At 70.4% G+C, this 57671-nt stretch carries 49 protein-coding genes and 1 pseudogene (2 of these 50 cut by a window edge); 15 read left to right on the top strand and 35 right to left on the bottom strand.

Annotated elements, in window-relative coordinates:
• Positions 1-327, bottom strand: partial view of a YigZ family protein gene (locus AB0I81_RS36265; protein WP_360666343.1) — the 5' portion only. 294 nt of this gene lie to the left of the window's left edge; only the first 327 of its 621 coding nucleotides appear in the window; the start codon lies at positions 325-327; its stop codon lies beyond the left edge, outside the window.
• A 409-nt stretch (positions 328-736) separates the two neighbouring features.
• Here AB0I81_RS36265 and AB0I81_RS36260 point away from each other — a divergent pair, with 409 nt between their 5' ends.
• Together AB0I81_RS36260 and AB0I81_RS36255 are read left to right on the top strand one after the other, a co-directional pair.
• Positions 737-1144: a hypothetical protein gene (locus AB0I81_RS36260; RefSeq protein WP_360666341.1), complete on the top strand. Its 408-nt coding sequence runs from the start codon at positions 737-739 to the stop codon at positions 1142-1144.
• 120 nt (positions 1145-1264) lie between these two features.
• Positions 1265-4498: a protein kinase gene (locus AB0I81_RS36255; protein WP_360666338.1), complete on the top strand. Its 3234-nt coding sequence runs from the start codon at positions 1265-1267 to the stop codon at positions 4496-4498.
• Between the two features lie 183 nt (positions 4499-4681).
• Here the strand turns inward: AB0I81_RS36255 and AB0I81_RS36250 are convergent, their stop codons facing one another.
• Together AB0I81_RS36250 and AB0I81_RS36245 are read right to left on the bottom strand one after the other, a co-directional pair.
• A complete protein-coding gene (locus AB0I81_RS36250; protein WP_360666336.1) occupies positions 4682-5701 on the bottom strand; it encodes an LCP family protein in 1020 nt (339 codons plus the stop codon).
• Positions 5702-5743: 42 nt separating this feature from the next.
• Positions 5744-6865 carry a D-glucuronyl C5-epimerase family protein gene (locus AB0I81_RS36245; RefSeq protein ID WP_360666333.1) on the bottom strand — a complete coding sequence of 374 codons (1122 nt, stop codon included), beginning with the start codon at positions 6863-6865 and terminating at the stop codon, positions 5744-5746.
• A gap of 93 nt (positions 6866-6958) precedes the next feature.
• Between AB0I81_RS36245 and AB0I81_RS36240 the strand changes: the two genes are divergently transcribed.
• Both AB0I81_RS36240 and AB0I81_RS36235 read left to right on the top strand, forming a co-directional pair.
• Positions 6959-9682 (top strand): methyltransferase domain-containing protein, encoded by a 2724-nt coding sequence (locus AB0I81_RS36240; protein WP_360666330.1) that lies wholly within the window; start codon positions 6959-6961, stop codon positions 9680-9682.
• Positions 9679-10716: a glycosyltransferase family 4 protein gene (locus AB0I81_RS36235; protein ID WP_360666328.1), complete on the top strand. Its 1038-nt coding sequence runs from the start codon at positions 9679-9681 to the stop codon at positions 10714-10716. Before AB0I81_RS36240 ends, AB0I81_RS36235 begins: the two co-directional genes overlap by 4 nt.
• Before the next feature lies 1 nt (position 10717).
• Here AB0I81_RS36235 and AB0I81_RS36230 read toward each other — a convergent pair whose 3' ends face one another.
• From AB0I81_RS36230 to AB0I81_RS36210, 5 genes are all read right to left on the bottom strand, one after another.
• Complete coding sequence (locus AB0I81_RS36230) at positions 10718-12019, bottom strand: polysaccharide deacetylase family protein (RefSeq protein ID WP_360666325.1); 1302 nt, start codon at positions 12017-12019, stop codon at positions 10718-10720.
• Between the two features lie 93 nt (positions 12020-12112).
• The gene (locus tag AB0I81_RS36225) at positions 12113-12961 is read right to left on the bottom strand and encodes a metallophosphoesterase (RefSeq protein ID WP_360666322.1); all 849 of its coding nucleotides are present in this window, start codon (positions 12959-12961) and stop codon (positions 12113-12115) included.
• A gap of 244 nt (positions 12962-13205) precedes the next feature.
• A complete protein-coding gene (locus tag AB0I81_RS36220) occupies positions 13206-13961 on the bottom strand; it encodes an ATP-binding cassette domain-containing protein (protein ID WP_360666319.1) in 756 nt (251 codons plus the stop codon).
• Complete coding sequence (locus AB0I81_RS36215; RefSeq protein WP_360666317.1) at positions 13958-14989, bottom strand: ABC transporter permease; 1032 nt, start codon at positions 14987-14989, stop codon at positions 13958-13960. Before AB0I81_RS36215 ends, AB0I81_RS36220 begins: the two co-directional genes overlap by 4 nt.
• The gene (locus AB0I81_RS36210) at positions 14986-15972 is read right to left on the bottom strand and encodes a sugar ABC transporter substrate-binding protein (protein WP_360666314.1); all 987 of its coding nucleotides are present in this window, start codon (positions 15970-15972) and stop codon (positions 14986-14988) included. Before AB0I81_RS36210 ends, AB0I81_RS36215 begins: the two co-directional genes overlap by 4 nt.
• A 130-nt stretch (positions 15973-16102) precedes the next feature.
• Between AB0I81_RS36210 and AB0I81_RS36205 the strand changes: the two genes are divergently transcribed.
• Complete coding sequence (locus tag AB0I81_RS36205; protein WP_360666311.1) at positions 16103-17341, top strand: phytase; 1239 nt, start codon at positions 16103-16105, stop codon at positions 17339-17341.
• Positions 17342-17540: 199 nt separating this feature from the next.
• On the opposite strand, the gene AB0I81_RS36200 is transcribed toward AB0I81_RS36205, so the two are convergent.
• From AB0I81_RS36200 to AB0I81_RS36160, 9 genes are all read right to left on the bottom strand, one after another.
• Positions 17541-18080 carry an integrase core domain-containing protein gene (locus AB0I81_RS36200; protein ID WP_360666308.1) on the bottom strand — a complete coding sequence of 180 codons (540 nt, stop codon included), beginning with the start codon at positions 18078-18080 and terminating at the stop codon, positions 17541-17543.
• A 7-nt stretch (positions 18081-18087) separates the two neighbouring features.
• Positions 18088-18663, bottom strand: coding sequence for a hypothetical protein (locus AB0I81_RS36195; protein ID WP_360666306.1), 576 nt, complete (start codon positions 18661-18663; stop codon positions 18088-18090).
• A 269-nt stretch (positions 18664-18932) separates the two neighbouring features.
• Complete coding sequence (locus AB0I81_RS36190; protein WP_360666303.1) at positions 18933-20633, bottom strand: aromatic amino acid ammonia-lyase; 1701 nt, start codon at positions 20631-20633, stop codon at positions 18933-18935.
• A 14-nt stretch (positions 20634-20647) separates the two neighbouring features.
• Positions 20648-21919: a wax ester/triacylglycerol synthase domain-containing protein gene (locus AB0I81_RS36185; protein WP_360666301.1), complete on the bottom strand. Its 1272-nt coding sequence runs from the start codon at positions 21917-21919 to the stop codon at positions 20648-20650.
• Positions 21916-22752 carry an SDR family oxidoreductase gene (locus AB0I81_RS36180; RefSeq protein ID WP_360666297.1) on the bottom strand — a complete coding sequence of 279 codons (837 nt, stop codon included), beginning with the start codon at positions 22750-22752 and terminating at the stop codon, positions 21916-21918. The genes AB0I81_RS36185 and AB0I81_RS36180 overlap by 4 nt, the downstream gene beginning before the upstream one ends.
• The gene (locus AB0I81_RS36175; protein WP_360666294.1) at positions 22749-23651 is read right to left on the bottom strand and encodes an NAD(P)H-binding protein; all 903 of its coding nucleotides are present in this window, start codon (positions 23649-23651) and stop codon (positions 22749-22751) included. The genes AB0I81_RS36180 and AB0I81_RS36175 overlap by 4 nt, the downstream gene beginning before the upstream one ends.
• Before the next feature lie 15 nt (positions 23652-23666).
• Positions 23667-24695, bottom strand: coding sequence for an alcohol dehydrogenase catalytic domain-containing protein (locus AB0I81_RS36170; RefSeq protein ID WP_360666292.1), 1029 nt, complete (start codon positions 24693-24695; stop codon positions 23667-23669).
• Positions 24696-24825: 130 nt separating this feature from the next.
• Positions 24826-25512 (bottom strand): O-methyltransferase, encoded by a 687-nt coding sequence (locus AB0I81_RS36165; protein ID WP_360666289.1) that lies wholly within the window; start codon positions 25510-25512, stop codon positions 24826-24828.
• Complete coding sequence (locus AB0I81_RS36160; protein ID WP_360666286.1) at positions 25509-26354, bottom strand: hypothetical protein; 846 nt, start codon at positions 26352-26354, stop codon at positions 25509-25511. Before AB0I81_RS36160 ends, AB0I81_RS36165 begins: the two co-directional genes overlap by 4 nt.
• Before the next feature lie 166 nt (positions 26355-26520).
• Between AB0I81_RS36160 and AB0I81_RS36155 the strand changes: the two genes are divergently transcribed.
• The gene (locus AB0I81_RS36155; protein ID WP_360666850.1) at positions 26521-27666 is read left to right on the top strand and encodes a methyltransferase; all 1146 of its coding nucleotides are present in this window, start codon (positions 26521-26523) and stop codon (positions 27664-27666) included.
• A gap of 76 nt (positions 27667-27742) precedes the next feature.
• Here AB0I81_RS36155 and AB0I81_RS36150 read toward each other — a convergent pair whose 3' ends face one another.
• The 17 genes and pseudogenes from AB0I81_RS36150 to mvk form a co-directional block, all read right to left on the bottom strand.
• On the bottom strand, positions 27743-28357 hold the full coding sequence (locus AB0I81_RS36150) for an IclR family transcriptional regulator C-terminal domain-containing protein (RefSeq protein ID WP_360666847.1): 615 nt from the start codon (positions 28355-28357) through the stop codon (positions 27743-27745).
• Positions 28358-28405: 48 nt separating this feature from the next.
• Positions 28406-28576 (bottom strand): annotated as a pseudogene (locus AB0I81_RS36145) (helix-turn-helix domain-containing protein); the annotation flags it as partial.
• Positions 28577-28630: 54 nt separating this feature from the next.
• The gene (locus tag AB0I81_RS36140; protein WP_360666283.1) at positions 28631-29305 is read right to left on the bottom strand and encodes an AfsR/SARP family transcriptional regulator; all 675 of its coding nucleotides are present in this window, start codon (positions 29303-29305) and stop codon (positions 28631-28633) included.
• 173 nt (positions 29306-29478) lie between these two features.
• Positions 29479-30195: a hypothetical protein gene (locus AB0I81_RS36135; protein WP_360666281.1), complete on the bottom strand. Its 717-nt coding sequence runs from the start codon at positions 30193-30195 to the stop codon at positions 29479-29481.
• Between the two features lie 119 nt (positions 30196-30314).
• Positions 30315-31046, bottom strand: coding sequence for an AfsR/SARP family transcriptional regulator (locus AB0I81_RS36130; RefSeq protein ID WP_360666278.1), 732 nt, complete (start codon positions 31044-31046; stop codon positions 30315-30317).
• A gap of 82 nt (positions 31047-31128) precedes the next feature.
• Positions 31129-34188, bottom strand: coding sequence for an amino acid adenylation domain-containing protein (locus AB0I81_RS36125; RefSeq protein WP_360666275.1), 3060 nt, complete (start codon positions 34186-34188; stop codon positions 31129-31131).
• A 16-nt stretch (positions 34189-34204) separates the two neighbouring features.
• Entirely contained in the window at positions 34205-34873 is a 669-nt protein-coding gene (locus AB0I81_RS36120) for a hypothetical protein (RefSeq protein WP_360666272.1), read from the bottom strand.
• Entirely contained in the window at positions 34870-35358 is a 489-nt protein-coding gene (locus AB0I81_RS36115) for an SAV_915 family protein (RefSeq protein WP_360666844.1), read from the bottom strand. The genes AB0I81_RS36120 and AB0I81_RS36115 overlap by 4 nt, the downstream gene beginning before the upstream one ends.
• 35 nt (positions 35359-35393) lie before the next feature.
• On the bottom strand, positions 35394-36167 hold the full coding sequence (locus tag AB0I81_RS36110) for a HisA/HisF-related TIM barrel protein (RefSeq protein WP_360666269.1): 774 nt from the start codon (positions 36165-36167) through the stop codon (positions 35394-35396).
• A gap of 39 nt (positions 36168-36206) precedes the next feature.
• Positions 36207-37202 carry a zinc-dependent alcohol dehydrogenase family protein gene (locus AB0I81_RS36105; protein WP_360666266.1) on the bottom strand — a complete coding sequence of 332 codons (996 nt, stop codon included), beginning with the start codon at positions 37200-37202 and terminating at the stop codon, positions 36207-36209.
• Entirely contained in the window at positions 37171-38472 is a 1302-nt protein-coding gene (locus tag AB0I81_RS36100; protein ID WP_360666263.1) for an FAD-dependent oxidoreductase, read from the bottom strand. Before AB0I81_RS36100 ends, AB0I81_RS36105 begins: the two co-directional genes overlap by 32 nt.
• Before the next feature lies 1 nt (position 38473).
• Positions 38474-39688: a hydroxymethylglutaryl-CoA synthase gene (locus AB0I81_RS36095; protein WP_360666260.1), complete on the bottom strand. Its 1215-nt coding sequence runs from the start codon at positions 39686-39688 to the stop codon at positions 38474-38476.
• Entirely contained in the window at positions 39685-40755 is a 1071-nt protein-coding gene (locus AB0I81_RS36090) for a hypothetical protein (RefSeq protein ID WP_360666257.1), read from the bottom strand. Before AB0I81_RS36090 ends, AB0I81_RS36095 begins: the two co-directional genes overlap by 4 nt.
• Positions 40752-41813, bottom strand: coding sequence for a type 2 isopentenyl-diphosphate Delta-isomerase (fni, locus tag AB0I81_RS36085; protein WP_360666254.1), 1062 nt, complete (start codon positions 41811-41813; stop codon positions 40752-40754). Before fni ends, AB0I81_RS36090 begins: the two co-directional genes overlap by 4 nt.
• On the bottom strand, positions 41810-42916 hold the full coding sequence (locus AB0I81_RS36080) for a phosphomevalonate kinase (RefSeq protein ID WP_360666251.1): 1107 nt from the start codon (positions 42914-42916) through the stop codon (positions 41810-41812). Before AB0I81_RS36080 ends, fni begins: the two co-directional genes overlap by 4 nt.
• Positions 42913-43953 carry a diphosphomevalonate decarboxylase gene (gene mvaD, locus AB0I81_RS36075; RefSeq protein WP_360666248.1) on the bottom strand — a complete coding sequence of 347 codons (1041 nt, stop codon included), beginning with the start codon at positions 43951-43953 and terminating at the stop codon, positions 42913-42915. Before mvaD ends, AB0I81_RS36080 begins: the two co-directional genes overlap by 4 nt.
• The gene (gene mvk / locus AB0I81_RS36070) at positions 43923-44840 is read right to left on the bottom strand and encodes a mevalonate kinase (protein ID WP_360666245.1); all 918 of its coding nucleotides are present in this window, start codon (positions 44838-44840) and stop codon (positions 43923-43925) included. Before mvk ends, mvaD begins: the two co-directional genes overlap by 31 nt.
• Before the next feature lie 441 nt (positions 44841-45281).
• Between mvk and AB0I81_RS36065 the strand changes: the two genes are divergently transcribed.
• The 7 genes from AB0I81_RS36065 (at position 45282) to AB0I81_RS36035 (ending at position 54898) form a co-directional block, all read left to right on the top strand.
• Positions 45282-46337, top strand: coding sequence for a polyprenyl synthetase family protein (locus tag AB0I81_RS36065; RefSeq protein WP_360666242.1), 1056 nt, complete (start codon positions 45282-45284; stop codon positions 46335-46337).
• 72 nt (positions 46338-46409) lie between these two features.
• Entirely contained in the window at positions 46410-47870 is a 1461-nt protein-coding gene (locus AB0I81_RS36060; protein ID WP_360666239.1) for a hypothetical protein, read from the top strand.
• Positions 47871-47971: 101 nt separating this feature from the next.
• Complete coding sequence (locus AB0I81_RS36055; RefSeq protein ID WP_360666237.1) at positions 47972-49858, top strand: hypothetical protein; 1887 nt, start codon at positions 47972-47974, stop codon at positions 49856-49858.
• 47 nt (positions 49859-49905) lie between these two features.
• Positions 49906-51261 (top strand): cytochrome P450, encoded by a 1356-nt coding sequence (locus tag AB0I81_RS36050; protein ID WP_360666234.1) that lies wholly within the window; start codon positions 49906-49908, stop codon positions 51259-51261.
• A gap of 202 nt (positions 51262-51463) precedes the next feature.
• Positions 51464-51616, top strand: a complete 153-nt coding sequence (locus tag AB0I81_RS36045) for a hypothetical protein (protein ID WP_360666231.1) — start codon at positions 51464-51466, stop codon at positions 51614-51616.
• 304 nt (positions 51617-51920) lie between these two features.
• Positions 51921-52373, top strand: coding sequence for a hypothetical protein (locus AB0I81_RS36040; RefSeq protein ID WP_360666229.1), 453 nt, complete (start codon positions 51921-51923; stop codon positions 52371-52373).
• A complete protein-coding gene (locus AB0I81_RS36035; protein ID WP_360666226.1) occupies positions 52370-54898 on the top strand; it encodes a M48 family metalloprotease in 2529 nt (842 codons plus the stop codon). Before AB0I81_RS36040 ends, AB0I81_RS36035 begins: the two co-directional genes overlap by 4 nt.
• Position 54899: 1 nt before the next feature.
• Here the strand turns inward: AB0I81_RS36035 and AB0I81_RS36030 are convergent, their stop codons facing one another.
• On the bottom strand, positions 54900-56183 hold the full coding sequence (locus AB0I81_RS36030; RefSeq protein ID WP_360666223.1) for a cytochrome P450: 1284 nt from the start codon (positions 56181-56183) through the stop codon (positions 54900-54902).
• A gap of 93 nt (positions 56184-56276) precedes the next feature.
• Between AB0I81_RS36030 and AB0I81_RS36025 the strand changes: the two genes are divergently transcribed.
• On the top strand, positions 56277-56762 hold the full coding sequence (locus AB0I81_RS36025) for an NUDIX domain-containing protein (protein WP_360666220.1): 486 nt from the start codon (positions 56277-56279) through the stop codon (positions 56760-56762).
• A gap of 29 nt (positions 56763-56791) precedes the next feature.
• Positions 56792-57671: the 5' portion of a prenyltransferase/squalene oxidase repeat-containing protein gene (locus tag AB0I81_RS36020; protein WP_360666217.1), read on the top strand. The gene runs 653 nt beyond the window's last position; only the first 880 of its 1533 coding nucleotides appear in the window; it begins with the start codon at positions 56792-56794; its stop codon lies beyond the right edge, outside the window.

Below are 57671 nucleotides of genomic sequence, written 5' to 3'. Positions count from 1 at the left end.
CCCGCCCGCGCCGAGCAGCGTGCCGCCGAAGTAACGCGTCACGACCGCCACCACGTCGCTGAACCCCCTGCCGACCAGCGCCTGCACCATGGGCGTGCCCGCGGTGCCACCGGGCTCGCCATCGTCGTCGCCCTTCTGCACGCGCTCACCGATCACATACGCCGTGCAGTTGTGGTTGGCGCCGGGATGCTCGCGACGGCGCCCGTCGATGAAGGCCGCCGCCTCCTCGACGGTGCGGGCCGGAGCCAGCGCGCAGATGAAGCGCGAACGCCGCGCCTCGGTCTCGTGCTCGGTGACAGACTTCAAGGTGAGGTACGGGGCAGGCACATTCGACAGAGTATGCCCTTGCCGAAGGAACTCTGGGAGCTACCATCTCGTCATTCCATTCAGAATGGTCTGGCGTGGAATCCGAGGCGTTCACGCCTGGGAGGAAACGCCGGCTCTGGAGGGCCTCCAAGGCCCGAGCGGTGCAGTGACGGGAGTTCTTCGCGCAGACGTTCCCATCTGATCGCGTGGACTGCTAGCGTGGTCATCGCGGTGGCGGGATTGAACGCACCCGGCTTGCCGGGGAACGGCTCTCTGATCTGCTATCGACATCGCATCCACAGCCTGGCTTGCCGGGCTGGGCAGTGAGTCACGCTGCCGCACGCGGACCAGACCGTCAAAACCATCGACGGCGAGGAGCTGCAAGCTCGGTCGTTGACGACCGAGAAGCTGACACCTATGGGAGGGTCGCATGGAGAGTGTCAAGGACACAGCCGACGATGTCATGCCCTTCGTCACGGCGGCGATCGACGCCTACGGGACCGGCGTACTGGCCAAGACCAGCGAACTCGCCGCCGACACCGCGGTGGCCCGCGGCTCGCGCATCCTGCAGCGCGTTTTCGGCCGTGGTGACGCGCGTTCCAGGCACGTGATCGGTCAGGTGGCCGGCGCCAAGCCGGACGACGAGTCCGGCCGGATCGCGCTGCGGTTGACGATCAGCGAGGAGTTCAGGTCGGATCCGCTGCTGCGGCGCGAGGTGGCCGCGATGCTGCCGCGGGCGCAGGTGTCCGCCTCCGGGGCACGCTCGGTGGCGGTGGGGGGCAATAACAGCGGCGTGATCGTCACCGGGGACGGCAGCAGGGCCGACTCTCCGCGCTGACGCGTCGCGCTTCCTGCGCAGGCGGCCCGCCCCGGCTGAGCCCGGCGCGGCCGTCTGCTCGGGGGGACCTTGTAGCCCTATGATCGGGTTATCCGTTTCCGTCCCCCCGCCAGGAGTCTCGTGCCGGACATCCAGCCACTCAAGCCCGGAGATCCCCGGTCCGTCGACCGATATCAGATCACGGGCCGCATCGGCGAGGGCGGGCAGGGGACGGTCTTCCTCGGCGAGGACGACGACGGCCGCAAGGTCGCGATCAAGACGATGAAGACCGTGGACGCCTCCGACATGGAGTCGCGGCTGCGTTTCCAGCGCGAGATCGAGGTCGCCTCCAAGGTCGCCTCGTTCTGTACGGTACGCGTGCTGGGTCACGGCATCAGCGACGGCCGGCTCTACATGGTCAGCGAGTACATCCAGGGCGAGTCGCTCCAGCAGCACGTCCTGTCCAAGGGGGCGCTGGACGGCACCGCGCTCATCCGGCTGGCGGTCAACACCTCCACGGCGCTGATCTCGATCCACAACGCCGGGATCGTGCACCGGGACTTCAAGCCCAGCAACGTCCTGCTCGGCTCCGACGGCCCGTACGTGATCGACTTCGGGGTGGCCCGTTCGTTCGGGGACACGACGGTGACGGTCACGGGGGTGCTGGGGACGCCCGCGTACATGTCGCCGGAGCAACTGGCCGGCGAGCGGGTCACGGCGGCGTCCGACATGTTCAGCTGGGCCCTGACCATGATCTTCGCGGCGCTGGGGCGGCCGCTGTTCAGCGGCAGCACGATCGCCGCGATGGCCATCACGCTGCGCCAGGAGGAGATCGACCTCAGCGGGATCGACCAGCCGCTGCGCTCGATCATCGCCGCCTGCCTGGTACGCCAGCCGGAGCTGCGGCCGAACGCGCCCCAGGTGCTCAACTCGCTGATCGTGCCCACGGTGATGCCGGCGCCGGGCCCGGCCGGCCGGCCCCACGCCCAGCCGCAGCCGCCGTCCTTCACCCAGCCTCCGTCCTATTCGCAGCCGGTGTATCCGCCGCCTGGGACGTCCTCCACGCCGTTCCCGCCGGCCACCCCGTTCACGCCGTCGTCGCCGTTCACCCCTCCGTCGGCGTTCGCGCCGTCCGGGCCGTCCGCGCCGGTCCCGGCCGCCATGCCGCCGCCCCAGACCAGCAATCCCGATCACCCTTCGCATCCCACCGGCGGCTCGCATTCCACTGGGGGCTCGCATCCCTCTGGGAGCTCTTATCCGAGCGGGGGCTCGCATCCCTCTGAGGGCTCTTATCCGGGTGGGGGCTCGCATCCCACCGGCGATTCGTTGTCCGGCTCCTACCCCACCGACGGCACGCCGTTCGTCCCGGCCCAGCGCCGGCGGATGGGGCGGCTGGCCGTCGCGGGGGTCATCGTGGTGGCGCTGGCGGGGGCGGGCGCGGTGCTGGTGCCCCGGATGATGGCGGGCCCGGCGACGCCGAGCGTCTCCACGTCGGCCGCCGCGTTCGGGGCGCCGATCGGGTGGCGGCCCACCGGCCATCTGGCGGCGGTCACCGCCGTGGACACCGCCCGGGTCGCCGGCCGCGACGTGATGGTGACCGCCAGCGAGGACGGGACGCTGCGCCGGTGGGACGCGCGGACCGCGGAGCCGATCGGCGCCGCGATGCCGGGTCACGGCGACTGGGTGCGGGCGCTGAAGACCACCACCGTGAACGGCAAGCCCATGGCGGTGACGGGCGGCGACGACAAGACCGTACGCCTGTGGGACCTCACCACGGGCCAGGCCATCGGCGCCCCGCTCACCGGCCACACCGGCGCCGTCCTCGCCGTCACCACTACCACCGTGAACGGCAAGCCCGTCGCCGTGACGGGCGGCGACGACAAGACCGTACGTCTATGGGACCTCACCACGGGCCGCGCCATCGGCGCCCCGCTCACCGGCCACACCGGCGCCGTCCTCGCCGTCACCACCACCACCGTGAACGGCAAGCCCGTCGCGGTGAGCGCGGGCAAGGACAAGACGTTGCGGATGTGGGACCTGGCCACCGGCAAGCCGGTGGGCTCGCCGAAGAACGGGCACAAGGACTGGATCAGGGCGCTGGCCGTCACACCCGGCGCGGTCGTGTCGGCCTCCGACGACAAGACGGTCCGGATCTGGGACCTCGCCTCCGACCGCGTCAGCGTGGTCAAGGACCTGCCCGAGGTGGTGATCTCGCTCGCGGCGGTCCAGACGGGCTCGTCGTGGACGGTGCTGGGCGCCGGCCGCGACGGCGTCATCCGCGGCTGGGACACGGCGGGCGAGCAGGCGGGCGAGCCGGTCGGCACTCCACTCACCGGGCACACCGGGTTCGTCACCGCCGTCACGGCGGCCGTGCTGGACGGGGCTCCGCACGCGTTCTCCGGCGGCGCGGACAAGTCCGTACGCACGTGGGACCTGACCAAGTGGAGCGCCCTGGCCGTGGCCCCCGGCAATCCCGGTCACTCCGGCGGCGTCAAGGCCGTCGCGCTGGCCACCGTGGGCGGCAAGCCGGTGGCCGTCTCCGGCGGGGTGGACAAAACGGTCAGGTTGTCCGACCCGGCCACGGGCGGGCCCATCGGCTCGCCGCTGCTCGGGCACACCGGTCAGATCACCACCATCGCCGCCGGCACCGTGGCCGGTCAGCCGGTGGCCGTCAGCGGCGACGCGGAGGGCAGCCTGCGCAGGTGGCGGCTGGACACGCACGCGGCGCTCGGCAGCCCGCTGTCCGGCCATCGCGGCAGCGTCAACGCGGTCACGATCGCGGGCGACGTCATCGTCTCCGGCGGCGCGGACGGGCGCCTGCACCGGTGGAACGCCACCACGGGCGACCCGCTCGGGCCTCCCCTGGCCGCGCACCGCGAGCCGATCAGGGCGCTGGCCGCCGCGGTCGTGAACGGTAAGAACGTGGTGGTCTCCGCGGGTGAGGACCACGAGTTGCGGTTGTGGGACGTGGCCGCGGGCACACAGATCGGGCAACCGCTGACCGGGCACGAGGGCGTCGTGCTCGCGGTGGCCACCGGCGTGGCCGACGGGCGGCCGGTCGCGGTGTCGGCGGGCGAGGACCGTACGCTGCGCCGCTGGGACCTGGCCACCGGCACGGCCATGGGCGGCCCGATGATCGGGCACACCGACTGGGTGCGGGCGCTGTCGGCCGGCGGCGAGCGGGTGGTGTCGGCGAGCGACGACCGGTCGTTGCGGGTGTGGGACCTGCGTACCGGCCAGCCGGTCGGCAAGCCGATCACCGGGCACGCCGGGCCGGTGTACGCGGTGGCGGTCGGGAAGATCGGCGAGGCGCCGGCCGCGGTCTCGGCCGGCATGGACTGGACCGTGCGCGCCTGGAACCTCCCGAACCAGTGACCGCCCGCCCGAACCGGTGCCCGGCCGCTCGGGTGACCGCCCGCCCGAACCGGTGACCGCCCGCCCGAACCGGTGACCGGCCGCTCGGGTGACCGCCCGCTCGGGCCAGTGACCGCCTGCCCGAACCGGTAGGTCGGAGATCTCCGACCGGTGGTGGTCACTCACGAGACCTCGGGGCGGCGGCTATGAGACCTTGTCCACCGAGTTGGCCGTGTTGGTCTTGTCGATGTACTCGCGGGCCTTGTCGGCCCTGATCGCCTCGCTCAGCGCGCGCGTCTTACGATCGTCGAGGTAGACGACGCTCTGCTTGCCCTCCATGCCGGTGCCGCGGGTCGGCATCGTCAGAAAACCGGATGAGTCCAGCCCCGCCATGTCCAGCAGGCGGCTCCTGAGCAGGTCGGACGTCACACCGTCGTCCACGGTGATGGACTTGGTGATCGCGCGTAGCAGCCCGTCCACCTTGACGGGGTTGGTCAGCGTCCCGGCGCTCAGCACCCGGTCCGACAGCGCCTTGAGCACGGCCTGCTGGCGTTTGATCCGGCCGAAGTCCCCGCCGGACAGGTTGTAGCGCTGGCGGACGAACCGCAGGGCCTGCTCGCCGTTGAGATGGTGGCGGCCGGCCGTCCAGGTGACGCCGCTGTTGGTGTCGCGCACGGTCTCGGCCACGTCCACGTCCACCCCGTCCACCGCGTCCACGGCCGTGGCGAAGCCCTTGAAGTCGATCGCGGCGTAGTGGTCGACGCGGATGCCGGTGAGCGACTCGATGGTCTTGATCAGCAGGGCGGGCCCGCCCCAGGAGAAGGCGGCGTTGATCTTGGCCCGGCCGCGGCCGGGGATGTTCACCCAGGAGTCGCGCGGGATCGACACGACGGCCGCGTGCTGCCGGTCGTCCGACAGGTGAGCCAGCATGATCGTGTCGGTGCGCTGGGAGCCGGGCTGCCACAACTCCTCCTTGGCGCCCTTCCCGGTGGTGGCGGCCCCGGCCCTGCGGTCGGTGCCCACCAGCAGCCAGGTCTCGCCCGTTCCCGGCTTGGGCTTCGGGCGGGTCCGCTCCTCCTCGGCGGAGGTGGGCAGGGCGGCGGGCGCCCGTACGATCTCGTTGTCGAGGCTGACCTGGTAGAAGTAGAGCCCGCCGGCGCCGAATCCGGACAGCAGCAACAGGGAGGCCAGGGAGATCCACAGCACGCGGCGAAACCGGCGCATCCCTCACATTCCTCTCAAGATCGGCCCGTGCGGACTTTATCGCTAATTGCCGGGCAGCGCCTTGCCGTCCAGGTAACCGAGCCAGCGCTGCTGGATCTCCTTGTAGCGGCCGCCGGTGATCGCGTTGAGCGCCGAGAGCTGGGTGACGTGCAGGGAGTGGTAGCTCCAGCGGGCGGGGTTGGGCGGCGTGGCCGGGGTGCGCGTGTAGTGCAGCAGGTCGTAGCTGGTCCTGGAGGACAGGTCGTACAGGGGCAGCATGCGGTCCACGGTCTTCAGGCCGCGCTCGAACATCTCCCGGCTCTGCTTGTCGTTCATGAGCCGGCCGACGTCGTACACGCCGATCAGGGCGAACAGGTAGCCGTTGAGCACGTGGGTGGGGGTCGAGGTGGGGTACTCCTCGTAGAAGTCGAGCTCGCCCTCGAAACGGCGCAGCACGCCGCCGTCCTTCACCTCGGTGCGCAGGGGGCGCAGGGCCCGCAGCGCGGCGTCGCCGTAGCGGGACTCCTTCGTCTTGTCGTACATCTTGGCCAGGAAGGCCGCGCCGATGCCCTGGGCCATGCCCGAGTACCAGCCGGCCCGCAACTCGCCGCCCGCCAGCCCCTCCCGGTAGGTGTAGTCGAACGGCACGGGCCAGCCGCCCTTGGCGTCCTGGTGCTCCAGCAGCCAGCGGGCCACGGTCTCGGCCTTGGGCCGGTAGCTCTCGTCGCCGGTGGCGACCCACTTGCTGTAGTGCTCCATGCCGTACTGGGCGACCTCGACCGGGTACTGGAAGGTGCCGAAGTCGTAGGTGCTCACCGGGATGCCGTCGGAGCCGATGGTGATGCGCCGCCAGGTCGTGACGTCCACGTTGGCGAAGTGCAGCCAGGGGCCGCGCGGGTCGTGCTTGCCGACGATGGGGGTTTCGTCCTCGAAGTACTCGGCGCGTACCACGCCGTCGGAGCCGGTCGAGACGGTCAGCCCGAGCTGCTTGGCCAGCGCCTCCAGCGGCAGGTAGAGCTTGTCGTTCACCCGCACGCCCGGGACGGTCTCGCCGAAGAGGCCGAGGGGCGCCTGCGTCGCCTGGGTCGCGCTCGCCGGGGGCGGCCTGCGCGCGCCGGTCGGCTCCGGCGCGGTGCAGCCGGCGACGGCGCACAGGGCGATCGCGGGGATGATGAACTTACGCAACAAACGCACCTTTACTTACCGCCCTTAACGGCTATTTTCCAGAAATGGTAAGGTCGGGCCCTCACTGATCATCCCCCAGGGGTCCCTGCCCACATGAACCACGATCGCGTCCATTTTGCCTATAACGGGATAGATGTCGATCCCGAGACCCAGGCGCTGACCAGGAACCGGCTGCACTGGATCCTGGACCGCCTGCCCTCGGGCCGGATCCTCGACCTGGGCTGCTCCCAGGGGACCCTGTCCATCCTCGCCGCCGGCCGTCTGACGGACTCCCGCGACCGGGTGACCGGCGTCGACGTCGAGGAGGAGGCTGTCGCGTTCGCCGCGGGGCAGGCCGCCGAACTGCCCGCCGGCGTGGCCGCCAAGCTCGCGTTCCTGCGCGGCGACGGCGAACGCCTCGGCTTCGCCGACGGCTCGTTCGACGCCGCCGTCGCCGGAGAGCTGCTCGAACACGTCGCCGACCCCGGGGCCGTGCTGACCGAGCTGCACCGGGTCCTCGCGCCCGGCGGGACGCTGCTCGTCTCGGTGCCCTACGGGCTGATGCCGCACCACGACCACCGCCGCACGTTCTACCGCACCGGCTTCCACCGCCTGCTCGCCCCGCTGTTCGAGATCCACGAGCTGGCCATGCTGGAACGGCACATCGCCGCGGTCGCCGTACGCAGGGATTCCCCGCACGGTGCGCCCGCGTTCGCGCTCAGCCCGGAGGAGGAGGACTTCCTCGGCCGCGAGGAGCGCCTGGAGCAGCGCTTACACGATCTGCGCGAGAGGCTGACGCGGGCCAACCAGCTCTACCGCGAGGTCACCGCCGCCAACACGGAGTTGAAGGCCGGCCTCGGGGACGGGGACGCGGGCCCGGTGCTCCGGCAGCTCGCCACGCTCCAGGAGACCGTGCAGCGGCTGTCGGCCAGTGTCTCAAGCGGGGCCACCGCCGAGCGGGACGAACTGCGCGAGCGACTGCGCGCACTGGGCGAGGAGCGCGACCGCCTGAACGCCGGGCTGAGCACCGCGCAGAGCGAGCTCGGCCTGCTGCGCGACGCCGCGCAGGCCGGGGAGGCCGAGCGGGACCGGCTGCTGGAGTCGGTGCACGGCCTCACCTCCGGCCTGGAGGCGCTGCGCGAGACCGCCGACGCCGTGACCGCCCAGCGCGACGAACTGCGCGCGCACGTACGGGCCCAGGCCGAGGAGCTACGCACGATCGAGTCCGGCCACGGCGAGGCCATGCGCGAGGCGGCGGCCACGCACGCCCGCGACCTGCGGGAACTGCGCGAGCGCGTCGCCGAGGCGGAGAAGGAACTGGCCACCGACCGGGCCGCCCTGGCCCGCCTGCGCACGGTCTACAACGGCGAACGGCACCGCCACTCGCTCACCGAGCACCGGCTGAACAAGCTCGTGGCCCTGGAGACCAAGCTCACCCAGGAGAACGAGAGGCTGCGCGCCAAGCTGGAGACCGTGACCGGCCGCCTGACGGACTACCGCGACCAGGTCACCCGCATCCGCTCCTCCAAGGCGTGGCGCGTGTTGTCGGTCTACCGTCAGCTCCGCCATCCCGGCCGCCCCGACCCGGTACGGCTCGCCGCCGCCAAGCCCGTCTCCCCCGCCCCGGTCGCCACGGTCGTCAAGAAACGCCCGGCCCAGGCGCCCGCCCCCACGCCGCCGCGTCCCGCCAAGCAGGCCCCGGTGCCGCTCGCCGACTTCAGGGCCCGGCTGGCGGAGTGGATCGAACGGGCCAAGGCCGCCCCCGGCGAGGAGGTGGTGCTGATGTTCTCGGGCACCACCTTCGTCCAGGAGGCCCGTGGCAACCGGCCCATCCGGCTCACCCGCGTCTACCTCGACCGCCAGTGCCCGGTCTTCTTCAACTACTACCGCTGGCGCGACACCGACCCGCTGCCCGAGCATCCGGACCCGCTGCTGTACCAGAGCCCGATCGACGTCACACCGCAACTGCTGGACGAGGTGCTTGCCGCCGACTTCGGCGGCAAGCGCAAGCTGCTGTTCGCCTCCTTCCCGCACGAGGCCATGGTGCGCACGCTGACGCACGCCGCCACGCACGGCTGGGTGACGATCTACGACGCCCGCGACGACTGGGAGGAGTTCGCCAAGATCGGCATGGCGAAGTGGTACCACCCCGGCTACGAGCGCTACGTCGTCGCCCACGCCGACGTCGTCACCGCGGTCTCCGCCCCGCTGGCCAGGAAGATGGAGACGCTGGGCGGGCGCAGGGTGGCCGTCAACGCCAACGCCCTGGACCCGGCCTTCCCCGCTCCCCCGTCCCCGCGCAGGGACGACGCCACCACGATCGGCTACTTCGGGCACCTGACCGACAAGTGGTTCGACTGGGACCTGCTGATCCGCGCCGCCCGTACCCATCCGCAGCTCACCTTCGAGCTGGCCGGGCACCAGAACCCCGCCGACCTGAAGCTGCCGGACAACGTGCGCCTGCTCGGCCTGCTCGGCCACCGGGAGCTGGCCGAGCTGAGCACCGGCTGGGCGCTGGCGCTGATCCCGTTCAAGAACGGCGCACTGGCCGACGCGGTCGATCCGATCAAGGTCTACGAGTACCTGCACCTCGGGCTGCCGGTGCTGACCACCTACTTCCCGCAGTGCGCCGGCTATCCGGGGGTGCGGGTGACCGAGTCGGCGGCGGAGTTCGTCGCCGCCATCCCCGACGTCGCCGGCTCCGTGCTCGGCCCTGACGTGCGGGAGTGGCTGGCGGACAACACCTGGCAGTGCCGGGTGGAGGCGTACTCGGAGATGGCCGAGCGGATCTCGCGCAAGGGCCGCGAGGGGCTGATGACGCTGCTGGAGTGCCGATGAAGGTGCTGTTCTGCTATCGGTACGGCGTGATCGGCGGCGTGTCCACGCAACTGCTCAACCGCTACACGCACTTCTCCGCCGAGTACGACATCGGCGTGCTGTACGAGTCCGACCACGGCATGGTCGCGCACTTCCCGCCGGGCGTGGCGCGGGTGACGGCCACCGACGAGGCCCGCGAGGACGCCATCCGGCAGGCGGACCCGGACGTCGTCGTGGTGATCGACAGCCCCGGCTTCCTGTCCGCCTGGCAGCGCGCCGGCTCGCCCGGCTCGCTCATCCTCGAAGTGCACACGACCACCGCCAACCTGTCCTACCTGGGCGAACTGGCGGTCGTGCCGGACCACATCGTGACCGTCAGCGAGTACATGCGGGCCAAGCTCGGGGCGCTGGGGCTGTCCCCGATCAGCGTGGTGCCCAACTGCCTGGACCAGCGCTGGTACGCCGACACCGTGCCGCCCGCGCTCGACTCCACCCCCGTGGCCTGGATCGGCAAGCTCGACGGCCACAAGCGCTGGCGGGCCGCCGCCGACCTGCTCGACCAGGTCGCCACCACCACGCCGGGCGTGACGCCGCTGCTCGTCGGCGGCTACACCGCGCCCGAGTCCGAGGTGGCGGCGCTGACCACCAAGCTCGCCTCCTCCCCCGCGCTCGGCTCGGCCCGCTGGCTGCCGCGCGTGGATTACGACCTGATGCCCGCCCTCTACTCCGCCATCGCCGCCAACGGCGGGCTGACCGTCTCGACGACGACCGACGAGTCGTTCGGCATGTCGGTGGCCGAGGCGCTGGTGCGGGGCTGCCCGGTGATCGCGCCCGCGGTGGGCGCGCTGCCGGAGATCCTGCCGGAGGAGGCCCTCTACCCGCCGGGCGACTGGCCGGCCGCGGCGGGCCTGGCGCGGCGGGCGCTGACGGACTCCGGTTTCCGGACCGCGCTGATGAGCACGGCCCAGCTCGTACGCGAGCGCACGGCGACCGAGTACGCCCTGGCCGCCTTCGCCAACGTGCTCCAGCGCAGCGCGAAAGCAGCATTGAGCTGAGTCAGCGCACCGCGAAGTCGTCGAAGGTGGCCTGACCCCGCCCGGCCAGCACCAGGCCGAAGCTGACGCCCGCCGCGCCGGCCGCGGAGGGCGTCCAGGTGGCCTGCCGCCAGGCGGACGAGGCGGGCAGCACCGGCCCTTGGTTCCAGCCCGACCACGTCCCGTCCGCCGAGCGGCGGCTGAAGGTCAGGCGCACCGGCGCGGTCGAGACGTACCAGACCGACAACGTGCCCGGCTTGGGCGCGCACTCGCCGCCGTCCTGCTTGATCGCCAGCCTGAGCCGTCCCGGGTCGCCCGCGGTCACCGTGACACGCCCTGCCCAGCGCCCGGTGCGCGGCTGATCCACCCGGCCCCACGTCGCGCCCGTGGATCGGCCGTCGAGCTGCCAGCAGTCCGGGATGCCCTCCTTGCCGAAGTAGTTCTCCAGCGAGCCGTTGATCACCACCGACGGAGGCTTGAGCGGCGGGACGGGCCGCACGTCGCCGCCGATGACGTCGCCGACGGTCCTGACGGCGACCGACCGGCCCTTCAGCCAGTCCAGGAAGCCGGTGAAGACCTGGGGCCGGACGCCCAGCGACCCGCAGTCGTCGCAGTAGTCGTGGAAGACGAGGATGGCCCAGCCGCCGCTCTGCTCGGCCGCCTGCACGTACTGCTGGATTTCGCCCAGCGTGGTGCGCGAGCCGACCGACAGCGGGGTGCCCAGGTTGTACACGTCGGCCGGGGCCCGCTGCTCGCCCGCGACGCCCGCCCTGCCGCGGCCGCTGTTGTAACCGCACTCCTCGACGACGCTCTCGGCCGTCGCGTCCACCGCGTGGAAGGGGTAGGCGAACGACCTCGGCGCGAACCCCAGGTCCGTCAGGCCCGACCGGTCGCCGCACACCTCCCTGCGCTGCTCGTCCGGGTGTAACTCGGGCAGGCGGGCGTGCGTTCGGGTGTGCCCGCCGATCTCGTGGCCCGCCCGCGCCATCGCCGTGAGCTTGGCCCGGGTGAGGTAACCGGGGGCCTGGACGCGCGTGCTGTGCACGTAGAAGGTGCCCGGCAGGCCGCGTTCCGTCAGCTCCCGCGCCATCTGCTCCTGGCGTTCCAGGCCGTCGTCGAACGTCAGCGAAACCACCGGGCCGTCCGCCGGCGCGGCGCTCTCCGAACCTTGAGCGGCCGGCTCCGATCGCTCAGCCGATGCGGCGCTCTCCGGCTCTTGAGCGGCAGGCTCCGATCGCTGCGCCGGTGTGGCGCCGGAGGCGCCGCATCCGGCGGCCAGGACGGCAATCGCGACCGCCACGCTCCCCGTCACCGCACCACGCATGTCCCCGCTCCTCCCACCCCGGCGGCGCACATCTTCCCACGCGCGCGGCCCCCGCTCCATCCCCGCAGGCGCGGCCGGGTCCCGGGTGGTGCGTCAGGCTTCGGGGAGCACGTCCCTCAGCAGGCGGCGGGTGCCAGGGCGGCGCTTCCACTCGCGGGGGTAGCCGAGGGAGACCTCCTCGAAGCGGACGCCGTCGTACCAGGTGACGCGGGGAATGTGCAGGTGACCGTAGATCATCGCGGCCGTCGGGTAACGGCGGTGCCAGTCCCTGGTCGCGGTGGTGCCGCACCACTGGGCGAACTCGGGGTAACGCAGGATGTCCGTCGGCTCGCGTACCAGGGGATAGTGGTTGACGAACACCAGCGGCACACCGTCGTCCTCCAGTTCCGCCAGCCGCCGCCCGGTCAACTCCACGCGGGCCCGGCACCAGGCTTCGCGGGTCGGGTAAGGGTCGGGATGCAGCAGGTACTCGTCGGTGCACACCACGCCGGTGCCGTGGGCGTACTCCAGGGCGCTGGCCTTGGTGTGGTGGCCCGCCGGCAGGAACGTGTAGTCGTACAGGAGGAACAGCGGCACGATCCGCACCGGACCGCCCGCCCCCTCCCATAACGGATAGGCGTCCTCGGGGGTGATCACGCCCAGGCTCCGGCAGACGCTCACCAGATGCTCGTAACGGGCCACTCCCCGCAGATCCGGCGACTCATCCGGCATCGTCCACAACTCGTGGTTGCCCGGCACCCAGACGACCCGCTCGAAACGGTCCGCCAGCCTGCGCAGCGCCCAGGTGATGTCCTCCACCCGGTCCGCCACGTCCCCGGCCACCAGCAGCCAGTCGCCGGGCGTGATCGGTTTCAGCTCCGCCACGATGGCTCTGTTCTCGGGGTAGGTGATGTGCAGGTCGCTGACCGCCAGCAACCTGGCGTCCGACTGGGGAGCGGGCAACGGGTTCCTCCTTCACGGGGATGCCGTCTTAGAGCATGCCATGCGCCCGTACGTGCCGCCCGCGGCGGGCGGCACGTACGGCCGGCCTTCGGAGGGTAATAACGGCCCCGGAGGCCGCCCCGGCCACAACTCCATGCCCGGCGCCTTTACATTGTAGATTCCCTGAGAGGCATACCAGGATGTATCTTCCTGCTCCCCCGTAGAGGCGACCGCCCCGACACGTCAAATGACGGCCAAGCCCGCCTCACTCACGTCGCAGCTCGTGAGCCAGCTCCTCAAGCTCCGCCCCGCCCGCCATGAGCGTGGTCAGCTCCTGGGCGGTGATGTCGGCCTTGCCGTACTCGCCGATGCTCGCGCCCCGGTTGAGCAGCAGGAACCGATCCCCCACCGGATAGGCGTGGTGCGGGTTGTGGGTGATGAAGACGACGCCGAGGCCCCGGTCGCGGGCGCGCGCGATGTAGCGCAGCACCACACCCGCCTGCTTGACCCCGAGCGCCGAGGTGGGCTCGTCGAGGATGAGGACGCGGGCGCCGAAGTACACCGCTCTGGCGATGGCCACCGACTGCCGCTCGCCGCCGGACAACGTGCCGACCGGCTGGTCCACGTCGCGGATGTCGATGCCCATGGCCCGCAACTCCTCCCGGGCCACCTTGCGCGCCTTGGCCACGTCGAAGGCCAGGCCCTTCCTGGGTTCGGAGCCGAGGAAGAAGTTGCGCCAGACCGACATGAGCGGGATCATCGCCAGGTCCTGGTAGACGGTGGCGATGCCGCGCTCCAGCGCGTCGCGGGGGCTGGACAGGTGCACCTCGCTGCCGTCCACGAGGTAGGCGCCCGTGTCGTGCCGGTGCACGCCCGCGAGGATCTTGATGAGCGTGGACTTGCCGGCGCCGTTGTCGCCGAGCACGCACATGACCTGCCCGGCCCGTACGCTCATCGACACCTCCCGCAGCGCCAGCACCGAGCCGAACGTCTTGCCGATGCCCCTGGTCTCCAGGATCAATGCCTGACCTCCTCGGCGTAGCGCCGTACCAGGCGGTTGGCCAGCGTCGCCAGCAGCAACATCCCGCCCAGGAAGAACTTGAACCAGTCGGCGTCCCAGCCCAGGAACACGATGCCCTTGTCCGCCATGCCGAAGATCACCGCGCCGATGGCGGCCCCGATGGCGGAGCCGTACCCGCCGGTGAGCAGGCACCCGCCGATGACGGCGGCGATGATGTAGATGAACTCCTGCCCGATGCCGATGTTGGCCTGCACGGAGGTGTAGCGCAGCGCCAGGATCGAGCCGACCAGCCAGGCGGCGAACGCCGTCGTCATGAACAGCGCGATCTTCGTACGGGCGGCGGGTACGCCCACCGCGCGGGCGGCCTGCTCGTTGCCGCCCACCGCGAAGATCCAGTTGCCCGCCCTCGACCGCATCAGCACCCACGTGGCCAGCGCCGTCACCACGATCCACCACAGGATCGCCACCCGGAAGGAGGTGCCGCCGATCTCGATCGTGCCGGCGAAGATCGCGTTCGCCCCCTCGAACCCCTCGGCCCTGCGCAGCCCGCTGACCTGAACCGTCCCCGTGATCGCCTTGGTGACGCCCAGGTTGATCCCCTGCAACATCAGGAACGTGCCCAGCGTCACGATGAAGCTGGGCAGCTTCGTCCTGGTGACGATCAGCCCGTTGGCGAACCCGACGGCCAGCGCCACGACCAGCCCGACCAGCATGGCCAGCCACACGTTGAACCCGAACCGGGTGGCCAGCGTCACCAGGATCAGCCCGCTGGTCCCGGTCAGCACGCCCGCCGACAGGTCGAACTCGCCGCCGATCATCAGCAGCGCCACCGCGACCGCCATGATGCCGAGCGTGGCGGCCGGATCGAGCCAGTTGGCGATGCCGTCCGGCGAGCGGAACACCGGCGACTGCGCGGCGAAGAACGTGAACACCGCCACCAGCCCGACCACCGCGCCGAGCTCGGGCCGGATGAGCAGGCGGCGGGCGAGCCCGACCCGGGCCACCCGCTCGTCGGCGGCAACCGTCATCGAGTGCCCGCCTCGGCCAGCTTGGCCACCTGGGAGGCGTTGTCCTTGGTCACGAACCCGGGCCCGGTGTTGACCGGCAGGCCGCCGCCGACGGTGTTGAGGTTGGCCTTGTACAGGTTGAGGAAGGTGATCGGCAGGTAGCCCTGGAGATACTGCTGCTGGTCCACCGCGAACAGCACCTCACCGTCGTTGATCGCGCTCACCACGTCCGCCGACAGGTCGAACGTGGCCAGCTTCGCCTGCGAGCCCGCGTCCTTGATGGCGTCCCTGGCGGCGATCGCGACGGCCGGGTTGAGCGACAGCACGCCGTTGACCTGCTGGTCGGACTGGAGCTTGGCGGCGACCTTGGAGGTGATGTCGGCCAGGTTGTTCACATCCACCTGCAGCCGCTCGACCGTGCCGCCCAGCGTCTGCTCGGCGCCCTTGCAGCGCTGGTCGAGCCCGACGTTGCCGGCCTCGTGGATCACGCACAGCAGCTTGCTGACGCCGGCGGCCTTGAGCTGCTCGCCCGCGCCGCGCCCGGCCACGTCCTCGGACTGGCCGACGTGCGTGATCGCGCCGAACTGCTTGGAGGAGTCGGCCCCCGAGTTGATCGTCACGACCGGGATCTTCGCGGCGACGGCCTTGCCGATGGCCTCCTTGAGCGCGTCGGGGTTCGCCATCGACACCACCAGGCCGTCCACCTTCTCCGAGACGGCCTGGTCGATGAGCTGCGACTGTTTGGCCGGGTCACCGTCGCCCTGGTAGGCGACCCGCACGCCGTACTGCTTGCCGGCGGCCTCCGCGCCGTTCTTGACCACGTCCCAGAAGGAGTCGCCCGGGGCCGCGTGGGTGATGACGGCGAAGTTCGCCCCGTCCCCCTGTGCGGCGGGCGCCGAGGAGGCCGGTGGGGCCGCGCTCTGCCCTCCGCCCGCTCCCGACGAGGAACAACCGCTGACGGTCAGCACGCCCAGCAGGACCAGCACGATAGGGGCACGTCTCATCGGACACCTCCAAGACGAACGGGCTAGCCCTGGTTCTACCCCAATATCATCTGTTTGTATAGACATGCTGACTTATACACGGGACGTTCATTCTGAGGTCAGCGTGAACCACCATCGTGAGGAGATGCCTGTGCGTGCTTTCTTATCCACGGTCCTCCTGCTTGTCACCCCCCTGGCCGGACCCGGCGGCGAGCCCGCGACGGTCACGGCCGCCACCGAGACGCCCGCCCTGTACGACGACGAGGCCGGCGGACGCGCCAACGGCGACGACCCCGCCATCTGGGTGCACCCCACCCGCCCCGGCAGCAGCGTCGTGATCACCACGGCCAAAGAGGGCGGCCTGTACGCCTACGCCCTGTCCGGCGCCCAGCTCCAGCACATTCCCGCCCAGCCCGCCCCCGGCCCGGACCACGAGCCCGGCCGGCTCAACAACGTGGACCTCGTGCACGGCTTCCGCCTGTCCACGGGCGCCAGGGCTGACCTGGCCGTCGCCTCCGACCGGGGCCGCGACCAGTTGCGCGTCTACCTGATCGACCCCGCCAAGGCCGCCGCCGGGCAGCCGCCGCTCACCGACATCACCGCCTCCTCGGTGCCGTTCGTCTTCAACACCACCCAGGAGGAGGTGGACGAGGCGGAGACCGCGTACGGGCTGGCCGTCAGCGGCACCCGCGTCCTGGTCAGCCGCCGCCACGAGACCAGGCTCGGCCTCCTCCAGCTCACCGCCGCCCCCGGCGGCAAGGTCACCTACCGCCGCGTCCGCACCCTGGACCTTCCCGCCACCTTCCCCCTCCCCGACGGCACCACCTGGATCCCCTGCGGCGAGCCCGGCGAGTTGCCGCAGGTCGAGGGCATGGTCGTGGACCACGCCCGCGGCATCCTGTACGCCGCCCAGGAGGACGTCGGCATCTGGCGCCTGCGCGCCGACCTGACCGGCCGGCCCGTGCTGATGGACAAGGTCAGGGAGTTCGGCAGGCAGGACACCTACGACCCGGCCACCGAGGAGTGCGTGGCGGGCCAGGACCGCGGTTTCGGCGGCAAGCACCTGTCGGCCGACGCCGAGGGCCTGACGATCTACTCCGACGGGCGCGACGGCTACCTGCTGGCCTCCAGCCAGGGCGACGACACCTTCGCCGTCTACGATCGCGCGAGCAACCGCCACCTGGCCCAGTTCCGGGTCGCGGCCGGCCCACGGGCGGACGGGGCCGAGGCGAGCGACGGCGCGATGGTCACCAGCACTCCGCTGGGCGGCACGTTCCCGAAGGGGCTATTGGTCGTACATGACGGCGCCGACGCCCCGGGCGACGGCGACCGTGAGGTGACGAACTTCAAGTTCGTCGACTGGCGGAAGCTGGCGAAGGTCCTCTCCTAGGGCTTGACCTGCGGATTCTCTGCTTCCGGGCCGCGCGGACGGCAAAGCCGGCTCTTCGCGGCCCGCCCCTTCCGACCTGCGATGATAAGGCGGGTCATCGCTTCGGGGTGATCCGCCGGTGGGGTGGGGGACCGAGGGGGGACCGCCAGTTTGAGACCGTGTGCCGCTCGAATATTGAGTTGCGTGGCTTGAGCTGCGGTTATGCGGCGTGGTGGTATTCGTTGATGGTGCCTGTGACGACGGGTTTTCGGTGGATGGATCGTAGGTCGTTGAGGTCGGTCACGTCGCGGGCAGGCTGCGTTGCGATGTCCGGGGGACGTTGCTGTCGGGACTGGTGCGACCGGTGCCCGTTGTAGTGGATCAGATACTCTCGGAGCACGAGTGCCAGGTGGCGTTCATCAAGGATCAGGATCCGGTCCAGGAGTTCGCGGCGTAGGGTGCCGATGACCCGCTCGCAGATGGCGTTCATCCTCGGCGTCCGCGGCAGCGTGGTGACCAGCCGCAGCCCTTCAGCTTCGAAGACCTCCCGAAAGGCGGAGGTGAAGAGCGGATCGCGATCGTGGATCACGAACCGCAGCCCGGCGATGCGGTCACTCAGATCCATGACCAGGTTGCGGGCCTGCTGCGCCGTCCATACCCCGGTCGGGTGCGCGGTTACTCCGGCCAGGTGCAGCTTCCGGGTGCCGTGCTCGATGAAGACCAGCACACACAGCCGTTTGAGCAGCACGGTCTCGACCACCAGGAAGTCACACGCGATGATCGCGTGGGCCTGAGCGGCCAGGAACTGCCGCCAGGTTGGCCCGGCGGGGCGCCGGATCGATACCGGCGGCGTGCAGGATCTCCCACACCGTGGAAGCGGCGATCGGGTACCCCAGGCGTGCCAACTCGCCTTGGATCCTTCTGTGCCCCCAGGTCGGGTTCTCCCGCGCCATCCGAATGATCAGTGCCTTGACCGGCCGGCGAGTGCAGGGACGTCCCGGGCGTTGCCTGTCGGGGAAGGTCCATTTACGTGCCACGAGGGTGCGGTGCCAGCGCAAGATCGTCGCTGGCGTGACGGGGAAGACTTCCGCCCATCGACGGCGGCGGATCAGCCGCGACAACGCTGCAAGCCAGAGCCGGTCGGCGTGACTCCACTGCGGCTGACCGCCGCGCTGCCGGCGGAGCACCTGGTTCTCCTGACGGAGCACCAGCAGCTCAACATCCTTGGACAGATCACAACGGACCAGCACCGTCAGCAGGCCGAACAAGCCTCTTACCAACCGGTAGACAAGCGATAACACCACATCGCGATGATCGCAGCCACCGCCCTGATCGCGCAGCAAGACCCCAGCTCACAGCGCGAATCCGTGTTTTCGAGCGGGACAGGGTTCCACCGCACCTGCGCGATGTCGCCGGTGACGATGAGACGCGCCGGCGCGTCCAGCCGGGCGAAGAGATCGGTCATAGGCACCGCGCCGCCGGGACGCTCCCGAGCCGCCATGGAAGCTCCTATAAGTAGTCGATTGACTACCTATAGTAATTGCATGGCTTAATGTTGAATGTTCCGCGAACGGACATGGCAACTGAAGACTCCACCGTTCGCCACCCTTAGCTAACCTTCGTGGTCATGGTGGCTGTTGCGAGATCTGAGGTCAGGCCATGATGTCGTACGGTCAGCGTCGTCGTTGTCCGTGCGCAGGAAACCCGTGTCGGGGAATGGTCTCGTGAAGTCGAGGGCGCCGGTGCGGAGAAGGCCGACAACGGCGGCGATGTCGGTGTCCATGCGACGGTCGTCGCTCAGAGCGGGCACACGGGCCCGGACGACGCGGTGCGCCCGCCGGACGGCGTTCGCGGCCCGGTCCGGCCCCCGCAGGTCGATGGCCTGGCAGCCGGCCAGCAACTGTGTCGCCGCCACGTGCTCGACCAGGTCGACGACGGCGTACGCGTCCCGCGCGGCGATGGGGGCCATGCTGACCTTGTCCTGGTTGTGGCATTCGGTGGAGCGGGAGAAGACGGTGGCCGGCGCGGCGGATCTGAGCGCCTCGGCCGTCAGCGCCGAGCAGGTGATCTGGGCCGCCTTGAAGCCGAATCGCACGCCGGCGCCCGGATCGTCCCCCTCGTGGTGGGGATGGAGGTTGGGCGTCAGGCCGCGGTTGTACTTCTCGTCGACGAGCAGTTGCAACTGGCGGTCGAGCAGGTCACCGATGTTCGCCACGGCGATCTTCAAGGCGTCCATTGCCTGCCCGATGTGGCCGGCGTAGAAGTTTCCGCCGCTGTAGACCGCTTCGGTGTCCGGATCGGCCAGCGGGTTGTCGTCGACCGAGTTGATCTCCACGCTGATCCAGCGCCGGACCCAGGTCAGAGTGTCGCGCAGCACACCGATCACCTGGGGCGCACAGCGCAGCGAGTAGGGCTCCTGGATCGGCGAGCCGAGATCCCTGACGCGGTCGCCGGTGACCCGTGGCTCCCCGGCCAGCGGGAAGGGATGGTCCCTGGTCAGCCCGGGCCCGGCGAGCAGGGCCGTGAGGCCGGCTGCCGACGCCTGTTGCCCCGGGTGCGGTTTGTGCTCGTGGATCACCGGATCGTAGGGGCCGCGGTCGGCACGAAGGGCCTCACACGCCACGGCCGTGCACAGCTCGGCCACGACGGACAGGCGAGCCGCCCGCTCCAGGGCGATGACGGCGTACGCGGAGGAGAACGACGTGCCGTTGACGATCGCCAGTGCCTCTTTGGGCCTCGGCTCCCAGGGGCGCAGCCCGTGTTCCCGGAGCGCGTCATCGGCCGGTCCCCGTTGCCCCCGAACCGTGACCTCGCCCCGTCCTGCCAGCATGGCGGCGAGGTAGCTGAGCGGAGTGAGGTCTCCGCTCGCTCCGACCGAGCCGCGCTGAGGGACGATGGGCAGCAGGTCCTCGGCGACACAGGCCAGCAGCAGTTCGATCAGTGAGCGCCGGACTCCCGACGAACCTTGGGCCAGGCAGTTGGCCCGGATCACCATGGCGGCCCGCACCACCTCGGCCGGCGCGGGCGGCCCCACTCCCACCAGGTGAAAACTGAGCACGGCGCGTTGCAGGGCCTCCGCCTGGTCCTTAGGGATCACCCTGCGTGCGCTGTCGCCGAAGCCGGTGGTGACTCCGTACAGCGGCCGGCCTTCGTCGACAAGCCGCCCCAGTAGGGCGGCGCTCGCGTCGATGCGCCGGGCGGCCCGCTCGTCCAGCACGAATCTTCTTTCGGAGAGCCGTTCGGCGAACCGGGCCACCTCGGCCGGTTCAAGGGTTCCTCCGCCCAGGGCAAGGGGCACGCGGCTCGGTTCCATGGCGGTTGGCATCGTCATCGCCTGCTTTCCGGCGCGTGAGGGCGACCCTCGTACGTGGCGGCGAGGTCGTCGACGGCGCGTGCCCACAGGGTCGTCAGGCGGCCGGGAGCGAAGCCTCCTCCATGGGTCAGCACGGATTGGGTCGTGGTCCCCGCGTAGGTGGCGAGCAGGGTGAAGCAGGCGTGTCCCGGGGGCAGCCAGGGTAGCGGGACGATCTCGGTGACCGGGCTGCCGCCGACGGCCAGCGCACCGGGGACGTTCACCGCCGAGACGGTCAACTTGGTGTTGCGCGGGTCGCCGATGCGTCTGTGCGCCCACTGCGCGATCGGCTCCGGCGCGTCCGCCAGAAGGGCTCGCCAAGCGCGCTTCCAGCGGCCGATCCTGCGCGGACGGGTGGCGCGTACGACGGCGGCGAGCCGGCCGGCGGGATTCGGCCGCGCCCAGGCGAGCGGGACGCGCATCAGGCCGAGCCGGCTGGCCACCGTGTGGTCGTCCTGGCCCGGGGTTCTGAGGTCGAGGGGCATGCAGGCCTGCAGCCTCCCGCGTGGCCTGCGCCCGTTGTCGGTCTCCAGTCCGCGCAGGGCGGCTGTCATCGCCGCGAGGTGCACCTGGTTCACGGTGGCTCCGCTCGTGTCCGCGACCCGGCGCAGGGTGGCGAACGGGACCTGGGCGTAGGCCCATCCGCGTACCGCGCCGGCCGGTGAGGTCATCGGGGGCCACTGTTCGCCGGGCAGGTAGGTGGCCAGAAGACCGGGAAGCATCCGGCCCGCCGCGCCGATCGCCCGCGCACGGCCAGATCGCCGATGACGGGACGACGCCACCGGGCCCGGCGGGTCCTCATCGCCGAACAGCACGCGCAGGATTCGCACGATCGCCATCGCGTCCCCGAACGCGTGATGGCTGAGCCAGCAGACCTGCCACCGCCCCTCCCGGGGACCGGGCAGGACCCACAGGCCCCACATCTGCGGGGGCGACGCCGGAGCGCAGGCCAGGAGCGAACGCTGGGGGGCGACACCGCGCGTGAGCGGCCCATGGGCGCGAACGTGGCCGGCGAGGTCGAACGCCTCGTCCGGCCGCCAGGTGACGTCCCCCTCGCGCGTCTCGGGAACGCGGGTGAGCGCGGGGATGAGGGCGAGCCGCTTGTCCACCTGCCGCCGCAGTTCCTCCACGTCCGGGACGGGTCCCCGACCGCGCAGAATGAAGCCGAAGTACAGGTCGGACGGATCGGCGGCGGCCCGGCTCATGCCGAGGAAGGTCCTGGTCCACAGGTTCGTGTGGGGAATCATCGTCTCTCACCGTCTTTCTGCTCACCCAGCAGGGAGTCGAGGTCGTCATCCGCGGTGAGGTAGCGCCCGGATAGCGAGTCGGCCGAGCCGTCCGCGAGCCGGACGAGCGCCGCCGCGGCGCGCTCCGGCGGCGTGAAGTGGCCGGTCCGCCGCTGGGTGCGGAGCCACCGCCAGATCTGGTCGGACCAGCGGTGGCCCACGGCCCCCCGCTCCAGGTGATCGTGTGTCATGCCGAGGTCCACCAGCCCGGGATCGAAACTGAACGCCGCGACCGCGTGCGGCCGCAGTTCCGCGGCGAGGTTCTCCGTGACCTTGATGACGGCCGCCTTCGAGACCGAGTACGCGGAGGCGTGCGGCCATCGGTGCCGTCCGGCCGCGCTCACGACGTTGATGACACGCCCACGGCGCCGTTCGACCATGGCGGGGAGCACGGCGCGGCAGGCGCGGATGGCACCGTGCAGATTGACCTCCATGGCCTGCCACCAGTGCGTGGCGTCCACCTCCCACAACGGGCCGCGCGGTCCCGTCACTCCGGCGTTGTTCACCAGGACGTCGATGGCGCCGAAGGCGGCCGACGCCCTCTCCACGGCCCTTTCCATCGCGTGCTCACAGGTCAGATCCGCGGGCACGGCCAGGACGACGGCGCCGCGGGCCCGCAGCCGTGTCCGGGCCTCGTCAAGGGTCAGGGGATCGCGGCCGGTCAGGACCACATTGGCGCCGGCGGAGGCGAGGGCGTCGGCGAAGCATCGGCCCAGGCCCCGCCCGCCACCGGTCACGAGAGCGGTGCCGCCCCGGAGCCGGACGGAGGAGTGCCCGATGGTGACCATGGTCATCGCCCGTCTCCCATGGAATCCACCGGCCGGGTACCCGCGCCGGGGATCGCCCCCACCGCGGCGGCCTCGGTGAGGAACTCGCGCAGACCGCGGGGTGGCCTGCCGGTCAGCCATCGCACGGCCGTGGTGGTGCGGGCGGCATGGCCGGCGCGGATCGCCGTGTACAGGCCGATGAGGAACTCGGCCACGGGGGCGGGAATCCCGGCTCCGCGGCAGGCCGTCCGGTACGCGTCATCGGTGATCGGCAGGTAACGGACCGCATGCCCGAAGAACTCGGAGCACATCTCGGCGACGCACGCCCAGTCGAAGGGCTCCGGCCCGGTGAGCGCGTACGCCCGCCCGTGGTGCCGCGCCGGTTCGGTCAGCACCGCGGCCGCCGCCCCGGCCACGTCCGCCGGGTCCACGAAGGCGACCCGGCCGTGGCCCGCCGGCAGCGCGATCTCCCCCGCCGCCGCCATCGGGGCGAAGACGCCGCTGGTCAGGCTGTTCATGTACCACTGGGAACGCAGATGGGTGAACCTGTGGCCGGCCCTCTCCACCTCGCGCTCAACCCTCCTGAGCGGGAAGTCCTCATCCGTCTCCGCCATCACGGCGGACACGACCACCACATGGGCAACCTCCGACACGGTCATCGCGCGGATGAAGGGTCGCATCCGCTCGTGGGCGCAAGCATCGGCCGGAGGGGCGATGAGCAGGACCGAGGTCGCCCTGCGCAAGGCACCCTCATAGCTCGACGGATCGTCATAGTCCAGCCGCCGGATGTCGGGCGGGCAGCCGCGCGGAGCGGTGACCGAGCCCGGATCGCGTGCGGCGAGGACGATCGGCCGTCCGGCGGCGGCCAGGCGGCGGGCGACGCCGCCGCCGATGTTCCCCGAAGCGCCTGTGATCAATATGGTCATGCCGAGGCTCCCTTGTCAGATACGGACCAGCGCCTTGATCGCCGAGCGGCCGGCCATGGCACGGTAGGCCGCGGGAACTCCGTCCAGGTCCACGACCAGGTCGAAGACCGGCGAGGGGTTCAGCCGGCCGGACATGACCTCCTCCAGCAGCACCGGTATCAGGGCGCGGGCCGGTGTCAGGCCGCCGGTGACCGTGAGGTTGCGCATGAAGATCTGCTCGGTTCCCGGAAGGGCGGCGTGCGGGGCGCCCACCAGGGCGATCGCGCCGCCGTCGCGAGCGAGCCCGAGCGCGGTGTCCACGCTGTCCTGGGTGCCGACGCATTCCAGAACGGCCTGCGTGCCACGCCCGCCGGTCATGTCGAGCACCCGCGCGCGGGCCTGCTCGCCGCGCTCCGCCACCACCTCGGTGGCACCGAAACGTTCGCCGACGCGGGCCCGGTCGTCATGTCTGCTCAGCAGGATGATCCTCTGGGCTCCGGCTCGCCGTGCGGCCAGCACCGCGCACAGTCCCACCGCGCCGTCGCCGATCACCGTCACATCCGAGGCCGGTCCCGTGCCGGTGCCGTTCACCGCGTGCAACCCGGTGGCCATGACGTCGGCCAGGGTCAGCAGGGCGGGCAGGCGTTCGTCGTCCGCTTCCAGCGGAAGTTCCAGCAGGGTCGCGTCGGCGAACGGCACTCGTACCGCCTCGCCCTGCCCGCCATCGTGATCCCCGCCCCACATCCCGCCGTCCTGGCACGAGGTGGTCAGGCCGTCCAGGCAGGCCGGGCAGACGCCGTCGCACCACATGAACGGCGCGAGCACCAGCACGCCGGGCCGCACGCGCCGCACGTCACGACCGGTCTCCTCGACCACTCCGAGGAACTCGTGGCCCGCCCGGGGGCCGGGAGGGATCTCATCCTCGCCGTGGTAAGCCCACAGGTCGGTGCCGCACACGGCGGCCAGCACGACGCGGACCACCGCGTCGGTCGGCGCGTGCACTCTCGCGTCCGGCACCTCGGCGATCCGGATGCCTCCGGTTTCGCTGCGCACTGCGGCTCGCATGTCGGCAACGCCTCCTCGTTGCTGCCGATCGGGCTCCGTCACCGTCACCCGCTTGCCGACCGACCGTGTCATCCGTGCGTACGGAACGCGAACGGAAGTTCCACAGAACGGGACAGCAGGGGCAACGCGGTCAGACCGAGGCCGGCAGGTCGTCGTCGTGCACCTTGCGGGCGAGGGTCAGCCCGTCGGCGATCGGCAGCACGACGGACTCCACCCTCGGATCGGCTCGTACCAGATCGTTGAAGACGCGGATGGCGGCCCCGTTGCCGTCCGCTTCGGGATCGGCGGCTTCGCCCTCGTACAGGACGTTGTCGGCCAGCAACAGACCGCCGGCTCGGACCCGGGGGACCAACTGCTTCCAGTACCCGGCATACCCGGGCTTGTCGGCGTCGAGGAAGGCCAGGTCGATCCGGGGCTCCTCGGGAAGCGCCGCGAGCGTCTCGGCCGCCGGGCCCATGCGCGAGTCCACGCGGTCGGCCACTCCCGCCTCGCGCCAGGACTCCCGGGCGATGTCAGCCCACTCCTCGCAGACGTCGCAGGTGATGACCCGGCCACCGGCGGCCAGCCCGAGGGCGAAGGCCAGCGTGGAGTAGCCGGTGAAGGTCCCAACGTCGACGACGAGCCTGGCTCCGGTCAGCCTGGTGAGCAGGGTGAGGAGAATCGCCTGTTCGTGGGGGATCTGCATCTCGGCGGGACGGCCCAGCGCGCGGGTGCGCTCGATCAGCCCGCGCTGCACGGGGCCGGGGGGCTCGGCCTGGGCCAGCAGATAGCGGTAGAGGTCAGGCGTCATCACGATGTTCTTGAAGTCCGGATTCATCGCACGCGCCTCGCGTTCCCGTGGTGGGCGGCGAAACGGGACAGGTCCTCGATCCGGTTCCGGACGGTTGCCGCGCCGAGGGGCGGACGTGGCCCTCGCCGGTCGGTGAGGCCGTGCGCGGCCAGGTCACGCAGCATCTGTTCGGTCCTGTCCAGCAGTTGGGAGTCAAAGCACGCGCGGCAGGTGGGACGGCGCACCACCCGGAAGAAGCCGTCGTAAAGGGTGTGTTCGACCTCGGTGGGCGGCTGTCCCGGCTCGCGCCCGGCGTCTCTCAGCAGCGAGCCGCCCTCAGGGACGAGCCGGTCGGCGATGGCCCGGTGGACGCTGTGGCAGTCCCTGACAGCGCTCGGCAACGGCTCCAGGCGGCGACGCGGGTGGGCGGCGCGCACGCGGTCGAGCAGCGGTCGGATGGGCGCGTGGTCGGGAGCCCATTCCCCGCTGAACGCCGGATGGCAGGCGCGCATGTCGGCCCGCACCGTGGCCGCGTAACGCTCCGGCGAGCAACTGCCCGTGTACACGAACAGCGCCGCGTAGATGTCGTGGAGCCGTGCCGCGTCGGTGACGTCGGCACGGTTCGGGGAGTTGTCCGAGGCGATCGACTCCAGTCTCTCCGAGATCAGCCGCCACACCATGAAGGCCGCATGATGGCCCAGGATCCAGCGGTAGCGGACGCGGATGTCGGGATCGCCGGGCGCGGGTGGCGGAGCGGAGCCGGATTCCCGCCCGACGGGAGAGTCACACCGTGCGCGGAACCGGGCGCCTGGCACGGGCAGGTACAGGAGATTCAGATAAGCGGCCGCGGGCAGCGGACGCGTGCCGGTCAGGTACGCGTGTGACGCCATTCGTGGATCCTCGTTTCCGCATCGGGCTTCGCTTCGAGGAGCGAGCGGAGCGAATCTCGGTATCAGCTGTCTCGCGAACGTAGGACGCACCGGAGCACGGGCCAAAAGCACGTTCCGTCGCGTGGAACATCCCTTCGCGGCCCCCGTTCTCGCCGGCCGATCGGAGATGATCGGGCGCTGTCCCACAGGGCGGAACACGACAATGACCGGCGTCTCCGTGCTCAGACACAGTGGCCCGATCGTCGGGCTTTGCAGGCCCCTAGCACGAGGAGGCAGCGTGCCGGAACCCACATCCCAGGCCCACACTCCCCTTCCGATCATGGAAATGATGTCGGGGGTCTGGATGTCCAGAACCGTGACCGCCGCGAACAACCTGGACCTGTTCACCAGACTGTCCGGCCGACCACCGCAGTCCGCGGAGCAGATCGCCCGGCTCACGGGCCTGCGCCGCCGTCCCGCCGAGTCGCTCGTGGTGGCCTGCGCCAGCCTGGGTCTGCTCCACCGCGCGCCCGGCGGCTACGTCAACGCGCCCGTGGCGGAGCGATACCTGGTGCGCACCCGGCGGGACTATTTCGGCGGCTGGGTGGAGGTGCTCGACCAGCACGACCATCCCGGCTGGATGCGGCTGGACGAGGCGCTGCGTGAGGACCGTCCCACCGTCTGGGACTCCGGGAAGCGGACCTCGCTCTTCGACGGGATGGCGCCGGACATGGTGAAGGTCTTCTGGGAGGGCATGCGCGCGCTTTCGTGTTCCACCGCCTCGGTGCTCGCCGACACCCTCGACCTGTCGGGCGCCAAGGCCCTGCTGGACGTGGGCGGCGGCGGTGCGGCGTTCGACATCGAACTGTGCGCCCGCCATCCGGGCCTGCGCACCGCGGTGTACGACCTGCCGTTCGTGTGCGACCTCACCCGCCCCAAGATCGAGGAGGCGGGACTGGCGGACCGGATCACGCTGATCCCGGGCGATTTCTTCGCCGAGCCACGGCTGCCCGGCGGCTACGACACGATCCTGCTGTCGTCGGTCCTGCACGACTGGAACGACGACGACGTCCGCACCATCCTGGGCAAGTGCCACGCCGCCCTGCCCTCCGGCGGGCGGCTGCTCATCTGTGAGCTCCTGCTGAACGAGGAGCGGGACGGCCCGCCGGAGGCCGCCCTGATGGGGCTGGCGATGCTCGCCTGGACCTGGGGACGCAGCTTCACCGCGGGCGAGCTCACCGGTTGGCTGACGGACATCGGGTTCGCCTCCGGCACCGTCGACCGCTTCACCGCGCCCGGCGCCAACGCGGTCATCAGCGTGACGAAACCCTGACGTGCGTGAACGCCCTGTATCGGCGCGATTAGCACCCGTCGTGTGCGGGCCCCGATCTTCCGGCGAGCGCGTGCCGCTATTCGGCGTTGTGAGCGCTGCCCGGGCCGCGACGCGAGAAATGCGACAGGCCCGGTGTGAGGCGACCCCGGCTGCGCACCGACAGCGAGGCCGAGTGGGCGCTCTGACGCAGGAGCGGCACGAGGGCATCGAGGTCGAGCAGGGCTGCGGGGGCCGAAACGGTGATCGAGGCGATCGCCTTGTCCTCCCGGCCGAATATCGGGGCGGCCACCGCGTCATACCCGTGCAGGTACTCCCCCCGGCACAGGGCGATCCCGCGCGCCCGCGCATCGTTCAGCTCCCGCTCCAGCTCACGCCCATCGGTGATCGTGCTTTCTGTGAGGGGCTGGAGCTCACCCGGGCGGGAGGCGTTGTATCGCGCGCCCGGATCGCAGGCGAGCAGGATCTTGCCGGCAGCGGTGCAGTACGCCGGGGCGTTCGCGGAGGTGCGCAGGATGTGGGAGGTGTAGGCGGGCGGGTAGAGCGTCTCGAGGTAGAGGACGGCCTGCTCCCGCAGCACGGCCAGACTGACGGCGTGCTGGGTCAAGGTGAACAACTCGGCCAGGAACGGCATGGTCAGCCTCACCAGCCGGCGTTCCGCGCGCCACGTGGGACGGCCGCCCCGTATGGCCATGGAGCGGATCTTCTCACCGAGGGTATAGGTGTTCCCCTGTCGCGCGACGGCGCCATGCGTCTCAAGCCGGGAAAGCATCCGATGGACGGTGGACTTCGCCAGCTTCGTGTTGCGTGCGATTTCCGTGAGTTTCACCGGCATGCTCTTCCGTGCCAGATATCCGAGTATGATCATCGCTTTGTCTACAGCGCTCGGCGAAGTGGGTGATGACCCTGCCACGGCAACATCGCCTCCGATAGTTTCTCCAACTAACAATTCTTTCCGGCCGAAAGATCATCGTGCCCTGCGGTCGAGGATCCTCAGCATTTGCCGCTCGAGTGCCGGTGACGGTGACAACCCCGTCCGCTCGGCCAGGGAAACGCGGGCCAGTTGATAGACGCCGAGCGCGTCGCCCGCTCTGCCCGCCCGCTGCAGCGCCTCCATGAGCTGCGAATAGAGCCTCTCCTCCAGCGGGTTCTCCAGCACGAGCGCCTCAAGCTCAGGAATGATCTCCACGTGCTTGCCCAAGCCGAGGTTGAGTTCGATGAGGTTCATCATCATGAGCCTGCGCCCGCTTTCCAGCCGCTTGACGCCCTGGTCCCTGATCGGGCCGTGCGGCACGTCCTGAAGTGCGGACCCTCGCCACAGAGATCTGGCCCGGCGCAGAAGGGTCACGGCTTGCCCCGGCGATGCCGTCTTCACGTGATCGGCACGCTTGCACAGCGCTTCGAAACGCACCGCGTCGATGTGATCACCCGGGACGAGCAGGGCGTAGCCGGGACGGCGGGTCTGCAGCGCGACCCGCGATTCGGTGATCCGGTCCCAAGCCCGCAGGATTCCGCGCAGCCGCGACGCGTGGGCGTGCAGGGCGTTCTCCGTCCCGGCGGGTGGGTCACCGCACCACAGCTCCGTGATCAGGTCCTGCGTGGGCACCACGCGGCCGTGGTTGAGCAAGAGGGCCGCGAGCAAACCACGCCTTTTCCAGCCTGTCACCTCCGACCTGGTGTCATTGAGCCGCACTTCGAGAGGTCCCAGCAGATCGAAGGAGATCGTCTCTGCGGGAGGTCGACTTGATCTGTCTTCCATGTCCGGTCGCCTTGGTGCGCAAGCGTCATCTCGTCGCAGGCCCGCGAATCCGGGAGTCAAGGCAGCGGCTCGGAGGGGTGATCAGCCGGTGGCCCCGGCTCGTGCGGCTGCGGGCGGCCCGCGGTCCAGAACTCGCGCAGCGCCTCACGCATCAGGCCCGCGAGGCGCACGGCCCGGTCAGGGTCGCCGCCCTCGTCGAGCCCGGCTTGGGCGAAGGCCAGCGCCCCCTCACGGAGCACGCCGGCGTCGACGTGGCGGTAGTACTCCAGAATCTCCGGGGTGGTGTCACGGCCAGGCTCGCGCAGATACGCCGCGAGCGCGTTCTGCGTGCGGTAGTACGACTCGACGTCCACGTACGAGGCGAGCCCGATAGCGGCCCGGTCGCCGTTGAGCGCCAGCCAGCTCAGAAAGCAGCCGTAGGCATGTTCGGTCAGTTCCGAGCGCTTGTGAGGCGAGGCATCCCTGACGTCCACGCCCAGTGACCCGGCCGCCTCCAGCAGTCGCGGCTTGGCGTTCTGCACCATCTCCAGCAGTCGCGTGCAGTAGACGTCCTGGGGCTTGGCGTAGAAACGCATCGCCATCGCCCCGTAGGCGGCGGCCTCGGTGTCGATCAGCCTCAGCTCCGCCTCGACGAGCCTGCGCGTGTCCTCCTGAGTGGCCTGGCCTGAGCGGATCCTGCCGAGGAACGGGTTCTCAGCGTACGACTCCTCCCCCTCGGCGATTGTCCGGACGAGTCGGCGGGCGTCTGCGGCGTTGGATGCCGAAGTGGACATGTCTCCTCCTGTCAGGTCGTGGTGTTCCTTACTGCCACCCCGTTCTGACGCGGGCCTGATCGCGCGGTGACACGCGCCTTACGCGCGAGAAACCGGCTGTGTACCACTCCCGAAAGGCGCTATCTCGATGAACGGTCCAGAATGCTGAGCATCTGCCTTTCGAGGGCGGGCGAGGGCGACAGCCCGGCCTCTCTGGCGAAGCAGGCACGTGCGAGCTGGTAGACCCCGAGTGCGTCGGCGGGCCGGCCCGCGCGCTGCAGCGCGGTCATGAGCTGGCCGTAGAGGCGTTCCTGGAGAGGATGCTGCAACACCAGCGCCTCGAGACTCGGGATGATCTCGACGTGCCCGCCCCTCTCGATCTCGATCTCGATGAGGCTGGTGGTCGCCAGCAACCGGCGGCTCTCCAGAAGTCGCGCGCCGCGGTCCCTGATCGGCCCGCTCGGCACGTCCTGCAGCGCCGGGCCACGCCAGAGCGCCAGCGCCTCACGCAGAAGGCCGGCGGCCTGGTCCTGGTGGGCCGGTTGCCGTGTGTGGGCCTCGGCGCAGAGCGCGTCGAATCGCACGAGGTCGATCTGGTCGGCCGGGACGTGCAGGGAATAGCCGGGGTAGCGGGTCCGCAGGGCGACCTGCGTCCCGTAACGCTCCCGCCACCGCCCCAGGCACAGCCGCAACCGGGACGCGTGCGCGTGCAGTGCGTTGGCCGCCTGTCCTGGCGGGTCATGCCGCCACAGCTCGGTGATGAGGTCGTCGACGGACACGACGTCGCCGTGATGGAGTAACAGCGCGGCGAACAGAGACCGCTTCTTCGGGCCGGTGATCGGTATCCGGTCGTCGTCGAATCTGACTTCCAAGGGGCCCAAAAGGTTGAAGGAGGTCATATTCGCCAGCATCGATTCTGTTGTATCTCCACGCGCACTCGATACAAATACTAACTTATCTGTGCGGCCGGCGTGGAGAATACGTTCCGGAAGGCGCGGCTGTCCCGTCATTCAAGTAACCGATTCTCCGCAGCCATCCGATATAAAGGTCGATCAATCCGCCGTCCACGGGAGGGCAGCCGGCCAGGACGTCCGGCACCGCCCTGGCGAGGTTCGTGAGGTCCGGCAGGGGGAAGGCGCCGGTGAGTTGCCGGCCCGGCGCGGACCCGTCATCCGGGCCGGCACCGGTGAGCAGCGTGATGTAGCCGGCCAGCGGCATGGCCGGATCTGCGGCGCAGAGACGTTCCATCTCCCGTACCCAGACCTCCCGGGGCAACACCCGGACGGGAAAGCCCTGCGACCGCAGCCGTTCGACCAGGAGGGGCAGGCCCGCGGCACGCGGGTTCGCCAGGTGACAGGTGAGGGTGCGCGCGGGCCGTCCTGACACCAGTTCCACGATGGCCTCGGCCACGTGGTCCACCGGGACGAAGTCCAGCCGGGCAGGCGCGTCGGGTGCGAGCCCGGTGTCGGCGATGGCCTTGATCAGGGCGGTCATCATGGTGCCGGTGTCCCACACGCCGCTCACGCGGCTTCCCGTGATCTCGTACGGCCGGTAGACGCCGACCGGCAGCCCGCGACCGGCGGCCTCGCGCAGCAGGGCCTCCGCCACCCATTTCGTCTCCGCGTACCCCTGACGGAGCCGTTCGGGATGAGGAAGCGGATCGTCCTCACGTACGCACGCGCCGTCCGCGGCACCCAGCACGTCCACCGTGGACACGTAGTGGAAGGGACGGACGCGCCTGTCCCAGGCGGCCAGCCGGATGAGCGTACGCACGCCACCGACGTTGACGTCCTTGAGCCGGACATAGGGGTAGACGAAGTTCACGTGCGCGCCGTTGTGCAGGATGAGGTCCGTCTGATCGGCCAGTTCGTCCAGCTCCGGCCGGGTGAGACCCAGTCCGGGCAGAGCGAGGTCGCCCGGGACGGGGACGACCCGGGTGTCGAGGCCGGTGAGCGGCAGGCCGTACCTGCGCAGGGCCGAGCCTATCCGCCGCAGCCCGTCGTCACCGTCCTTGGCTCGCACCAGGCACGACAGGCGCAGATCCGTGGCGTCGAGCAGCCTGCGGACCAGGAAGGCGCCCAGGAATCCGGTGGCCCCGGTGAGGAGGATGCCGCGGGCGGCGCGCTCCTGTACGGCGGCGTCGAAACGGATGTCCGGTTCGAGGCGGGACTCCCGTAGGAGATCCACCTGTTCGTCCTCCGTGCTCGCGCCTCCGCGCAGGGCCTCCACCCGGCCGGCGAACTCATCCAGCGTCGCGGCCTTCAGCAGCGCCCGCACCAGCGCCGGTCCTGGCAGATGAGACAGCCCGGGTCGCGCGCGCAGGGCGGTGACGATCTGGACGGCCTGTAGTGAGGTACCCCCGAGCTCGAAGAAGTCGTCGGTACGGGACACGAGCGGCACCCCGAGGAGATTCTCCCAGATCCGCGCGACGTGCTGTTCGACCTCGCCGCGCGGAGGATCGGCGAGAGTGCCGGGCCGCTCGCCGGCGGGCTCGGCCAGGGCGCGGGAGTCCACCTTGCCGCTGCTGTTCAGCGGCAGGTCGTCGGCGATCGCCACCTTCCCGGGAAGCATGAACGCGGGCAACCGGTCCCGCAGGAACGCCCGCACCCGTCCCGCGAGCGAACGGCGATCCACCTTCTCACGCGGCACCACCCACGCGACCAGGGCCTTGCCGCCCCGCTGGGATTCCCGCACCGCCACCGCGGCCTCACGCACCTCGGGATGGGCCGCCAGACCGGCCTCCACCTCTCCGATCTCCACCCGGTAGCCGCTGACCTGCACCTGACGGTCACGCCGCCCGAGAAACTCAAGGACGCCGTCCGGCCGCCACAACGCCCGGTCACCGGTCTTGTACATGCGCGCTTCTCCGCCCAGGAACGGGTCGGGCAGGAAACGTTCGGCCGTCCGTTCCTCGTCGCCCACGTAGCCGAGGGCCACGCCGTCGCCGCCCACGTGGAGTTCGCCCTCCTCTTCCGGCTCGCACGGACTGCCGTCCTCGCGCAGCACGTAGCAGGTGGAGTTCGCGATCGGACGCCCGATCGGCACGCTCTGGGCGCTCGGCGGCAGATCTGCCACCTCGTAGGCGCTGGAGAAGGTGCCGTTCTCCGTCGGGCCGTAGCCGTTGACCAGGTGTGCGGGCGGGCCGGCCGCCAGGATGCCGCGCACGCACTCGGGATGCAACACGTCCCCGCCCGCCACCAGATAGCGCAGCGATGCGAACATGCCCGGCTCGGCGAAGCCGAGCTGGTGGAACAGCCCGGCGCTGAGCCACAACACGGTCGCGCCGCTGTCCCGCAGCTCGCGGGCCAGGTCCGGCGGCGACAGCAACGACTCCCGCTCGGGGATGACCAGGTGGGAGCCGTTCAGGTGCGCACCGAAGATCTCGAAGCAGGACACGTCGAACGTGGGGTTGGCGGTCGCCAGGACGACGTCATCCGGGCCGAACGCGGCGCAGTCGGTGCCCGTCGCCAGCCGGACGGGGCCGCGATGAGGTTCGGCCACCGCCTTGGGGACCCCGGTGGAGCCGGAGGTGAAGATGACGTAGGCCGGGTCGGTCGCCGAGGCCACCTTCCCCGGTAGCGGATCGGCGCTCGGGGTCGGCTCGTCCAGCGGCAGCACGTGCCGCGCGTTCAGGACGGAACGCCGGCGCGCGCAGGTCACCACGTGCGCGATGCCCAGCCGCCCGGCCATCGCACGCAGCCGGGCCGGCGGGTCTCCCGGGTTCAGCGGCACGTACGCGCCACCCGCCTTGAGCACGGCCCAGATCCCCACGACGGCCTCCGGCGACCGCTCGACCGTCAGGGCGACGGGCGTGCCCGCACGCACTCCCGACCGTCGCAGAACCCTGGCCAGCGCGTCAGCGCGGTCGGCCAGCTCCCGGTAGGTCAGTGTCCGGCCGCCACCCGTCAGCGCCGGCGCGTCCGGTGTCCGTGCCGCCTGGACGTCGAACAGTTCAGGCAGCACCGCGTCGCGCGGGTAGGGGCGCGCCGTCGCGTTCCAGTCCTTCAGGCTCATTCGGTTTCCCTCCAGATCAGTCGAGGTGTGCGGCGGCCTTCCAGAAGCTGCCGATATGCTCTTCCAGGTGTCTGGCCCGGGTCACCGCCGTGGCCTCGTCCTCACCGCGCCGCAGTCCGTGCTCGACGACTTCGAGGGCGCGCCGCTCCAGTTCGTCCGACTGGCCGCCCTCGTAGTAGGTCACGAACTCCTCGGGCACCTCCAGTCCCTGCTTTTGCACCGCTTCGAGCAGGGCGAGACAGCCGGGGAAGTAGACCGTCATGTCGGTGTGCAGGGCCAGCGCGTTGTCCGCCTGGCCGCCGTGCAGCGCGAGCCAGGAGATGTAGCCGCAGAACGCCTGCGCGTCTGGACCGGACGGCCAGGTTCCCGCCGTTCCCGGATCCATGCCCAGCGGGCGTACGCAGGCCAGCAGCTTGGGGTGCGCCTCGTGGACCAGGCGGGCGACATCCAGGTAGAGGCCGACGATGGGGCTGTCGGAGAAGCGGGCGATGACCATGCCGTACGCCGCCAGCTCCGCGATGTGGCACCGCAGTTCGATCCCGACGAGCCGGCGCAGGTGCTCCACGCTGAGCCCGCCGACCTCGGCCAGGTCGAGCAGGTGATTGCCGACCGGTGAGCGGTCGCGCAGCCGCTGGAGTTCGGCGACGCTGGAGGTCGCCAGGGAGAGCTCCTGGGTGGTGGTCATGGTGCGAACCTTCCTTTCGTCGAATCTGTCTGCCGTTCCCCGTGGCTATGACACGGAGCTGACGCGGGTCTGACATCCGGCCGCCGTACGCCGGGGCGCGGCCCTCGCGCCGCGGCGGGGTCGACGACCACCGTGTTCACGTCCAAGTCGTCGATGAGGCCCCGGAGAGCGGGTTCTGCCAGGCGCACCCAGGGATGGCCCGCGCCGAGCACACTGCGTAACCGCATGGACGAGGTGAACGCCACGGCGGTCCGCTCGCCGGCCACCGTACTGAACAGGCGGAGCGACACGCCCACCCGGCACTGCCGGACGGGGATGAACAGGGCTGGAGTCGTGGCCGTCTCTTCACGAGCGAGGCGCCGCCGCCCGGAAGGGAGCCGTGCGCTGATCTCACAGGCCGGGCCCGCGCGACCGTCACCCGGCCCCCGGCGGCCGGGACCGAGAGGAGATCGCGCGGCGGAGGTCGCACGACGGGCGATCCTCATGCGGGCGGCAGGCCCCTCGGCCAGGCCGCCGGAGTTCATTCGGCCGTCCCTTCCGGCGAGACCCGGAGCCCGCCCTTGTCCAGGAACTCGTACGCCTCGCCGACCGTCGCGGCGCCACTGTGGAAGAGGTTGTTGACCAGGGCATGCCGGGCCCCTCCCACCGTGAGGCCCTCGTACAGGTGCTCGACGGTGCCGGCGCCGCCCGAGGCGATGACCGGTACGCTCACCGCCGTTGCGATGGCCGAGGTCATCTCCAGGTCGTAGCCACTGCCGGTGCCCTCCCGATCGAGGCTGTTGGCCAGCAGGTGCCCGGCGCCCAGGTCCGCCAGCATCTTCGCCCACACCACGGCGTCCAGGTCGGTCCCCTGTCCCCCGCCCCGGATGGCCACGTTCCATCGGCCCTCGCCGGCGCGGGCGACGTTCATGACGCCCAGGACCCGGTCGGGGCCCTGCCGCTGCGCGAGCGTGTGCAGGACGGACGGGTGCTCCACCGACGTGGTGCTCAGCCCGACAGCCGCGGCGCCCGCCTTCAGCAGCAGTTCGGCCGCATCGGCCGAGGGCATGTAGCCGTTGTCCACGGTGACCCAGAACTGACCGCCGGTCTCGTTCAGCGCCCGGATGAGGGGCAGGAACGTCTCGTGGTTCGTCCACGGCTCCTGTACGTCCACGAAGATCGGCCCACCTGCGTCACGCAGGTAGAAGGAGGCGATCTCGACGGCGTCGGCGGCGTCGGACAGCTCGGAGATGCCCGAGGACGGTGACGCCCTGCCGCCGGCCACATCGATGCACGGAATGATGAGGTCGTTCATGATGTCCCCTTCTTCGTCGTTCGGAATGCGGGTCAGCGTTCACGCGAGGGGTTGCGGCGCGGGAGGGTGGTCGGTGAGCAGCACCTTTCCCGTGCGGCCGGTCCGCGCACTGTGCTCCACGGCCGCCTTGACCCGCGCCAGCGCGTACCGTCCGGCCACTTCGGCGTCGAACCGCCCGTCCGCGGCGTTCTCGATCACCTCCTCGATGAGGCGGGCGCGATCGGGCTCTCCCAGCGCGGCGAGCCGCTCGGGCAGCCAGAACCCGCGCACGGTGAGAGAGGAGAAGATGGCCTCACGAGGCGGTACCGGGATCGGCTCCCCGGACAACGCCCCGAACACGATCAGCTCGCCGCCGGGGCGCAGGCAGCCGAGCAGGCTCCCGCCCACCGTGCCGCCGATGGAGTCGATCGCGGCGCTCGCCCCGCCCGACGTGACGGCCAGCACCCGCTCGGCCCAGGCCCCGGTGGAGGTGTCGATGACCTCGTCGGCTCCCAGGCGGCGAAGCGGGAGTACCTGTTCCGGCCGCCTTACCAGATGCAGGCATCGGATCCGGCGTTCGCCGGCGTGCGCCAGGATCATCCGGCAGACGGCCGACGCGCCGGCCGACAGCAGCAGCCATCCGCCGGCGGGCACGTCGAGCGAGTCCACCAGCAGGCGCGCCGCGAACGGGTTCACGGTGAGCCGGCAGGCCAGCTCGTCGGGCACGCCGTCCGGGACCCGGATCAGCTCGCCGGGCGCGGCGCTGACGTAGTCCTGCCAGGTGCCGGTCGCGGCCACGGCGACCCGGGTGTCTTCACGGTACGTGCCCGCGCGGTCCTGCCGCTCCACCACGCCCACGCCTTCGAACCCCGCGGGCGAGGGAAGCGGCGGTCTGCGTCCGTACTCTCCTCGGACGTACATGAGGTCGGAGGGGTTGATCGGCCGCGTGGTCATCCGTACGAGCAGGTCGTCCGGCTCTTTGGCGGGGATGGGCACGTCGTCCACGGACAGGACGGCGGCCGGGTCACCGTGACGGTGGAAGCGTACGGCTCGCACGGCGAACCCCCTCATCGGGTGCGGCGGACAGCAGGTCGGTGAGGCGGCCGGAGCGCGGGGCCAGGCGCCGGGCGACCTCGACGGCCGACCGCACGGCCGACTCCTGGCTGGAGACCCAGGTGGTGTACTGGCCCGCGAAATGCAGCCCCTCCCGTCCCTGCAGCGCGGCGAGGCGGCGCTGGGCGCGGACGGCGGCCGGTGTGATGAGCAGGTGCCGGTAGTCCTCGCGCAGCACCATCTGCTGGGGCAGGCGGTCGCGGTGGGTGAGCTGGCTCTTGAACACCTCCACGCCCCTGCCGGGGCCGAACCAGTCGGTGCTCTCGCTCCAGCCGTCGTGCACCTCGAATGTGCTGGTCGACCATTGCTCGCGGCACTCGGGCAGGTAGGCGGGGTCCAGGTGCAGCGCGTACGTGGTGTCGACGGGCTCGAAAGCGGCCAGTACGTCGCGTACCTCCCGCGTTCCAGCCAGCGGATGCAGAAGCTTCGCCGCCTCCCACGGCGGCACCGCGAGGACGAGTTCGTCCACGATGTGCCGCTCGCCGGTCGTGTCGAGCAGTTCGTAGCGGCCGTCCGACCGGCGGATCTGCCGTACGCCGGCCGCGGTCTTGATCGTCGCGGCCGGGGTACGCGCCGCCAGGGCCCAGGCCACGCTCTCCAGGCCCGTGACAAGTTGCTGCCAGCTCGGCTCGCCCGCGGCGCTCACGTAGAAGGCGGCGGCGGCGCGGGCCGAAAGGGTCATGGCCCGTTCGATGCCGCAGCAGAACAGGAAGGCCGGACGGGCGTACAGGACGTCGTGCTTGATCTGCGGGCTGACCGGCAGGGGCTCCACCAGATCGGCCAGCGGCCGCTCCCAGCTGACGTCCTCCTTATCCCATTCGGCCGCCCGCTGAAGGTAGAGGTTCAGCGCGTGCCACGCCGGCCCGAGCCGTTCGGCCCGGCGCCACGCCGGCTCGGGCGTGTGCGGGCTGACCAGCAACGGCTCCTTCAGCCCCGCCTTCAGCACGGTGAGCGAGGCCGGGCAGTCGACGAACTGCCCGTCTGTGAATCCCAGGAGTGACAGCAGCCTGCGATGCGCAGGGAACAGGTCCGGGGAGATGTCCTGCGCTCCGAGGTCCAGCGTCGTCTGCCCCTCACCGGTCCGGACATGGACCGATCGCATCGTGCCGCCGATCCGGTCGAGAGATTCGAGCACCACGGTCCGGCATCTGCTGGCCAGGAGCCAGGCCAGGGTGAGCCCCGACAGTCCGGCTCCGACTATTCCGACGCGCATGTCATTTCCCCTGGATGAGAGACGATGAATGATGTCGGCCTTCCGCTGACTCGTAGATTCTTCGGTGGCCGGAGAGTGCGGCCAGCCGGTACGGACCGGTGCTCTCCTGCTCGATCTTGTGGTCGCCTCCGTCGGCCGGGATCTCCACCTGGTGCAGTTCGCGGTAGTGCGCGTAGGTGATGGGACGGCGGCGGGCGATCGCCCCGGCGTTGGCGGCGGACCTGAGGTGCTGGTGGTAGCCGGGCTCAATGACGCCGCTGAGGAACTCCGCGACGCTCCCGGAGCCGTAGCTGATGATGGCGATCGGCCGGTTGGCGAGATCGTCGCGATGGTCCAGCAGGGAGGCGAGCCCGACGTAGGCGGAGGCTGCGTAGCTGTTGCCGACGGCCCGGTTGTAGATGGTGCCGGCGGCGAGCACACTGTCGAGGTCGGTGCCGGGCGCCGCGTCGGAGCCCGCGTGATGGAGCAGGTGCCGGTGCGCCTTGTAGGCCATCCTGGTGAACGGCTGGTGATAGCAGCACGCGGCGAATTCGGACAGGTCGCGACCGCCCCGGTAACGATAGTCGGCCCAGGCTTGTTCGATCGCGTGCTGGTAGGCCTCGACAGACAGCTTGCCATCGACGACCGCCTCGGTGCGGTAGTTGGGACGCCAGAAGTCGGAGACGTCGTCGGAGTAGAGGCCCGAGGGAGTGTCCAGGCGCAGGATGGCGGGTTCGGCGGTGATGAGCATGGCGACGGCCGCGGCGCCCTGGGTGGGCTCGCCGGTGGAGCCGAGTGCGTATTTGGCGACGTCGCCGGTCAGGACGAGGACCTGCTGGGCGGGTTCGCGGGCGATCAGCGCGGCGGCGAACTGCAGGGCCGCGGTGGCGGAGTAGCAGGCCTGTTTGAGTTCGACGACGCGGCAGGTGGTGGGCAGCCCGAGCAGGCCGTGAACGTAGAGCCCGGCGGCCTTGGACTGATCGACGCCCGATTCGGTGGCGAACAGGACGGTGCGGATCCGGTCGCCGCCGTGCCGGGCGATGATCGGCTGGGCGGCGGTCGCCGCCATGGTGACGATGTCCTCATCGGCCGCGGGGATGCTCATCGCGTCCTGGCCGAGGCCGACGTGGAACTTGGCCGGATCGACGCCGAGGTGGCGGGCGAGCGCGTCGTGGTCCAGGCGATAGTGGGCGGTGGCCAGGGAGAGGTCGTGGATGCCGATGAGGGGCTCGGTCATGACGTCCTGCTTTCGCGGTCTCGGGGACGGCGTTCGTAGGTGAGGTGGGCGCGCATGAGTTCGCCGGGGTTGGTCTGCGCCGCCAGGAGCGACAGCTCTCCGCAGAGCACGGTGGCGGCCGCCAGGACGGCCAGGCGGCGGGCGTTCGCGCCGGGCTCACGATCCTCCCGGCAGCCCAGCCGGGTCAGGTTCTCGGCGATGAAGCCGTGGTCCTTGGCGCTCCCGGTGGTACCGACGATGATGTTGGGAATCGTGCAGGAGAAGTACAGGTCGCCGTCGCGGTCGTCGGCGTGGGTGATGCCCTGGGAGCCTTCGACGATGTTGGCCGCGTCCTGCCCGGTGGCGAGATAGAAGGCGAGCAGCAGGTTGGCGTAGTGGGCGTTGGCTGATCGGATCCCTCCGGCCAGGAGCGTGCCGATGAGGTTCTTGTGCACGTTGAGGCCGGCGATCGCGGCGGCGGTGGTGTGCAGCTTCTTCTCGACCACGTCGCCCGGCAGCCGGATTTCGGCGATGACGTTCTTGCCGCGGCCGAGGATGCCGTTGACGGCGCTGGCCTTCTTGTCGGTGCAGTAGTTGCCCGAGATCGAGCCGTACCGCAGACCGGGCACTGTGGTGAGGATGTGCCGCATGAGGTGGTCGCCGGCCAGGGTGGTCATGTTGTGCCCGGCCGCGTCGCCCGTGGCGAACTCGAAGCGGAGGAAGAGCAGATTGCCCGCGATCTGGTGGTGCAGGCACAGGAGCCGGGCGAACCGGCTGGACCCGGCGACCACCTTCCGCAGTTGGTCGAGGGAGGCGGCGAGGTGCTGGGCCGCCCGGTGCGCGGTCGGGGCGTCGTCGGCCTCCAGCAGGATCGAGCGGGTCATCCGCTCGTCGATCAGAGTGGCGACGATCCCGTCATCGGTCATCGTGGAGGTACGCGCGCCGCGTTGCGCGGAGGGCCACAGCGGGGACTCGAAGGTGGCAAGGGGGACGTTCACCTCGTCGTTGACGATGTTGCCGGTGATCCGGATCGGTCCCACCCATCGCAGGGGCACGGCCGCCGACGTCTGGTCCAGGTGCTGGGTCATGTGCGGGTCCTCCTGGAGCCGTAGGGCGCGGGGTCGATGCCACGGGCGTGGCAGAACTGTGCGACGTCTCCGCTGAGCAGCAGGTCGCAACCACGCAGTTCGCCCGGTGCGGACACGCCGAGCACGGTCATGATCTGGTGGAGCTGGTCGAGCCAGCCGCGGATCGTCTCTGTCAGCGCCTGCGTGCCGTGGTCGGCGAGGACGGTGAGGAACCGTCCCGCGACGCCGACCGCCACGGCGCCGAGCGCCAGCGCCCGTGCCATGTCGAGGGGGGAACGGACGCCGCCGGAGGCGAAGAGGTCGATGCCGGTGATTCCCGCGGCGTCCAGCAGGCAGCAGGGCGTCGACTGGCCCCAGTCGGCGATGAAGGCGTAGTCGCCGTCCGGCCGGCGGGCGTTCTCGATGCGGGCGAAGTTGGTTCCGCCACGCCCGCCGACGTCCGCCGCGGTCACGCCCGCGTCCCGCAGACGGTGGACGGTCTCGCGGCTGAGGCCGAACCCGACCTCCTTCACGATCAAGGGGATCTCCAGGGCGGCGGCCAGCCGTTCGATCCGCGCGGGCCAGGCGGCGAAGTCCCGGTCCCCCTCGGGCATCACGATCTCCTGTACCGCGTTGAGATGGATCTGCAGGGCGTCGGCCTGGAGCAGGTCCACGGCCCGGCGCGCCTGGTCGACCGTGGCGTTGGCGTTGAGATTGGCGATCACTGTCCCGGCGGGGTTCTCCTCACGGAGCACCCGGAAACTGCCGGCCAGGTCCGGGTCGCGCAGGTAGGCGCTCATGGATCCGGACGCGATGGGGACGCCCGACTCGCGGGCCGCCGCGGCCAGCCCTCGATTGATCTCTCCGGTGGCGGTGCTGCCTCCGGTCATGCCGTTGATGTAGAGCGGGGCCGGCCAGGTCAGGCCCAGCGCCCGCGTGGTCAGATCCACCCTCTTGTCGTCGATGCCGGCCAGCGCGTGGTGCAGGAAGCGCACGTCGTCGAAGTCGTTTTCCTGGTCGGCGTGCCGCTGCTGGTCAAGGGCGTGACGGACATGGTCGTCCTTACGGTTCGTGGTCATAGCGTGTCCTGTTGGGTGGGGTGCGGGTGCAGGGCGAGCGGCTGGACCCCGGCTGCGATCCAGCGCTCACGCAGCTCCGGCAGCACGTAGGACTGGTCGCCCCTGAGCAGCGCGATACCGCAGTCACCGCCGCCCGCGCCCGACGGTTTGGCAGCCGCGCCGAAAGCCTCGGCCACCTCGCACAGGGCGCGCAGCCGGGGGGTCATCCAGCCCAGCGAAGCCCGGCGGTCCAGCTCGGACAGCAGGTCCCGGGCGCGCCTGATCTGCTGCTGAATTCGTCCGACGTTCCCTCCCATCAGCCCGGTGGCCAGGAGGGAGACGCACGTGGTGCTCGCGGCCAGGAACGCGCGATGCCGCCCGGCGACGGACCCGTCAGGGTCATCGCGGAACCGTCCGAGCAAGCCGGTCGTGGAGGCGGGCCGGCCGGTCCAGCCGGCCTCCAGGCACGCGCTCCGGGGCGTCGGCAGCGGACGCAGAACCAGTTCCGGCCATGGGGCGCTGAGCGCGCCACTCACCGTTCCCCATGCGGCGTCGCCGGTGAGTCCGGGCGAGCGTTGCCGGTCGGGCGCGCAGTACAGGAGCCAGCCTCCGACGGCGCCGGCCGCCACATCGCCGCCGGAGGTGTCCGGGGTGACCGCCAGGGTCGCCAGCATCGCCACCCGGTACAGGTCGGCGCGGCTCAATCGCAGATCGTAGAAACGCGCGAGCGCGCCGCAGGTCGCGACGGTGACCGCGGCGCTGGATCCGAGGCCGAGCTTGCGCCCGTCCCCGGCCGTCAGGTCCGTGGCGACCGACAGGTGGAACGGGCGGCCAGGTCGGCCGTGTTCGGCGGCCAGTCGCTCCACGACGTCGACGGCGGATCGCACGAACGCCAGTGGTCCGGCCGCCGCCGGCTCTGCCGGAGCGAGCCGCCCGTCCACCCGCTCGCAGCGCAGCACCAGCCCGCCCGATAGGTCCGAGGTCAAGGTGGTGGGTCCGGCCGTGTCGGCGATGGTCACCGTGGCGTAACGATCGACGGCCATCAGGACGGCCGGATGGCCGGGCCACAGGACGGCGTACTCTCCGGCGACGAACAGCTTCCCCGGCGCCCGGAACATCGTCATCGGTCCTCACCGCCGCAGACGGTCGCGGCCGGGCCAGGCCCGGCGATGTGCACCGACTGGACGTCACCGATCGCGCCGAGCTCTTGTGCCACACCGGCGGCGTCCTGGCGGGGGCACAGCACGGCGACGTTCGGCCCGGCGTCGATCGTGGCGTGCGCGGGCACGCCCTGCTCACGCAGGCGCGCCACCCGGTCAAGCACCGCCAGGGAGCCGCCGGTCAGATAGCGTATGGCCGGGCGGGCGGCGAGCATGCTCGCGTGCATGCCCAGCGCGTTGCGTTCGGCGATCATCCCGGCCCTGTCGAGGTCGCCCTGCCGCAGTGCCCGCCTCAGCTCACCGAGATCTGCTTCGCCGGCCCTTGCCCAGGCTCCGTAGAGCGGAGAGGTGGCCTGCGTGTGCCGCATCGCCTGCCGGCTCGGCACCCTCTTGGGCCCGGGATCGACCACGGTGATGACCAGCGCCGGGTCCAGCGCGCCGACCGGCACCGGTTCGGCGTAGGACGTCTTGTCGCCCATCCGGCCTTCGGCGAGGCCGGCGTGCCACTGTACGAAGCCGCCGAACACCGACCGGCAAGCCGACCCGGATCCGCGCCGGGCCAGTCGCGACAGCGCGCGGCCATCCAGGCATAGTCCATAGACGGAGGCCGCGGCGACGGCCAGAGCGGCGAACCCGGCCGCGGATGACGCCAGCCCGGCCGCGGTCGGCACCGTGTTCACCGACTCCACGATCGCGTGTGCCGACCGGCCCGCCAGAGCCCGTACCACCTCCAGAAACCGGCGGATCCGGTCGGCGGTCACGTCTTCGGCGGATCCACCGTTGAATCGCACCACGTCGGTGGCGGCATCAGGAACCAGCTCGACACGCGTGGTGGTGGGGAAGAGGTCCAGAGTCATGGACAGACTGCCGGTGACCGGCAGCATCCATTTCTCATCCCGCTTGCCCCAGTACTTCACCAGCGCGATGTTCGGATATGCCCGAGCCGTGACACCACGTCCGCCGGTCGCCGTCATGACGCCCGCCCGCATGAGACCGTCCACGTCGCGCCTGCCCCGGCGTGCCGCAGTGCTGCCCGCAGCCGCCCGGCGTCGCCGGGCGATCCGGCCAGCGCCAGGACGCAGCCGCCGAGCCCGCCGCCGGTGAGCTTGGCGCCATGCGCCCCAGACTCCAGCGCCGCGGCCACCAGACGATCGACGGCCGGTGTGGTGACCCCCACCTGGCAGAGCAGGTCATGAAAGTCGAGCATGTGCTGCCCCAGCACGTTGAGCTGCCCGGATACCAGTTCGTCCGCCGCCGCGGTGACCAGCGTCCTGGCCCGGGACAGAAGGCGCCGCGCGCGGCGCGGGTCGGCGTCGAGCATCGCGCGCACGCGGGCGACGGCTTCGCGCGTGCGGCTCGGAACACCGGTGTCAGCCACCACGAACGTCGCTTCCCCGGCGAAGGTGAGGGGCCGGGCCGCCCCGCCGGCGAACCAGATCGGGCCGTCCATGGCCACCGCGCGGGCATCCACCCCGCTGGCCCTTCCATGCATACGGTGCTCACTGCGCTGGACGAGGTCGTACACCTCATCGCGGTCCAGGGGGGTGCCGTAGAGATCGGCCACGGCGCGCACGGCCGCCGTCGCGCAGGCGGCGCTGGACCCAAGGCCACGCCCGGCTGGAACGGTGCGGCCCAACTCCACCGTGGGCACATCGTCACGCGCGATACCGCCGGCTTGGCCGCATCCCCGTAGTGCCGCGCCGACCACGGCATCCACCGTGGCGGCGAGGGCTGCCATGCCGTCCCGCGGCGGCGCTGGGCGGCCTCGATGACGAGCCAGCGCGGTCACGGTGAGTTCTGCGATCGGCAGTGCGATGGCCGGTGTCCCGTGGACCACGGTGTGCTCACCAAGCAAGATCACCTTGCCGTGGGCCTGCCCGATCCCCACCGGCCTCGCGTCACCCGGTCCCGCTCGAAGGGCGCCGCGTCCTTCGGGTTCTGGCTGGTGAGGCTGGGGCCGCACAGAGTCTCCGGCAGGCGTGGCAGGCCGGACGGCGAAGCGCTGATCTCTGCCGGCGCCCCGGACTCCCGGGGCGCCGGCCGGCTGGTCTCCCATGACGCATTCCTACAGGTGAGAAAGGCTGAAGCCCTTCCACCGTGTGCGCCGGGCATGGACGGCGCGAGCAACCGTTCCACCGTGCGGGACGTCCGGCGAAGTTGAGCCGGCACAGGGTGCGCGCCGAGGTCACGACCGTAGCCGTGTTCTCGGCGGGTGTTCCGTACGGTGGAACATCCCTTCGCGGCAGCCGTCGACGACGCCAATGGTGGAACGGTTGCGACCTTCTTCCCCAGAGGAGTAACCCATGGGAGCGATCGGCCGGGCCGCGTCATGAACGACGGACCGGCAGACCTGGCAGGCAGGGTGGAGGTGGCGCTCGCCGAGTTCCTCGACGGGCAGAGCACGCCGCCCGGCGCGGAAGAACTGAGCTCGGTGCTCGGCTGTCTACGCGAGTACGTGCTGCGCGACGGCAAGCGTGTCCGCCCGGTGTTCTGCTACTGGGGCTGGCGCGGAGCCGGAGGTGAGGACTGTCCGCAGATCGTGTCCGCCGCGGCTTCTCTTGAGCTCTTCCACGCCTTCGCCCTGATCCACGACGACATCATGGACGACGCCGACACCCGGCGCGGCGGGCCGGCGATGCACCGCCTGCTCGCCGAGGAGCACGTCAGGAACGGCTGGCGCGGTCCGCCCGGCGCGTTCGGCACGGCCACCGGCATCCTGCTGGGCGACCTGTGCCTGATGTGGGCCGACGAGTTGCTCCACCACAGCGGCCTCGACGCGCGCAGGCTCGCCCGCGGGCGCTGGGCCTATGACCTCATGCGTACCGAGATCGTGGCCGGACAGTACCTGGACGTGCTGGAGACCGCCCGGCGCGACGGCGACGTGCGGCGGTCGCTGACGATCGCCCGCCTCAAAACGGCCGCCTACACCGTGCAACGCCCACTCCATCTCGGCGCGGCGCTGGCGGGAGCCGGACGGGAGGTGCTGGGTGCCTACTCCAGGTTCGCGATCCCGCTGGGAGAGGCGTTCCAGATGCGCGATGACGTCCTGGGCGTGTACGGGGATCCGGCCGTCACCGGTAAGTCCGCCATGGACGACATGCACGAGGGCAAGCCCACCGTCCTGATCGGCCAGGCCGTCCGACATGCCACAGCGGAGCAGCGGGCCCGCATCCGTGCCCTGTACGGCGACCCAGAACTGGGCCACGGCGGCGCGGCGGAACTGCGCGAAATCATCGCCGCCACCGGAGCGCTCGAACACACCGAGAACATGATCGGCCGTCGGACCGAACGCGCGTTCGCCGCGCTGCACGGCGCGCCGATCCGTCAAGAGGCCCGGCAGGCGCTGCTCGGCCTCGCCGAAAGAGCCGTCGAGCGAACCCGATAACGCGCGTCGGCCACCCACAAGCGGTGGCCGACGCGCCGGAGCAAGCGAGTATGGAACGGAGACGGATACGCGATGAGCATGGCCAAGAGCCCCTCGAGCCAGGACGGTCCCTCCATCGACACGGCCTTGTTCGGGCCGGACCTCTACCGCCCCGACGCGGGGACTCCAGACCGGCTCGCGTCCGACGTGCGGCGGATCCCCGAACTCCGCAGAGCTTGGGTTCCGGTCATGGGGGATCGCCTGTTCGACCCCCGTACCCCGGTGGGCACCTATGACCCGAGCAGGAAGGACGTTCCCCTGGAAGAGGACCGGGCAGAAGCGCGCCCTTCGAAGGACTTCCCCGCGCTCCCCCTCGCCGTCGATGCCCCGCGCCGTCACGGGTTCGTCGCCCGCGGCACGAGTCTCCTGCGGGCCATGACCGAAGCGATCCCCGTGCCCGACACCCCCTTCTGGCACGCGGTGGCCGAACAGACCTACGGATACGCCTGGTGCCTCATGGACAACAACCGCCTGTGCCGGCAGTGCGTGCACGGCTCCTGTTCGGTCAGCTTGTTCGACTCCTTCGCCGACTACTACCACTTCTGCGAGCAGATGCCCGAGACGCTTGACGTCACCGCACAACGCGTCACCGAGTACATCGATCACGTCCACCGTGAGCACGCGGCCGACGGGCAGGAACGCAAGATCATGGACGCCTGGCTCATGTCGGCCCACGCCATCTACCTCGATGTCCTCCATCCCAAGGCCGACCACCTGCGCGTTCCCGATGACGAGCTGCGCACCATCCGCTACCGCGTCATCAACGGCGCGGCCAGGGCGCTGACGCTTCAGGCCAGGCTGGAGCAGGGCCCGCTGATCGGTGACGACGACACCATCGATGCCGTCGCCCTCACCGCGATGGTCACGCACGATGCCTGCGACCGCCGCCACGACAACCTCGCGAACGAGTCCTACAACACCTTCACCTTCGTCAGCACCCACACCGGCGCGGAAAGCGTGGACATGATCCGCCGCTTCTGCACCGACGTGTGGGCCTGGGCCATCGACCACCGGGCCGACTGGGCGATGCACATCGCCGGTCGGCTGCTGATCTGGCAGGTCTACATGGCCCGCTACCAGGCCGATGTCCTCCTCGACCACCTGACAGGCCCCGATCCGCACCGCCGGGCCCAGGTCGACCCCTACGGCGATCCGGTGCTGAACAGCCTGAACCCGCTCCTGCCCGGCCCGGCACCCGACGACTACGACCTCCGCTCCCGGTGCCAGGACAAGGCCCGCCACGACCACCTGCTCCGAAGCTGCCTGGCGCACTTCCGCGACTGTCCGGGCTGCCGGGGCTACGACGCCGCCACCTGGCAGCGACGGGTCCCCATGATCGAGGCGGCCTACCGCGGCAAGTACTCCGACGTCCATTGCCTCGACGCGCTCAGCACCTACACGATCCTCGCCTCCCTCGACCGACTCTGGTGGGCGGCGGACCCGGCAGCCCGCTACACCGGCCCAACGGGCGAATGGTCCCCCATGTTCTGCTGATCCGCCGCGACCACCCCGGATCGGCCCAGATCCCGGCAGGTGACCACGGCGCGCGTCGCACCCTCCACGACCAGGCAACCACAGCACCCGAGGAGAAGACCATGACCGGTGCACCCGCCCTTACCGACAGCGACCGCGTACTGCCGCCAAGTGCCGCCCTGGCCCATGAACGGGGCGGGCTTGCCCTGCTTGAGCCCTCTCGCCCCATCCACGTGGCCTGGCCGCGGCGCGCGGATTTCATCGAGTTCTGCTTGCGGGCAAGACCGGATGACGCGGGACAGAACATCGACGGGATCGAGCAGATGATCCGCGATTGCGCCACCCGGCTCTGGTTCGACAGCAAACTCCGCCAAGGCATCGAACTGGACGACGAAGAGGAGCACACACGAGCCGAAGCCAGTCCGGCTCTGGAAGACTCTGGCCTCCAGCCGTTCCTTCGGGCCATGACCGCGTGGGCGGCCCACACCGCCGTACTGGACGACCCGGCCACCCGCAAGGTCTGGCTGATGAACGTCCTCACCGGCGCGTCCAGCGCCATCGCATACCGCTCCCGTCCGGTCCCGATTCCGCCAGGCAGTGGGCTGCTCAACATAGCGATCGCCGAAGATTCCACACCGTCACACGACAGCACCGCCTGCGTACTCCCGCCCAAGGATCTCGGCGTGTCTCACTTCACGCCGCCGGACGATTGGAAGGAGTTGTGCGAAGAGCTGGGTTTTGGCTGGCGGGAAGGAAACACGGCCACCACGCTCTACGCCTGGAGCGGTGGCTGGACGCTGACCTACGGCAATGCCGACCGTGACGCGAGGGCCTGGTATCTCTGCGGCACGGGCGACTACGACCTCTTCATCGACGAGGCCGGGCAGGTGCCCGACATCCCCCTGCCCGCCACCGGCTCCCCGGCGGACGGTCACCGGCCCCGCAACACGCTCACCATGGCCGAGGTCGTAGCGGGCGCGATGGACATCGATCTCCAGAAACTCGTCCACGACCTGCAGGTTTCTCGCGCGCAACGCCAATCAACCAGCAACGAGAAGGACCCTCACCGCGCAGGCACACAGATGGACATCACCGATGACCTGTGGTGGCTGTGCAACGCCTACAACTGTGGGGGCGCGGTGTACGTCTGGCACGGGCGCAACGATTTCTTCAGCGAACTCAGCGAAATGAGTCTCAGCCTCTGGACGGCCAATCTCTTCGACCTGCACTACGACTGCGCCTACGACAATCCGCTGACGCAGGCTCGCTACCTCGTCGGCAGGCTCGACGCTCTGGGCGCCGACCGAAGCCACGCCTATCTCGCCCTGTCCGGCGCCTGGATGAACACCACCACGAGCATCCTGTCCGGCACCGACCAGTCATCCGGACAGCTGGGCATGCTCGCCTGGTATCTGTGGGCCCTGCTCGCCCCCCGCTACCACGCCGGCCACCTGCTCACCGGAGCAACCCATCAAGTGGACCCGGCAGTGATCGATGAATGGTGCCGGCATCATCCGCACGGCGCCCATCTGCCATCCCGTGAAGCGTGGCACCGGGCCTGTCGGGCGAAAATCGACGTCTGCACCACATGCCGTACCCGGCCGCTTTCCGATCTCATCCAAGGCGGCCCGGCACGTTGCCCGGCTTCCCTCACCGCCAGACGAGTGCGCGTCCCGGACAACGCCCTGGCCTCGATCGACGCCCAGGAAGTCGACTGGCCGACGATCGAGGCCTTCGATCGCTGGGTCGGCCTGGCCATCGACCTCGCCTACTGCGGAGACGCCACGGCGATCCCCGACCTGGACCGCGCCGGCGACGACATACTCCTACGTCTCCTGCGCCTGGCCGCCAGCCGCGAAGGACACGGCAAGCGCCGGGCGACGATCGCACTGTGCGTGCTGCTGTCGATGGCGGCGGAACGCAACATCTCCCGCCTGCTCGGAACCCTGAACCTCACCAGCGTCACGCAACTCCTCACCCGTCCTTATGTCCCCGGCGAAGCTCCCTAGTCAACCGGCGTCTCCCGCATCGACCCCGTACCCGATCGGAGAGGATCATGAAAACCGACCGGCCTCTCGCCGAGGCGCCCGGTGCCCTGCCGTTCATCGGCCATGCGATCCCGCTGGTACGCGACCCGCTGCGCTTGCTGCGGACCCTGCCGGCGCACGGCGATCTGGTGCGGATCCGGATCGGCCTCTTCCCTGCCATCGTGGTCTGCGACCCCCACCTCGTCCACCGGGTTCTCACCGACGATCTCACCTTTGACAAAGGCGGGCCCCTGTTCGACCGGGTCGCGGCCACCGTCGGCAGAGGATTGATCACGTGCTCGCACCTGCAGCACAGACGCCAGCGCCGGCTGACCCAGCCGGCCTTCCACCGCTCCCGGTTCCCGGCCTACACACGGATCATGGTCGAGCAGATCGCCGGCGCGATCGACGGCTGGAACGACGGGCAGACCATCGACGTCCTGGCCGAGATGCAGAAGATCACCATGAGGGTCGTGCTGGCGACGATGTTCAGCACATCGCTGAGCACCGCAGCCATCGCACGGGCCACGCGAGATCTTCACGACATCCTCAGCCTGACCTATTGGCGGATGTTCCTGCCCGCGCTCCTGCGTCGGCTGCCCACCGCCGCGAACCTGCGATACGAACGGGCGAACGCCGGCCTTCGCCACACCGTCGCCAAGGCCGTCACCGAGCGGCGCTCCGAAGACCTCATCGGCTCCAAAGGCGATGACCTGCTGACCATCTGGCTGGCCGAACGTGATGACGAAACCGACGGCCGGGGATTCTCCGACGCCGAACTCGTCGATCAAATCATGACCTTCTTCATCGCCGGCGTAGAGACCACCGCCAACGTGCTCAGCTGGGCCCTGTCCTTCCTGTCCGACGACGCCGAGGCAGAAAGGCGGCTCCACGCCGAAGTCGACGGGGTCTTCAGGGGCCGACCCGCGCACCACGACCTTCCCCTTGCCCAGCTTCCCTTCACCGGTCAGATCGTCACTGAGACGCTTCGCATCTGCCCACCAGGCTGGATGTTCACCCGGATCACCAGAACCGCGACCCGACTCGCCGGTCAGTCATTCCCCGCCGGAACCACGCTCATCTACAGTCCCTATCTCTTGCACCACCGCGCGGATCTGCACCCCGACCCCGAGCGCTTCGATCCGGATCGATGGACCGAGAGCGGAGACGCCCCCATCAGGGAAGCTTTCATCCCCTTCGGCGGGGGCGGACGCAAATGCATCGGAGACGACTTCGGTGTCACCGAGGCATGCTCGGCACTGGCCATGATCGCCAGCCGCTGGCGATTGCGGCGGATGGCCGACGGCGCATGCGAGGCTGAGCCACGTCTTGGGCTCCGGCCCAAGGACCTGCACATGCGCGTCACGGCCCGCTTTGATCCGTAGGTTCCGGGTTCGAGCCCCGAGCATCCTACCACTCCATACCCCACCCAGTGAGTAGCCGGGGGGAGTCTCACCCCCCGGCCCTCTCAGAGACGGAACCTGTCAAACCTGGTGAGACATCAGGCTACTTGCGTGCTTTGTGGCGAGGTGCCCGTCTCGGAGGCCGCGGGTGGCTGGTTGATCCACACCTTGGCCGGCAGTGCCGGTGGGTAGGGTCGCCGGGTTCGCGGAAGTCCCGGTCGATCTCCTCATCGCCGGTGGGTTCTTGCTCTTCGATCCGGGCGAGGATGTTGTCCTGACGTTTCCCAAGATCACGGAGCTCTTTCTTGAGCCGGTCGCTGGGTGCCTCGCCTTGTGAGGCTTTCTGAGGGAGTTGGTGTCGCAGCGCCTCGATGTATGGGGCGTTGAAGACCCGGACTGCGAAGAACTCGTATACCAGGTCGAGCAGATCGTCTTCACGAACCCACAGGCTGACAGCTTAGGACTACAACACATAGCAGAGTGTTGCGCGTCATTCGCGGAGAGTATCCCTGCACGAGCCAGCAATTTCGTGACTTACTGAAGTCGTGCGCTTTCTCTCCGCGTAACTTGGAGGACGACACGGGGTGCCTCCTTCGGGCGGCTCCGTCTCGTCTTCGACGGTTCTGACGCTTGGAGGGCGCGTGCTGCTTTCCCCCATGAGCGAGCGGCGGGCTCTGGTCCGCTCGCTGGTCTCCGAGTTCGCACCCGAGGAACTCCCCGATTTCGACCTGATGACCACGGCCTACTTCGGCTCTCCCGCGGCGGCGCGCCGAGCCCGTCGGACGCGCGAGGAGCCTGGCGCCTTCGGCATCGACCTCGCCGATCCGGTCTTCGTCAACCTGTTGTGGGGCGTCGTCGGCGGGCTGACCACGGAGATGCTGGTCAGTGGTGCGCGCAGGGGGCGAAGCTGGTTCAAGCGCCGCAAACGGGCACACCCGGACGACCCGCTCCCTGAGCTGCCGCCGGAGCTGGAGCAGGCAGTACGCGAGCAGGTCGCCGAGGCGCTGCGCCAGGCCGCGCGGGACGATGCCGACGAGGTCAGCCGGCGCCTGCTGGAACGCTGGGCGCGCCGTGACTGGACGCCACCGCATTGACCGCGGCCGGCGGCCGGATCAGCCCTTTCCTGCTTCCAGCCGCGACGACATCTCGCTTCCTCCTGCTGGTCGTCATCACGTTGTGGGCCGCCGGATCCTCCTTCGACCAGGTCCTGACCTGGCTGGAGCGGTACACCCGATGCAACATCACCGGCGATGCCGCCGCAGCCGCCGGTATGCCGGCGCAGCGGCTGAGCCCGCTGTATCTGATGTGCGTGCGCGAGATCTCCCTGGAGCGCGCGGTGGCGAGCCTGGCCGCCATGGCCGCGGTGACCGCAGCGGTTGTGCTGTTGAGCCTGGTACGGCCTCGGCTGACCAGGAAGCGGCAGAATCTGCGGCACGCCGATCCCGCGGCCTACGCCGAACTGCACGCGCTGGTGAGCAGGCTCGCCCGCGCCGAGGGCGTCACCCGCCCGCCCATCCTGCTGCTCGACCCCAACCGGGGCGCGCCGGGTGGCCGGGCCTTCGGCTCTTTCGGCCGTACCTACCTGCGTCTCAACATCGGCACCCTGCATCGCGCCAGGAAGAGCGGCGACAGCCGCGAGTTGCGGGCCGTCGTCATGCACGAGTTGGCGCACGTACGCAACCGGGACATCGAACTCACCACCATCACCCTGGCCTCGGTGTGGGTGTTCTGCGGGCTGGTGGCGCCGGCCCTGGTCCTGCACACGGCGCTCCGCGAGCCGGGGCGGCTGCTGGAGGTGGGGTCACGAACGGCGGCAGCCGCCGTACTGGTGCTCGTTCTGGCCGCGGCCGTGCTGCGAGCCCGGGAAAGCTACGCCGACGTCAGGGTCGTCATGGCCGGGAAGCCGCCGGCCCTTCGCTTGCCGCGCCGGCGCTCCTGGGTGCAGGCGATGCTGCCGTTGCACCCTGCTGACAGCTACCGCGCCGCCATCGTCCAGCGTCCCGGCGAGCTCATGCGCTGGCTGCCCGCCGAATCCCTCGGTGCGGGGCTCGCGTTCGGCATCGGCACCGCCTACCTGACGGAGATTCTGCAGTTGTGGTTCGGCGGAACCCCTGCGGAAGGGCGCCTGGTGATGTCGCTGGCCGGCGTGCTGAACGCGGTTCCCTGCATGGCCATCGTGCTCGCGGGCGCCTATCGTGCCGCGCTGCGGGCGATGGCGTCCGGCGCCCGGCCGCCGTACGGCGTCCTACCAGGCTGTGCGCTGGGTACGGGCCTGCTCGCCGGACTTCTGGCCGCACCGTCGCAGATGGGACGATCATGGCTGGAGTTCCTGGTCGGCACGCCGCTGAGCGGTCTGGCCATAATGGCGATCCTGCTGTTCCTGTCCGTCATGCTGTGCCGCTGGTCAGCGGTCACGGCCACCGTGTGGTTGCCGGTGGCCCGCGCTCGCTCCCTGCGCCCCGCCTACCTGGGAGCCCTGATACCCGCCGCCTTGGTCTCCGGGCTCTGGCTGAGCGCCTGGATCCAGGCGAGCGAGGTGGCCCAGGAGGCGCGGAGCCTGGAGAACGGGCTCGTGGCGCTGGGCATCCATCTGTTCGACGTCGGTCCGCTCACCGCGCTGCTCGTCGCCGTGCTCTACCCGCTCGCGGCATGGTTCAGGCACAGGGAACCGAGCCGCGGACGAGCACTGTGGCTGGACACCCGGACGCCGGCCGTTCTGCCTGCCACCCGGATCCGGCCGCTCGCCGCGCTGGTCCCCCCGGCGATGTTCGCGTTGTCGGCTTTGGCTGCCGAGGTCATCATCCCCGGCCCACTGCTGATCGACATATTTGCGGGCAATCCCGGTGACGACCGCGTCGTGCAGGCCATCGCCCGGTTGACGCTCTGGCTGGCCCTCATGGACGTTCTCGCGGCCTTGACCGCGGCGACGATCGGCGGGATGCACCTGCTGGGCTTCGCCCACGCGACCCTGGCCGCCGTCACCACCGGCCTGGCCGTCGTCACGGTGCTGCTGGCCGAGCCGATCCTGGTCGTCTGCGTTCAGCGGAACGGCTGCCTGGGGGATCTTCTCCTCCGGCAACTGGGTGCGGTTTGGGTGGCGGTCACGGCCGTCGGCGTGGCGGCCGGGCTGCTGAGCGCCGCACTGGCCGGGGTGTTGCGGGTGCCGATCCGGCTGCTCACCGCCGCCCGGCGGCGCCGCCCGCCCCCGGCCCCACGTTCCTGGCTGCGCCGCACCCTCGCCATCGCCACGCTGGCCGCCGCGATGATCTGGCCCGTTTTCCTGTTCCCCATCTGGACCTGGGAGAACGGCCTCGTGACCACCGGTACGGACGGCAGGAAACCGGACCTGGACATGCGTCTACCGCCGCCCCGGTCACCTGGCTTGCGGGCGGCGCAAACCGCTTGCCCGGCTCCGATGTGGCTCTCACCGGACATGGCGTTCACCGATCAGCATGCGCGCTACTGGGCGACCACATTCGTCCGGTTGGCCGAGAGCGACCGGCCGTTCCTCGTGGAGATGGGGCGCGCCGGATACGCCCGCATTCGCGACCGTTCGGGCAGCGAACGGCCATTCAGCACCGCCGCCACCCGTTACTGCAGGTTTCTCACACCCCCGTGATTCAAGGGCGAAGTCGCCGCTCGATGACGTCGGCCAGGAGCGGGCGGTCGGGGTGGATGGTCATGCCGAAGGTGGGCCGGGGCGTGGCCTGGTTAAGCGTGAAGTCGAAGGCGGGCAGCAACGTTTCCGCGAGGATGGTCATCTCTGTCAGGCTGAAGTGGGCTCCCAGACAGGCACGGGGGCCCAGGCCGAACGGGTAGTACGCGCCGGGCACGGGGCGCCGAGGCGGGTCGATGAAGCGCTGGGGCCTGAACAAGCAGGGGTCCGGCCACAGATCCGGGTCGCGGTGGGTGAGGTAGGGGCACAGGGCGAGGATGGTCCCGGCCTCGATGCGGTGGCCTGCGAGGGTGTCGTCCCGGGTCGCGTGGCGGAGCAGGAGCCAGGCAGTGGGGTAGAGGCGGAGGGTTTCGCTGATCAGCGCGCGGATCGCCTCGGTTCGCCGGGGTGAGCCTGCCGGTCCTCGGTCGAGCGCCCAGTCGCGCCGGCCGGGGTTGTCATGCAGGTGCAGCAGGAGCCAGGTGAGGGTGGCGGCTGTGGTCTCGTAGCCGGCGACGAGGAGGGTGACGATGTTGTCGCGGATCAGTTGCCTGGTCTGGTCGCACGGTCCGGCGTTCAGCAGGCCATCGAGAAGACCAGGAGCGGTGTTGGTACGGGCGGCGGCGATCGCGCGTTCGGCGACGGTCTCGACGTCGGCGAAATCGTCGCCGAGGTCGGGGCAGGCAGTTTCGGCGGTCGGGCCGAGCGCGGCCGTTGCGGCGACGATGCGTCCGGCCGCCAGGCACTGCCGGTGTGAGGTGTGATCGAGGGCTTGGCCGGTGATGGCGCGCCAGATGACGTCGAGGGAGAAGCGCCGCATATCAGCAGTAAGGTCGCGTGGTCGTCCGCTGCGTGCGACGTCCGTCCAGGCGTGGGCGATGTCCTGGGCGGCCTGGTGCATCAACTGCTCGTAGCGGCGCACACCCTGGACGGTGAACTGGGACTGGAGCAGGCGCCGCTGGCCGCGCCACAAATCTCCCTCGGCGGTGATGACACCGTTGCCGAGCAGGCGCCTCAGGCGGTGCGAGCGCTTGATGTAGCGCTCCGGGCGGGCGGCGAGGACGTGGTGGACGGCGCGGGCGCCGGTGACCAGCACCCACCGCTGCTCGCCGAGGCGGACAGCGGCCACGGGCCCGAGCCTTCGGGCGCGGGTCAGCAGGTCGATGACCGGCGCGCCCGATGTCCGCCATCGGATGACCTCGGCCTCGGCCAGCTCCGGGACTTCGGTGACGGGGGCTGCTGCGGCCACGGCGCATCTCCTGTCGACGCCATCCGGACGACCTCATCATAGCTTAAAGTAATAGTAACGCTACTTTAAGTTCAAAGACCCTGGTGGAACTGCATGCAGCGCACGGAGCTGATCGACTACGTCGACACCGACGACCGCATCGTGCGCCGCGGACCTCGCGGCCAATCGGGCGTGGCCGGCCTTCACTATCGCGTCGCCGCCACCATCGTGCTGGCCGCTCCCCGACACGTACTGGTGTACCGCCGCCCGGCCACGGCCACCGTGTTCGCCGGCCATCACGACGTCCTGATCGGCGGCTCCGTCAGAGCGGGCGAGACCTACCGGCAGGCCGCCCGGCGCGAGCTGGCCGAGGAATTCGGCCTCCACGCCGAACCCGTCGAAAGGCTCCGCCTTACCCGTTCCTCACCCGTTGGCCCCTGCCACCTCGCCGTCCACACGGCCGACCTGGTCCCACCGCTGCTCCCCAACCCCGCAGAGATCGCCCACCACGCCCTGTGGCCGGTCACCGGCTTCCTCGCCGCACCGCCTCACCCCGTCGTTCCCGTCGGCCTCGCGGTCTTGCGACGGCTCCTCGGGTGAACCCGCCGCGAACCGACCGGAGCGCCCCCTTGCACCCCCACCTCCCCGCCCGGCGCGACCGTCTCGCCCACCGCGTACTGGAACGCCTCGGACCCGACGGCCTGATCCACGCGCCCTGCGCCCCCCGCGTCCTGGAAACCGCGCTCCTGCTCACCCTGCTCAACAAGGAAAACCTGACGCCCGACGGCGTCGGCCGGGCACGCCGTTACCTCAAGCGCACCTTGAACACCGACCCGCCCGACGCCCTCCAGTGCGCCTTCGCCCACGCCGCACTCGGTGGCGCCCCGATCGACGTCGACACCACCGTCCACGCCGCCCTTGCCGCCTTCGACCACTTCAGCGGCCCCCGCAAGCTGCTCACCTTCCAGACCCTGCTCACCGAGGTCACCGACGGCCGGCACCCGCACCACCTGCCCGCCGCCGAGTTCGGCACCACTCATGGCCACCAGGCCTGGCTCCAGCTCCAGATGCTCGCCCTCAAGGCCATGGCCACCCCCCACCTGGCCACCCGCGACGACTGGTCGCGCCTGACCGTCGCCCTGCAGCCCGGGCCGCCCTGGCAGGCGAACCATCTCGCCCGCCTTCAGGCACTGCTCGCCCTGCGCAAGAACCCCGCCCACCGCGACGCCGTCCGTCAGACACTGCTGCGCATCGCCGCCGAGCTACGGCCGGACGCCGGGCTGCCCTTCGTCACCGGCCTCGATGTCTTCGCCACCGCTGTGGCCGGCCTCGCCCTCACGCGTGCCCTCCCGGCCGATCCCCGCATCGCCACCATGGCCGAGACTCTGACCATCCGGCAGAACCCTGATGGCGGCTTCGGCTTCACCAGTGGCGTGACCCAGAGCGACGTCGACGACACCTCCTACGCGATCGAGTTCCTGCGCGCCGCGGCCCCACTCCGGCACGCCC

Source organism: Nonomuraea sp. NPDC050404 (assembly GCF_040655495.1).
Taxonomy (GTDB): domain Bacteria; phylum Actinomycetota; class Actinomycetes; order Streptosporangiales; family Streptosporangiaceae; genus Nonomuraea.
The sequence above is the reverse complement of the archived record's forward strand: the minus strand, read 5'-3'. Positions and strand labels throughout refer to the sequence as shown.

Bases quoted from the DNA above. Each gene is read 5' to 3' on its own strand.
- AB0I81_RS36155 (WP_360666850.1), top strand. From the start codon at position 26,521: ATGATCGGGCGCTGTCCCACAGGGCGGAACACGACAATGACCGGCGTC.
- AB0I81_RS36260 (WP_360666341.1), top strand. From the start codon at position 737: ATGGAGAGTGTCAAGGACACAGCCGACGATGTCATGCCCTTCGTCACG.
- AB0I81_RS36240 (WP_360666330.1), top strand. From the start codon at position 6,959: ATGAACCACGATCGCGTCCATTTTGCCTATAACGGGATAGATGTCGAT.
- AB0I81_RS36165 (WP_360666289.1), bottom strand. From the start codon at position 25,512: ATGAATCCGGACTTCAAGAACATCGTGATGACGCCTGACCTCTACCGC.
- AB0I81_RS36180 (WP_360666297.1), bottom strand. From the start codon at position 22,752: ATGACCATGGTCACCATCGGGCACTCCTCCGTCCGGCTCCGGGGCGGC.
- AB0I81_RS36125 (WP_360666275.1), bottom strand. From the start codon at position 34,188: ATGAGCCTGAAGGACTGGAACGCGACGGCGCGCCCCTACCCGCGCGAC.
- AB0I81_RS36080 (WP_360666251.1), bottom strand. From the start codon at position 42,916: ATGACGATGTTCCGGGCGCCGGGGAAGCTGTTCGTCGCCGGAGAGTAC.
- AB0I81_RS36175 (WP_360666294.1), bottom strand. From the start codon at position 23,651: ATGACCATATTGATCACAGGCGCTTCGGGGAACATCGGCGGCGGCGTC.
- AB0I81_RS36150 (WP_360666847.1), bottom strand. From the start codon at position 28,357: ATGGCCATACGGGGCGGCCGTCCCACGTGGCGCGCGGAACGCCGGCTG.
- AB0I81_RS36055 (WP_360666237.1), top strand. From the start codon at position 47,972: ATGACCGGTGCACCCGCCCTTACCGACAGCGACCGCGTACTGCCGCCA.
- AB0I81_RS36115 (WP_360666844.1), bottom strand. From the start codon at position 35,358: ATGAGGATCGCCCGTCGTGCGACCTCCGCCGCGCGATCTCCTCTCGGT.
- AB0I81_RS36110 (WP_360666269.1), bottom strand. From the start codon at position 36,167: ATGAACGACCTCATCATTCCGTGCATCGATGTGGCCGGCGGCAGGGCG.
- AB0I81_RS36170 (WP_360666292.1), bottom strand. From the start codon at position 24,695: ATGCGAGCCGCAGTGCGCAGCGAAACCGGAGGCATCCGGATCGCCGAG.
- AB0I81_RS36210 (WP_360666314.1), bottom strand. From the start codon at position 15,972: ATGAGACGTGCCCCTATCGTGCTGGTCCTGCTGGGCGTGCTGACCGTC.
- AB0I81_RS36135 (WP_360666281.1), bottom strand. From the start codon at position 30,195: ATGTCCACTTCGGCATCCAACGCCGCAGACGCCCGCCGACTCGTCCGG.
- AB0I81_RS36090 (WP_360666257.1), bottom strand. From the start codon at position 40,755: ATGACCCAGCACCTGGACCAGACGTCGGCGGCCGTGCCCCTGCGATGG.
- AB0I81_RS36250 (WP_360666336.1), bottom strand. From the start codon at position 5,701: ATGCGCCGGTTTCGCCGCGTGCTGTGGATCTCCCTGGCCTCCCTGTTG.
- AB0I81_RS36230 (WP_360666325.1), bottom strand. From the start codon at position 12,019: ATGCGTGGTGCGGTGACGGGGAGCGTGGCGGTCGCGATTGCCGTCCTG.
- AB0I81_RS36050 (WP_360666234.1), top strand. From the start codon at position 49,906: ATGAAAACCGACCGGCCTCTCGCCGAGGCGCCCGGTGCCCTGCCGTTC.
- AB0I81_RS36185 (WP_360666301.1), bottom strand. From the start codon at position 21,919: ATGATTCCCCACACGAACCTGTGGACCAGGACCTTCCTCGGCATGAGC.
- AB0I81_RS36065 (WP_360666242.1), top strand. From the start codon at position 45,282: ATGAACGACGGACCGGCAGACCTGGCAGGCAGGGTGGAGGTGGCGCTC.
- AB0I81_RS36095 (WP_360666260.1), bottom strand. From the start codon at position 39,688: ATGACCGAGCCCCTCATCGGCATCCACGACCTCTCCCTGGCCACCGCC.
- AB0I81_RS36120 (WP_360666272.1), bottom strand. From the start codon at position 34,873: ATGACCACCACCCAGGAGCTCTCCCTGGCGACCTCCAGCGTCGCCGAA.
- AB0I81_RS36190 (WP_360666303.1), bottom strand. From the start codon at position 20,633: ATGGAACCGAGCCGCGTGCCCCTTGCCCTGGGCGGAGGAACCCTTGAA.
- AB0I81_RS36100 (WP_360666263.1), bottom strand. From the start codon at position 38,472: ATGCGCGTCGGAATAGTCGGAGCCGGACTGTCGGGGCTCACCCTGGCC.
- fni (WP_360666254.1), bottom strand. From the start codon at position 41,813: ATGACCACGAACCGTAAGGACGACCATGTCCGTCACGCCCTTGACCAG.
- AB0I81_RS36235 (WP_360666328.1), top strand. From the start codon at position 9,679: ATGAAGGTGCTGTTCTGCTATCGGTACGGCGTGATCGGCGGCGTGTCC.
- AB0I81_RS36025 (WP_360666220.1), top strand. From the start codon at position 56,277: ATGCAGCGCACGGAGCTGATCGACTACGTCGACACCGACGACCGCATC.
- AB0I81_RS36060 (WP_360666239.1), top strand. From the start codon at position 46,410: ATGAGCATGGCCAAGAGCCCCTCGAGCCAGGACGGTCCCTCCATCGAC.
- AB0I81_RS36215 (WP_360666317.1), bottom strand. From the start codon at position 14,989: ATGACGGTTGCCGCCGACGAGCGGGTGGCCCGGGTCGGGCTCGCCCGC.
- AB0I81_RS36160 (WP_360666286.1), bottom strand. From the start codon at position 26,354: ATGGCGTCACACGCGTACCTGACCGGCACGCGTCCGCTGCCCGCGGCC.